Origin of the sequence: Streptomyces sp. NPDC021562 (genome assembly GCF_040640875.1) — a bacterium.
Lineage (GTDB): Bacteria > Actinomycetota > Actinomycetes > Streptomycetales > Streptomycetaceae > Streptomyces.
Window position 1 is genome coordinate 1 of record NZ_JBFACN010000019.1, and the last position, 57,671, is coordinate 57,671.

Below are 57,671 nucleotides of genomic sequence, written 5' to 3' on the forward strand. Positions count from 1 at the left end.
GGCCCCGCGGAGACGCCCGCGTCCCCGGCCCTGGCCGACGTGGAGCCGTGACGGGGGGCGCCCCTCGGCACGCCGACCGTGCCGAGGTCCGCCGGGCCCTGTTCTTCTACCTGTAGGAGACGGCCGTGGCGGTGCGGATGCTCCGCGGGGGCATGGTGATCCGCAGTACGTGGGTGTCGGCGTCCCAGTGCCAGGCCGAGGCCGCCAACCGGGCACCGCCCGCGGTCACCCGGCTCGGTGCCGCGCCGACACCGAGGAAGGACACGGTCCAGGTGCGGCGGCTCGCCTGGCCGGGGAAGGCGCCCTTGGCGGGTGCGATCGTCAGCAGGTGGGTGTCCTTGTGTTCGGCGTAGCGGATCCGGGTGGTTGCCGTGCGTCCGGGGGCTGAGGCCGTGCCGTCGTCCTCGTAGAGGGAGAAGGCGCCGGACGCTCCCGGGGCCACGGTGACGGTGACCTTGTCGAGCGGGCTCTGGCTGTCGTTCGGCACGTTGTCGGATCGGGTGGTGACGATGCCGCCCGCCCGGACGAAGACCGGCATGGTGTCCAGGGTGGTCGTGATGTCGTAGGCGGCTCCGCCGGCGGGCGCGGTGTAGGTGTGGCCGGTGAAGTAGTCCGTCCACCGGCCGGGCGGGAACCACACCGAGGTGGTCGTGCCGGTCCCGGGGGTGGTGACGGGGGCGACCAGCATGTCGGGGCCGTAGAGGTACTCGCTGTCCGCCCGGGTGTAGGCGCTCTCCTCCTCCGGGTACTGGAGGTACAGCGGGCGCACGATCGGGGTGCCGGTGGTCTCGGCCTCGTGCGCCAGGGTGTAGGTGTACGGCACGAGCGCCTCGCGGAGCCGGAGGAACTTCTCGGCGGACCCTTGTGCTTCGGGGCCGTACTGCCACGGCAGTCGGTCGCTGTGGTTGCTGTGCAGCCGGTCGACGGGCTGGAAGGTGCCGAACTGCACCCACCGTGCGTAGAGGTCGTCGGGCAGTTTGGTGGTGCGGTGGGTCTGGCCGTCCGAGGTGTACGTCTCGGCTCCGGGGATGCCGTACCCGTCGTTGTGGCCGCCGATGTCGTGGCTGACGGCGGCGAGGCCGGTGGCGGCCGACTCCCCCGGCGTGTAGCCGACCTCGGCGCGCAGGGTGCCCCAGTTCGAGGTGGTGTCACCGGTGAAGTGCAGGGTGCTGCGCTTGTCGGCCCAGGGTCCGGTGGGCAGGCCCACGCCGCCGCTGTAGCCACCGGCCTGGAGGGAGCCGTAGGCCCGGGACAGGACGAAGCCCCGGTCGCCGGTCTCCGAGGAGGTGAGGTCGGCGTACTTCTGGTTGATCCACGCGTCCGGGGTGACTCCCGACCGGGAGGAACGGGAGGCGTCGCAGCACCAGTCGAGCCACCAGAAGTCGTTGCCGGCCTGGTCCATCGGCCGGTGCAGGTCGAGGTAGGCCTTGAGCTGGTCGGGGTCGCCGAAGTCGAACGTGTAGCAGTCCGGGCCCGCGCTGCCCGCGCAACCGCCCTTGCGCAGCTTGCCCTTGGCGGTGCTCTGGGCCCGGGCGAACTGCGGGTCGGTGCCGAGGATGCTCGGGTGCACGTTCAGGGTGTTGTGGAGTCCCTGTCCGGCGGACCAGTCGAAGAAGCCTTTCGGGTCCGGGAACTTGGCCGGGTCGAAGTTCCAGCCGCTCCAGGTGTTGGGCGACTTGAAGTCGGTGTCGGTCACCAGCACGTCCAGAGGGACGTCCGCGGCGCGGAACGCGGGCAGGATGGTGTTCTCGTAGTCGCTCGCGGTGCGGTCGATGTACTCGGAGTACCAGACGCCGTAGGCCCAGCGGGGCAGCAGCTGTGACGGGCCGGTCAGGGTGGCGAGGTCGGACAGGCCCTGCTGGTAGTCGTGGCCGAAGGCGAAGAGGTAGCCGTCCTGATAGGGGCGGCCTTCGTGGGCGGGGCGTACGGACGCCTTCTCGGTGGCGGTGTCGTAGATCGCGGACGAGGTGTCGTCGAGCAGGTACCAGCCGTCGCGGTGCAGCAGGCCGGGGGTGGTCCAGGGGGTGGGGTCGTTGTCGCCGTTGAGGCCGTCCAGGCTGCGGCGGTAGCCCCCCAGGGCGAGGTGGGGTGCCGGGGCGGCCTCGCCCTGCCGGCTCAGCGCGAGCGTGTCGAGGTTGACGTGGCAGCTGGCTGCCTCCGGGCAGCTCAGGGCGACTTCGTCGGTGCCCGCTTTCAACCGGACGGGGACGGCGGCCGACTGCCAGGCGTCCCAGTTGTCGGTGGCCGGGAGCGTGAGGGTCTTCGAGGCACCGCTGCCGGTGGCGACGTCGATCGTGCGGGCCTGGTGCAGGCCGTCGCTGCCCGTGCCGTTGGCGTAGCGCAGGTTCAGCACGTACGTGCCGTCCTCGGATACGCCCGTGACGCGGGTCGAGACCCGCGATCCCTGGTTGAGTTCGGCGGTGAACCCGTAACCGGCGTGGTTCTTGTGGTCGGTGGCGACGATCGCCGAGCCCGCCAGGAGGGCGTCCTCGGCCTCGCAACTGGTCCCGAACCGGCAGCCGTTGACCGTGCTCTGCGCTCGGGTGGAGTAGTCCGCTCCGGAGGTGAGCAGGGCGAGGCTGTCGATGTTGACGCTTCCGGAGTCGGCGGCGGCGCGGTGCAACCGGACGGTGTGCGGGCCGGCGCCGAGCGTCAGCGGCAGCCGGGCCACCGCCCAGGTGTTCCAGTCCGACGTCGCGGGCAGCGTGAACTTCCGGTCGGCGCCGCCGTCCACGCTGAGGCTGAGGGTGCGGGCTTCGTGCCGGCCGTCGCTGCCGACGGCGTTGGCGTAGCGCACGGCGAGGTCGTAGGTGCCCGAGGCTGGTGACCTCAGGTCCGCGTCGAGGGAGTTGTTGTCGGTCTCGAATCCGGCGAGGAAGCCCTTGCCGGTGAATCCGCCGTGGTCGGCGGCGAGGCCCGGACCGTCGTACTGCTGGTCCTCCGCCTCGCACAGGGCGCCGACGGCGCAGACGTCGTGCTGCCAGGGCGCCGCCAGCACCGGCGTCTGGCCCGCCTTGAAGGACGTGGTCAGGTTGTCGGTGGTGAACGGCCCGGAGCCCACCCGGTAGCGCAGGGTCATGGCGCTGGTGGTGATGGTCAGGACACCGTCGCTCACGGACGAGGTGTAGTGCGGCGGGGTGAAGGCGTCCCTGCCGATCGCGTTGAAGGTGGCGCGGTCCTCGAAGTGGTCGTCTCCGGAGTACTCGGTCCGGATCAACGTCGGTGACAGGACCTCGAATCGGGCGTTGTCCACGCGCACCGTGGCGGTGCGGGCGCGCTGGGGCGCGGAGCCCGCTGCCGCGACGCCCGGCGTGAGCAGGCAGAGCCCCGCCAACGCGGCGGCCACCACCACTGCGGTCGGCGTGCGGCGGGATCTCGACGACAAAGGTTTCACAGCACTCTCCGTCTCCGGCCCAGCCATGTCTGGGCGACGACCACCACGGCCAGGAAGGCACCGCTGACCACCTGCTGATCCGCGGAGTCGAGCGAGCCGATCTGGTTGATCACGTTCTGGATGACCTTCGGCAGCAGCACCCCGACGAGCGAGCCGCTGATGAAACCGGAACCACCGCTGAGCAGGGTGCCGCCGATGACCACGGCCGAGATGACGTCCACCTCCCTGCCGCTGCCGCCTCCGCTGCCGAGGAGCGTCACAAGGACATCGTTGTCAAGAGCAGCGCCGTGTACACGCTCTCGGGCCTGAGTACCGGGCCCGCCGACATGCTCAACGCGGCCTGGCTGCTGTCCGGCGGGTTGGACTCGATCACCACGGAGACCCGGTCGTCCACGATGGGGCCCGAGTCGTCCTCGGACCTGGTGCATCCGGTCGCGAGCGCGAGGCTCGTCACGAGGTCGGCGGCGCGAAGTGTGCGAGCGGGTGTGCGACGGGCAAGTGCGGTGGGCTTCATGAGTGTCCCCAAACGGCACGGCCCCGGAGCTGAGAGCGCTCTCGGGGAAGCTTGCTCTTGCGTCAACTGGGAGTGCTCGTGGTTCAGGGGAGGTTTTTACATCGTTGGAAGGGCCGTGTAAAGCCTCTGTCCGAAATCTCGTCACCGTCGGCCCACGGTGCTCTCCCGTTCCACCAGCTCGAACGCGGCGGTCAGTTCGCGGCCGCCGGGCTCCGCACGGCCCGACAGGCTGCGCAGCAGCGAGGCCACGGCCATCTTCGCGATGGCCTGCTTGTCCGGTGACACCGTCGTCAGGGTGACGGCACCGAAGCGGCCCTCCGCGATGTCGTCGAAGCCCACCACCGCCACGTCCCAGGGCACCCGCAGACCCCGTTCGTGCAGCACCCGCATCGCGCCGATCGCGATCAGGTCGTTGAAGGCGAAGACGGCGTCCGGACGCACGCCGGAGTCGAGCAGCTCGGCCATGGCACGCGCGCCGTCGTCCCGGTCCCAGCCGCCGACCGGCACCACCAGGCTGTCCGGCGCGGGGACCCCGGCGGCCGCGAGCTCCGCGCGCCATCCGTCCAGCCGCAGGTGGGCGGGCTGGTTCACGGAGTCGGTGCGCGCGCCGAGGTAGGCGATCCGGGTCCGGCCGCGGGCCAGCAGGTGACGCACGGCGCACCGGGCCGCCGCCACGTTGTCGATCGCGATGTGGTCGAAGGGCAGGTCGTACTCGCGCTCCCCGAGCAGCACCAGCGGCACGTCGCCCGGCCGGCCGCGAAGGTCCCCGGCCTCCAGGGTCAGCGGGCTGAGGATCAGCCCGTCGATCACCCCGCCGCGGAAGCCCCGGCTGACCAGGATCTCCTGTTCGCGCTCGCCCCGCGTGTGGTCGAGCAGGACGGTGAACTCGTGCTCCGCGGCCGCGTCGATCACCGCGCCGGCCAGTTCCGCGAAGTACGGGTTGCCGAGCTCGGGAACGGCGAGGGCGATGATCCCGGTCCGGCCCTTGCGCAGGTGCCGCGCGGTCAGGTTGGGCCGGTAGCCGAGCTCGTCGATCGCCGCCTGCACTCGGGCGCGCATGGCCGGGGTGACGTGCGGATAGTTGTTCACCACGTTGGACACGGTCTTGATCGAAACGCCCGCGCGTTCCGCCACGTCCCTCAGGCTGACCCGCAAGGGACCTCCTCAGCGTCGATGAGTGGCCCCGCACCCGGTTGTTTGTCATGTTCCTGGACACAGGCCGAGCGCCGTGCTCTCATGCCAACTGCCGTTCCTTCCAACGTTGTACAGACTGAAGCAACGAGCCGCCACCCTTCCTCACCCAAGGAGGATTCGTGCGCATCAGACCGCTCGGGCAACGCCTCGCCCTGCTGCTCGCCGCGGCACTGGGCCTGGCCGGCCTCACCGCGCCGCCCGCCGCCACCGCCGCCTCAGCGGCCGACGATCCCGTCGAGGTCCACGGCCTCAAGGGCGACTACTACACCCAGTCCGCCCCCGGCGCCTTCGACTTCCACGAGCTCAAAGCCACCGGTTTCGACCCGAACCTCGACTTCGACACCCTGGAGCCGCGCCTGAACTTCGCCACCGGTCAGTCGGACGACGTCAGCGTCCGCTGGACCGGGAAGATCGTCCCGGAGAGGACCGGTCCCACCACCTTCTCGATCATCGGCGACAACGGCTTCCGGCTGTGGGTGGACGGCCGGCTGGTCATCGACCACTGGGTGGACGACTGGGACATCGAACAGACGGGGCAGCCCGTCGAGTTGACGGCGGGCAATGCCTACGACATCAAGGTCGAGTACTTCGAGCACTACGGCGGCTCCAACCTCCACCTGCGCTGGACCCCGCCCGGCGGCACGAAGACGGCCGTACCGCAGTCGGCGTTCCGGCTGCCCGACGGCTTCGACTACGACGGCCCCGTCTCCACCGCCGTGCAGGCGAGCGGCCGTACCCTCGCCCTGGAGTTCGCGCAGCCGCTGGGCGCGCCGCCGGCCGGTCTCGGCTCGCATCTCGATGCCGTGATCGGGGGCGCCGACTGGCCCCTGGGCGGTGCCCGGCTGGACTCCGCCGACCCACGGAAGCTGCTGATCGCACTGAAGCAGCCCGTCGTCGGCAACAAGACCGGCACCGCGTCGGGTCTCGCCGACGTGCGCTACGACGGTCAAGGCGGCCTGGCCGGCACGAATGGCAACGTTGTCGGCTCCTTCTGGAGCAGCGGTGCCAACCAGTCGACGTACGAGTTGCGCACCAAGTGGGCCGCCGAGGTCGGTCCGGGCAACGCCCACCCCGAGTACCCGAGGCCCCAGCTCACCCGCGGTGACTGGAAGAACCTCAACGGCACCTGGCAGTTCGCCGCCGCCAAGGCGGGCGAACAGCCGCCCGTGGGCAGGAAGCTCGGCGAGAGGATCCTCGTCCCCTACCCCGTCGAGTCCCAGCTGTCCGGGCTCGAACGGCACGAGGACCGCATGTGGTACCGGCGTACCTTCACCGTCCCGGCCGGCTGGAAGATCGGCTCCGGCAAACGGCTTCAGCTGAACTTCGGCGCGGTCGACTGGCGAGCCCAGGTGTACGTCAACGGCATCAAAGTGGCCGAACACCAGGGCGGCTACGACAAGTTCAGCGCAGACATCACCGACGCACTCAAACCCGGCCGCACCCAGGAGCTCATCGTCGGCGTCTACGATCCCACCGACGCGGCCGGGGGCGAGAACCCGCCGGTCGGCAAGCAGCGCCTGGACCCGAGCGGCATCTGGTACACGCCGACCTCCGGGATCTGGCAGACGGTGTGGATGGAACCGGTGGCCGCCGACCACGTCGACCAGCTCAGGCTCACCCCGGACGTCGAAGCCGGCACGCTCACCGTCGAGCCGCAGGGCGTCCGCCCCGGCCTGCCGGTCACGGCGACCGCCTACGAGGGCAAGCGCGCGGTGGCCACGGTCACCGGGCGCAGCGGCGGGCCCCTGACCCTGCACATCCGGCACCCGCGGCTGTGGTCGCCCGACGACCCGTACCTCTACGACCTGAAGGTGTCCGTCGGAGCCGACCACGTCGGCAGCTACTTCGGGATGCGGTCGGTCAGGGTCGAGAAGGTCAACGGCGTTCCGCGCACCCTCCTCAACGGGAAGCCGGTCTTCATGATGGCCACCCTGGACCAGGGCTTCTGGCCGGACGGCCTGTACACCGCCCCGACGGACGAGGCGCTCGCCTACGACCTGAGGATGCACAAGCGCATGGGCTTCAACGCGGTGCGCAAGCACATCAAGGTCGAGCCCGACCGCTGGTTCTACTGGGCCGACCGGCTCGGACTGATGGTGTGGCAGGACATGCCCGCGATGACGGCCGGGGTGAACCCGTCCGCGCAGGCGCGCGCCGAGTACGAGCGCGAGATGAAGCAGATGATCGACGAGCACTACAGCAGCCCGTCGGTCGTCATGTGGGTCACCTTCAACGAGGGCTGGGGCCAGTACGACTTGGCCCGCATCGCCGACCAGGCCAAGTCCTGGGACCCGACCCGGCTGGTGAACTCCATGTCCGGGCTCAACCTCGGCGAGGACGGCGGCACCGGCGACATCATGGACGAACACGGCTATCCCAGTCCGGCCCTGCCGCCCCACCCCGACGGCAGACGGGCCCTGGTCAGCGGCGAGTACGGCGGCCTCGGCCTCGCGGTACCGGGACACGCCTGGTCCGTGCAGCAGTCGTACGTCGACGTCGACCCGGCGACCTACACCGACGACTACCTGGCCAAGCTCGCCGAGGTCCACGCGCTGGCCTGCCAGGGCGGCAACGGCGCGGTGTACACCCAGATCTCGGACGTCGAGGGAGAGCTCAACGGGCTGCTGACGTACGACCGCAGGGTCGTCAAGCCCGACGTCCAGCGGCTCAGGACGGCCCAGCAGGCGCTGATCTCGGACGCCTCACGGGCCACCCCGACCGGGTGCACTCCCTGACGCCCGCCCGGGGCCGGCGCACGCCTCCCCGCGCCGCGCCGAGTGTCCTGCGCCATCCGTGAGAGGGGTGTGGTCCGCCGCCGCCCGAACGGCGGCGGACCGCACCGGCTCCTGCGCACCCCCTGGACACGGCCCCCGGTCCGTGCTGTCATTCCGATTGGTCTCTACCTTCCAACGTTGCAACGCCCCAGGCGCCTCAGTGGCGAGATCGCAGGCCCTGCTCCGCGCGCGTCCCGGATCCTGCCAGGAGGCTCCCCCATGCCCCTGCACCGCAGACACTTCGTTCCCGGGCGCGCTCACCGCGGCCCGGCGGCCAGTGCCGCTGCAGCCCGCACGACTGCGGCGTGGCCTGACCCTCCTGCACCGGGGAGCGGTGGCCCGCCACCCCCGGCAACAGGCCGACGGCCGCGACGTGCACGCCCGGCCAGGTCGCCGCGAAGGTCACCGACGGCACCGCGGCGACCGTCACCGGGACCACCGACTGCACCTTCACCGCCGCGGGCACCGCCGTCGCCGATCGTGCCGGGCCGAGTACTCGCCCTCTTGCGTTGCCGTCATTCCCCTTACCTGGAGGTCAGGTACATGCGATGGAGTCTCGCAAGACCACACGGCGGATGGAGAAGAACCCTCGGTCTGATTCCCGTCGTCGCGCTGACGGTGGCGGCCACCGTCAGCGGGTCGCTCTCCGCCCAGGCTGCCGTACCCCCGACGCCGGCGGGCTTCTCGCTCACCTGGAGCGACGACTTCAACGGTGCGTCCGGCACGGGCATCGACCAGAGCCTGTGGAAGTACGACACCGGGCCGGGCAGCAGTTTCGGCACCGGTGAGATCGAGACCATGACCAACAGCACCTCGAACGTCTACTACGACGGCCAGGGGCACCTGGTGCTCCAGGCCCTGCACTCCGGTTCCGACCCGCGCAGCGGCTGGACCTCGGGGCGCGTGGAGACCCAGTCGGCGGCCTTCGGCGCCCCGGCCGGCGGCGTCGTCCGCATCGAGTCCGTCCTGCAGCAGCCCGACGTCACCACCGCCAACGGCGCCGGGTACTGGCCGGCGTTCTGGATGCTCGGCGCACCGCTGCGTTCCGGTGTGACCTGGCCGAAGTCCGGCGAGGTCGACGTCATGGAGGACATCAACGGCCGCGGCTCCGTCTTCAGCACCATCCACTGCGGGGTGAACCCGGGCGGGCCGTGCAACGAGTCGACCGGCATCGGTTCGGGTGAGCGCGCCTGCGCCGGGTGCCAGACCGGCTTCCACGACTACGCGGTGGAGATCGACCGCTCGGTGGCGCCGGAGCAGATCCGGTTCTACCTCGACGGGAACGACTTCTTCACGGTCAACGCCAACCAGGTGGACGCGACGACCTGGTCCGACGCGATCGACCACCCCTTCTTCATCATCTACGACCTGGCGATCGGCGGCGGGTTCCCGGACGCGTTCGGCGGGGGCCCGAACGCGGCGACGGTCTCCGGCGGCAAGCTGGTCGTCGACTCGGTGGCCGTGTACAACAAGGGTCCCGGCTCCGGCGGTGGCGGCGGTTCGGTGACCGGCCAGACGATCACCGGCCCCGGTGGCAAGTGCGTGGACGTGGCGGGTGACGACACCGGCGGCGACGGCACCGCGGTCCAGCTGTGGGACTGCCAGTCGGCGGCCAGGGACCAGCACTGGACATGGAGCGGACAGAACCTGCAGACCCTCGGCAAGTGCCTGGACATAGCGGGCGGCAACAGCGCCGCGGGGACCAAGCTGCAGCTCGCCACGTGCAACAGCGGCGGCTACCAGTCGTGGGTGCGCCAAGCCGACGGTACGCTGCGCAACCCGACCAGCGGCCGGTGCATCGACTCGCCGTCGGGCGCCACGGCCAACGGCACCCGGCTGCAGATCTGGGACTGCAACGGCTCCGGCGCCCAGCAGTTCGCCATCGGTACCCCCATCTACGGTCCGGGCGGCAAGTGCGTGGACGTGGCGGGTGACGACACCGGCGGTGACGGTACCGCGGTCCAGCTGTGGGACTGCCAGCAGGCGACCTCGCTCGACCAGAAGTGGACCTGGAACGGCCAGACCCTGCGCACCCTCGGCAGATGCCTGGACATAGCGGGCGGTGTCAGCGCGGCCGGCACGAAGCTCCAGCTGGCCACCTGCAATGGTGGTGGCTATCAGAACTGGGTCGCCAACGCCGACGGGTCGCTGTACAACCCGACCACCGGCCGCTGCGTCGACTCACCCTCCGGCGCGACCGCGAACGGCACCCGGCTGCAGATCTGGGACTGCAACGGCTCCGGCGCCCAGCAGTTCGCCCTGGCGTGAGCCGGCGGGTGCATCCTGCGACCTGCGCGCGCTGGGCGCCGTGGGCCGCGGGTGGCACACCCGGTGTCACGGAGCGATCCGCGGGCTCGCGATCAGCCCGTCGCGCAGGCGGAAGGTCATCGGGCCGGTGCCGTTCTACCCGTTCCCGGTCACGCTGCGGGTCGCGACGCAGGTGTCGGCCGACGGTCCGGGATCGATCGCGTCCAGCGTGGAGTCCGGGCAAGGAATCGGTGGTCAGGCAGCCGTCCGCGTTGTAGGTGGCGGCGAAGGTGCCGGCCACCGAGTCGGTGCGGGAGGCCTCCACACCGCGCGGGTTCCACGCGGCCGAGTGCGTGGTCTTTGGAATGTACGCGGCAGGGTGGTGGTCGGTGCGGAGACTCGCGTGCTGTGGTCGAGATCCTCTCTCGCGCAGCAGGCCGACGGCAGCCGGCACGTCCTCGCCGATCGCATGCGGGGGGGGCAGCGGGTGCTGGACCAGAGCGGCAGCCAGGTCGCCGGGCCCCAGGCGGTGTCGGCGGCAAGCCCAGCGAGCCGGTCCGTCACCGGATGCGCGGCCGCCGGAAGGCGCGGGACCAGGGTGGCTGCCGCTTCTACGAGTCTCCTCCGAGAGGCGGAGAGGAAGTGGAGGGATGGGGACGGCCTCGTACGGGGTAGGCGAGCGGACGACGCGGGGCGGTCCGGCGCGTTGCTTGAGGGAGGGTCAACGTATGCAATTCGACGACGATGCTGCTCTGGACACGTCCGAGGTCGAGGACGGTCGGGGAGGTGCGCTGGGCGGGATCCCGGGCGGCGGGAAGACCATCGGCGGGGGTCTGGTCGGGCTCGTGGTGCTGGTCGCGTCCGTGCTCTTGGGTGTCGACCCCGGCATGTTGGGCTCGGGCAGCAGCGACACGTCCTCGTCCGGCAGGTCAGCCGCGGACCTCGCCGCGGACTGCCGGACCGGTGCCGACGCCAATCGCAAGGAGCAGTGCCGGATCGTCGCCGTGGTCGACAGCGTGCAGGCGTTCTGGAAGCAGACGGAGACAGCCGCCGGCAAGCCCTACCAGCAGGCCCCGACGTTCCTGTTCACCGGCAGTGTGAACACCGGCTGCGGAAACGCGACTTCCGACGTCGGCCCCTTCTACTGCTCAGCCGATGACAAGGTCTATCTCGACCTCGGCTTCTTCAACGACCTGAGCAGCAAGTTCGGCGCCAAGGGCGGCCCGTTCGCCGAGGCCTACGTCATCGCGCACGAATACGGCCACCACTTCCAGGACCTCAGCGGAACGATCTCCCGCGGCAGCGGCAAGGGCCAGAACAGCGGCTCGGTGAAACTCGAGTTGCAGGCAGACTGCTACGCCGGAGTGTGGGCCCACCACGCCACCACCACCCCCGACCCCAAGAGCGGTAAGCCACTGATCACCGACTTGACGAAGGACGACATCAACCGCGGGCTGGACGCGGCGGCCGCCGTCGGAGACGACCGTATCCAGCAGCGCTACCAGGGCAAGGTCACACCCGACACCTGGACCCACGGCTCCGCCGGCCAGCGCCAGCAATGGTTCTCCACCGGCTACCGCTCCGGCCGCGTCGCCAGCTGCAACACGTTCAGCTGACCGCGCTGACAACCACAGCACGACGCCGGGCTGCGGGCCACGATGCGCGGTCAGCGTGCTGTCGGCGCAGGTCGCTCAAGCGATGGGGTCTGCCGTGATCCGACCGGCGAACCCCATCGCCTTTCTTCTCGGAGCCCGCAGAGGAGTCTCCGCACGGCGCTGAGGAGGTCCTCCTGATCGGCCTCGTCATCACCAGGCTGACCGGCAGCTGGAAATGGTGGCCATGTGGTGCCGGGGACGCCGTAGCCCGCCACATGCCCATCCGCGACCTCTTCCTCCGAGCTGCTCGCGGTTGCGGCCGGTCTGCCGGCGCACGTAGTCGGGGCGAGGCTCTGCCCCGCCGGCGGCCTGGTCGCCCGCTCCAGACTGTCTCGTCCGGCGGCGGAGCCGAAGACGCCGGTGCGGGCTGCCACCTGCGGGCCTACCGGTGGTAGGCGTGCGGAATGAGCGAGCAGAGGTGTATGTGCGCTGGAAGTAAGCGATCGCGGGCATCGGGGTAGACGCTGGAAGGTGCGCGGCGGCCGGCACCCGAAGGCAGTGCCAGGACGACGTACAACGACCGGAAGGCCAGGCGGACATGGGGCGTACGCGTGCGGATGCGAGTACCAGGCATCCTCGTCATGAGCGCAGGGGAGAGGCGCGGCTGCCGGCGGTGGTCGCGACGCTCGCCGCGATCTCCCTGTACCTGCTGCTGCCGCAGCGGCTGCTGATCGCCCCTCGGTACGTGCTGCCCGCCCTGGAATGCCTGCTGCTTGTCCCGCTCATCGCGATCAATCCCAAACGGCTGACCCGGCAGACCAAGGCTTTCCGCGTGCTGTCACTGACGCTCGTCGGGGTCATCGCGGTCAGCAATCTGGTCGCGCTGGCCATCCTGATCCATGAGCTGCTCTACGCCGGGGTGAAGGACGGCCGGTCTCTGCTGGTGGCCGCGCTGCAGGTGTGGCTCACCAACATCATCGTCTTCGGGCTGGCCTATTGGGAGCTGGACCGGGGCGGCCCGGTCAGCCGCACCCAGGTGCCTCGCTCCGCCCTGCCCCTGGCGGACTTCCGTTTCTCCCAGGACGAGAACGACGACGCCGTCCAGGAAGTCGCCGACGGCGCCAGCGCCACCTCGGACTGGGTCCCCACGCTGATGGACTACCTGTACGTGTCCACCACCAACTCAACGGCCTTCAGCCCGACCGACACCATGCCGCTGTCTACCCGAGCGAAGGCCATGATGAGCGTTCAGAGCGTCTCCGCCCTGCTGACCTCGCTCCTCGTGATCGCGCGGGCCGTCAGCATCCTGCACTGACAGCCCCCACGGGTACCGAAAGCCTCCGCTCGCACGGACCGAACGCATCGCCCGCGCCATGAACAAGGCGTCTCCCACCAACCCACCAACGCACCGACTGGGCACCTTCATCACCACCATGCGCGACGCCGCGAACGCCGGCCGCCTCGACTCGGCGACCCGTTCATGGCGAGCCCCCTTGGGTTGTGGCATGAGACCAGCAGAACGCCACGTCTCGCACTCTCGCCGGTCTTGTCGACGACGTACGCCTCGACGTAGACACAACCGCCCCGTTCCGACGAGACGTTGCGGCACGGTACGGGAGTCCCTGCGCCACCTCCAGCAGGAGGGCTCGTCACCGCGGGGCGCGCGGCATGCTGCGCGTGTCCCAGCTGACGCCGACGGAGGCCCGTGAACTCTTCCAGGTCCGCGAAGCTCTCGAAGGGCTCGCAGTGGCACAGATCATCGCCTCACCGCACCGGCAGGAGGCAGCCGAAGCGCTGCGCGGGGCCCTGGAGAAGCTCCACGACGCGGCCATCGACATCACCGGCAGCTGCGAGGCCCGGCGTGCCGCGGGGCCACCGGTCGTGTCCGGCGGCACGATGCCCTGCTCGTACGTGGCCGCGACACCTCCGTTCAGCCTCGACCCGAGCGGGCAGCGCATGCGGGTCGACGGCGTCCGCGTCGCCTTGACGTCGCTGGAACTCCGGCTGCTGAGCGCGCTCCTGCGCGGCCCGTGACGCGGACGCCACATTGCCTTCGGCTTCGGCGTGCACCGCCACGGTGAGATCACTGGCCGGTGCCGCACCGGTAGAGGTTCTGGGTGGTGGTGTCGGCGGTTTCCGTGCCGCCGTAGGCAGAAGCGGGGACGCGGGTGCAGGAGGACTGGACCCAGTGGGTGATCCGCGCCGTGGCTGTGGTCGCCGTGGATCCGCTGCCGCCGAAGAAGGCGCCCGTGCTCCGGCCGCCGCCCACCAGGACGAAGTGCAGTTCGCCGGAAGCCACGAGTTGGCGGAACTGCGTCTCGGTAGGGAAGGGCACCTGGCCGGTGAACCCGCCGAGCGGCAGGACGTGGGCGCCGGTGCCGAGGATGTAGGGGGACGCGGAGTTCCACGCCGTGGTCGCGAAGACGTACTCGGCCGAACCCTGGTGCGCTGTCGTGTAACCCAGCAGCCTCTGCTGGTCTGCGGTGAGTCGTCCGTCGGCCGCCTGGACGCCGAAACCGGCGTAGCCGCCCCGGCCGGTGGCCCCTGATCCCGCCCCGGCACGCATCGTGGCGCCGCCCCAGAGCAGTTCGCCGCGCCGACCGCTGGCCGACGTGACCGAGCCGTGGCCGCGGTCCATGCCGGACGGGCCGACCGCCCCCATGCCGGTGCTGCCGTACGAGGGGTTGAAGACCTGCACCGCCCACGCGCCCGGCGCGATCAGCACCGCCGCCAGGGCCGCCGCCAGCCCGGCGAGGGCGAGTCGGCCGCCGGACGGCGTGCGCACGGAGCGGGCCAGCGCCAACAGGGCGATGGCGGCGAGCCCCAGCACGCCCACCAGGGGTGCCAGCCACGGCAGGAAAGAGGGGAACCGGGAGGCGAGGTACACGCTCCAGGCCGCCGTCGCCGCCACCGCGCCCGGCAGCGCCCAGGCCCGACGACCGCCCATCTGATGGGCGCGCCACATCTGCACGACGCCGCCACCGGTGAGCGCGGCGAGCGGGACCGCGATCACGCCCATGTAGTACGTGTGGCCGCCGACACTGCCCGCGCTGAAGACCAGGAAGTACATGGCCAGCCAGGTACCCCACAGCAGGAACCCGGCTCGGATGCCGTCGGTGCGCGGCCGGCCCCGGCGCCACAGCAGACCGCAGATGACGGCGGCGGCGCCGATCGGGTAGAGCCAGCCGGTCTGGGTGGCCAGGGACGTGCCGAACATCTTCGCCCAGCCGTCCTGACCACCACCGGCACCGCCGCCCTGCCGCGCGGCAGCCGCCTGCACACCCGTGAACCGGCCCTGGGTGTCCTGCGCGCCGGCTCTACCGATGCGGGGGTACGTGCCGGTACCGGGCGGCGTGCCGAAACGGTGACGCGATTCGAGGCCGACGGTGCCGTTGGAGCGGTTCGTGCTGCCGCCGGCCCCACCCACCGCCTGCCGTCCGCGGTGGTCACCTGCGCCGCCCTGCGTGGCGCTCACGCTGCCGGTGGAGGCCGCGCTGATGCCGAGCGAGGAGAAGCGGTTCAGGAAGTTGTAACCGACCACCATGCTGAACGCGGAGTTGTTGGTGGTGCCGTCCACGTAGGGCCGGTCCTCGGCGGGGGTGAGGCTGACGGCGAGCATCCAGGACGCCGACACCGCGGTCATCACCACCGCGGCCACGCCGAGGTGCGCCAGCCGCTTGCGCGGCGTGACGGGCGCCGACACCAGATGGACCAGGGCGAGCGCCGGAAGCACCACCCACGCCTCCAGCATCTTGGCCTGGAAGCCGACTCCCACCCACACGCCGCAGAGCACCAGCGGGCGCAGCCGGCCGTCCCGGGCGGCACGCTGGGCGGCCTCAGCGGCCAGCAGCATGCACAGGGTGAAGGCCGGGTCCTCGACCGAGGTGCGGAAGAGCCCCACCGCCACCGGCGTCAGCAGGAACGCCGTGTCGGCGATCAGCGCCGCGTGGATCCCGGACCAGCGGCGCACCAGCCGGTGCAGCACCAGCAGGCTCGCCACCCCCTCGACGACTTGAGGCAGAGTCAGCGCCCACGGATGAAATCCGAAGATCCGCGCGGACAGTGCCTGCGGCCAGAGGAATCCCGGCAATTTGTCGAGCGTGATGGAATTACCCGGATCAAAGGAGCCGAAGAAGAAGGCTTTCCAGCTCTCCGTCATGCTCCGGGCGGCATCCGCATAGAACGCGTGGTATTGGCTGTGACCGATCCCCCAGGTGTAGAACACGGCGGCGAGCACCGTGATGACCAGCAGCGCAGGGCGCGCGTACGCCGGTTGGTCACCGGGGGACCGCCACGGCGCACGACGGCCGACACGCATCGGTACGGCCCGGTCGAGAACAGTCGTAGGCATGCACAGCAGTGTTCGACACCACGCGCGCCCGCAACGCCCGTGCAGCCAGGTTCAAGAAAATTCTCATGAGAATCAGGAGATCCCTTTAACTGATGCTGACGGGACTTCAGACTACGGAGAACCGTTCATTGCCTGCCGTATAAAATCGGCCGGTGAGAGTGCGGCGAGGAGCTTCAGTTTTTCGTCGCTGTCACTGTCCTTGTCGGGGTAGTACACGACCAGGATGACGTCGTCGATGGGGAGTTTGTCGCGATGGAGGCGCAGTTCGCCGACGACGGGATGGTGGACGGTGGCCGTGCCTCCGTCGAGACTGCGGACGTCGTGACGGGCCCACAGGGTACGGAACCGCTGACTGGACAGTGCGAGTTCTCCGACGAGTTCGACGAACCGGGGGTTGTCGGTGTCGTCCCCGATGGTGGTGCGCAGGGCGGCGACGAAGTCGGCGGTGGCTTTCGCCCAGTCCTGGTGGAAGGCCTGTTCCTCAGGGTCAAGGAGGAGAGAACGCAGCCGGTTCTGGCCGGGCAGCAGGCGGGGGGAGAGCGCGACGGCCATGGGGTTGGAGGCCAGCACATCGAACGCTCGTCCTTCGACGAACGCAGGGATCTGAAGGTGGGCCAGCAGTTCGTGCACCCGCGCCGGTACGTGCTCGGGCCGCTTCCGGCGGGGCTTCCTGGGGCGTGCTGCCGCGAGGCCGAGCAGATACGTCTGTTCGATGTCGTCGAGCCGCAGGACGCGCGCGAGCGCTTCGAGGACCTGGAGTGAGGGGTTCTTGTCGCGTCCCCGTTCCAGGCGCAGGTAGTAGTCGGGGCTGATTCCGGCGAGCAGGGCGACTTCCTCACGGCGCAGGCCGGGCACGCGGCGGTTGCCGCCGGGCGGGATTCCGGCCTGCGCCGGGGAGACCAGCTCACGCCGGGCACGAAGATAGCTGCCGAGCCGGTTACCTGCGTCCTCGTCCTTCATGTCGACACCGTAATGCGGTGCGCGTGTCCCAGAGGGGGCCCTGTCAGGACCAGGGAAGACGGGGGCTCTCCCCCACCTGGCCGGTGCCGTCGAGACTGCGTGGTGAAAGAGACAGAGAGCGTCGCCGCGTGCACCGCGAGCCTGCGGCACGTCGGTGGCGTCCTGGACTGAAGGGAAGACCTCGTGGATCTCTCCAACCGGACCGTTCTCGTCGTCGGCGGGACCTCGGGCATCGGGCGGGAGCTGGCCCGGCGGTTCGCTGCGGCGGGCAGCGCCGTGGCCGTCGGCGGCCGCAGCCCGCAGGCACTCTCGGAACTCGCCGCAGAAGGCTTCGGCACGATCAGCATCGATGTCACCGACAGCGCCTCCGTCGCCGCCGCCCGTGACACCGTGCTCGCCCGGTATCCCGAGCTGGACACCGTGGTGACGATGTCGGGCGTCATGCTCCTGGAGGACCTGCGCGACCCCGCGCACTTCGAGGCGGCGCAGACGACGATCGACACCAACCTGCTCGGCACCGTCCGGGTCATCGACGCCTTCACCGAGCACCTGGTCCGGCGGGGTGCCGGCACCTTCATCACCGTCACCTCCGGCATCGCCTTCCTGCCCTTCCCGCCCATGCCCACCTACGCCGCCTCGAAGGCCGCGGTGCACGCCTACTCCGAGGCGCTGCGCGCGCAGCTCGACGGCACCGGTGTCGGCGTCGTCGAGCTCGTACCCCCGGCCGTCGCCACGGCAGGGCAGGAGAAGGTGAACCCGCACGCGTTGCCGCTCGACGGCTTCGCCACCGAGGTCATGGACCTGCTCGCGCAGGACCCCACCCCCCACGAGATCCTCGTGAAGGGCGTCCTCATGCACCGCTGGGCCGAACGCGACGGCACCTACGACGACCTGGTCGCACAGCGCTCCCAGGCTCTGACCATGCTCCCCGGCCGCCGGCGCTGACGCCTCCCTCCCCTCCGATCTCGGCCGGGGGAAGTGCCGCCCCGCCAGCCCCGGGCTGCGGTGGGCAGGGGTCAGGTCAGCATGTTCTCGATGAGGTCGGCGGCGTGCAGAGTGCCGCCCTCGGCGCGCGCCCGTGCGCGCAACAGCGCCGAGCGGCGGGCCACCTCCGCGTCGGTGACGAGTTCGTGCAGGGCCGTCCGCAGGGCCTCGGGGGTGGCTTCGGCGGTGTCGATGCGGCGGGCCACGCCCAGTTCCACGAGCCGGTCGGCGTTCATGAACTGGTCGGCCGCCTGCGGCACGGCGATCATCGGCACGCCTGCCAGCAGCCCCTCACCGCAGCCGCCCATGCCTGCGTGGGTGACGAAGGCGTCCGCCTGCTCCAGGATCGCCCGCTGCGGGACCCAGGAGTGCACCTCGACGTCGGGCGGGATGTCGCCGAGTTCCTCCGGGTCGGTGTACTTGCCGATCTGGAGTACGACGTGCCAGCCGGGGAGGTCGCCGTAGGCCGTCAGGCAGTGGCGGTAGAACTCCGGTTGACGGGTGTATGCCGAGCCCAGCGAGACCAGCAGCACGTTCTGTGCGTCCGCCGGACGGGCCCAGTCGGCGGTGCCCGCCGCCGGGTCGAAGCAGGGTCCGACGAAGGTCACCGTGCCGGTGTCGACCCGGTCGGTGTGCGGCTGCATGGCCCGGGTGATCAGGGCCAGGGTCCGCGCGGGCCGGCCGGAGAAGGCGTCCACGTCGGTGGTGGACGCCCCGCAGTCGGCGAGCCAGCGTGCGAACCTCGCCCGGTAGGCGTCGGCACCCGGCAGGTGCCACAGGTGGGCCGCGACGTCCCGGTCGTAGCCCTCCCAGGCCACGAACGTCGGGGACAGCTGCAGGAGGGGCCGGTCCTGCGTCTCCGCCAGGGCGCGCGCGGCGTACGCACCGATGTCGTACAGGTACAGGTCCGCCGGGTCGTGGTGGTAGGCGGCGTGCAACTGGGGCAGCGCCTGGACGGCGTTGGCGAGGAAGAGGTCCATCACGGCGATGGGGTCGTCGGGCCAGTTGTTGTCGGCGACCGGCAGCACGGACGTGCAGGCGACCAGTTCGGCGCCGGTGGCGGTGACGAGGTCGGCCACCCCCGGGTCGTTGGCGTAGGTCACACGGTGGCCGCGTGCCACCAGCTCGCGGATGATCTCAAGGCTGGGCAGGACGTGGCTGACGACAGGGATACCGACCATCGCGATGTGAGCACGGCGACGGGACATGGGCGATCACTCGATTCAGGTCTACGGCGGAAGGGGCACGGCAATCCCGTGCGCCGGCCTCTCCGAGGACCTCGGACGCAGGCATGCGCACGGCGAAGGGCGGGGGGGCGGAGCGCTGCCCGGCCGTGTCAGCCGTAGAACTGGAGGAAGAACATGGCCATGACCCTAACCCGCCGTCAGGTTGCGGAGCACCTGGTTTTCCGGCGGCCGTCGCCCGGAGAGCCCTCTCACTCGCCCCCGTCCTGGTCCGAACCGAATCGCCTGGTCGAGCGGCGGCTTTCCGCGACGGCCACGCGGCCCGATCGCAAGGATGCCCTGGCGCGCGCCGGGCTGCCGAGCGACTGAGCGAGGGTGAGGAGGTCGTCGTCCGACACCACCGACAGGCCGTACTCGGCGAGAAGTGCTGACGTCTGCTGGGCCGTCCACAGCGAACGCCACGGCTCGCCCGCTGTGACGGAACTGCCCAGTACGCGTGCCAGCAGCCGCCCCGCGGCCGCCTTCGCTGACGGCGCCTGGTAGTTGACGACGAGTGCGCTGCCCGGCGCCGTCCGGGCGGCGAGTGCGGCCACCGTGGCGCGCACCTCGTCGCGCGTGAGGTACGGGACGACGCCCTCCCACAGCCATGTCGTCGGCGCTGACGGGTCGTGCCCGGCGGCCTCCAGCGCCGCACCGAGATCGTCGACAGCGAGATCGACCGGCGTGAACCGCACCGAACGGGCGACGGGCGGAAGCCCGGCGGCGAGGGGACTCCCCTCGCCCGCTCCGTGCAGGGTCGGCGCGGCCTCGGTCAGGCGTGCGCGCTTGTCCCGCTGGGAGGCCGGATGGTCGACCTCCCACACGTCTGTCCGGGCGAGCTCGGGCATACGCCAGGCGCGGGTGTCCAGACCGGCGCCGAGAACAACCAGTTGATCCGTCATGCGGGCGCGCAGGGCCTCGTCGATCGCCACCGTCCGCGGCACGACCACCTCGGCGCACGCCCGCACACTCTCGTACACGGTGCGCGCCTGCCAGCCCTGCGGCGGAGTGTCCGTGCGCACCTCGTCCACGGGTCCGCGCTCCGCGTCGCGCAGCAGCCGTACCGCCACCGGGTCCGCGAACCGGCCGGCAGCGGCCCTTCCGTCCGCGACCGCCCGCCCCTGACAGACCAGCACCGCCGTCCGGCTCGCCGCCCGCCCGCTCTCGCTCATGGAGCCACATTCAACACCACGCCCCGCTTCGCCCCACTTCGGCGAGAAGAGGACGTGGGCTCGCGCAGCGCCCCGCTGGGTCGCGAAGTGGTCCGCGGTCACTTCTGCGCGCCGGCGATCGCCGCGGCCGGGGCGGTCCTGTCCGGCAGGGTGACGGCGAGGGCCGGGTCGATCGCCTTGATCGCTTCGTTCAGCGCGACGGCCGCGAAGTAGGCGGTGTCCTCGCTGATGTTCACCGCCGAGTAGCCGGAATAACGGGCATTCACGCCCAAGGCGTTGACGTACGCCATCTGGAAGCGTTCCTGAAGTCCTTCCCAGTCCTGGCTGGTCGAGACCCGCGTGAAGCCGCCGGCTCCGGTGGTGTCGCCCGCATACGCGGAGACCTTCTTCGCCGCGGCGAGCACCGACGCCAACGGGCCGTACCCGCTGGAGTCCGCTCCTGACGAGGTCACCGTCACGGTGGTCGTGACCGGTGGCAGGCTCGGGCCGGCCGTACTGGTGCCGGTGATGGTCGCCGTGCCCGCCCCTCGTGCGATCACGAGCCCGTTCTTGTCGACCATCGCCACGTTCTGGTCGCTCGACCGCCAGGCGATCCGCCGGTCGTAGGCGTTGGCAGGCGACACCGCAGCGGTGAGCTGGAGCCGGTTCGTGCCGGTCACCTTGTCCGTGTCGGCACTGGTGGACGCCGGCCCGTAGATCGTCGCTTCCGGCGGGCTGAGCAGCCGCAGTCCGGTGGGGACCGTGGACGCGTCGGCGACCTTGACGTGCATCGTCTGGCGTACCCCGTCGTCGGACAGGCCGCCGTGCTCGACAGCGCGCGCGGTGATCGTCACGTTCGCGACCTTGCCGCCGCCGGTGCCGACCGCCTGGAGCGTCGCCGTCCTGCCGGACCCGGTCACCTTCACGACGTGGCTGTTCGAGGACCTCCACACCACCGTGTCGCCCGGCTTGCCGCCCTCGAGCGCGGCCGTGACGGTGCCGGTGCCCGCGGGGGCGCGGCGGTGCGTGCCGTCGTAGACCAGTGTCGTCGAGTACGTGGACAGCGTGATGCCTGTGACGGTGTGGGCGTGGTCGCTGGTGTCGACCATGACCATGTACCGCTTGCCCTGTTCGGCGTCGAACACGAGCTTGCCGCCCCGCACGTCGTAGTCGACGCGCGCGCCCAGCGTGTTGTCGGCGTTGACCAGTTGGATGACGGGGCGGCCGCCGGCCCACGGGTCGACCAGCGCGATCTTCCCGTTCCGCTTGCTGGTCAGGTCCACGTAGGACACCGAGCCCTTGTCCGCGTCGAACGCGCTCGACACCTCGACGGCGCCCTTCGCGCCCAGCCGCTCGTAGCTCACCGACTGCGTCCGGTCCCAGTTCGGGAACACCGACAGGGTCGTGGGCATCCGGGGCGTGGTGCTGCTCTGCAGCAGCATCGCGTTGACGCCCTCCATCGCGCCGACGGTCTCGACCGCGCCACCGCTGCCGTAGTAGGTCAGGTTGCTGGTTCGTACCTTGGCCCTGAGCGCCGTCTTGAACTTCGTCAGCAGGTCGGCCGCGGGCCAGCCCGCGTGCGCCGCGATCGGGAACACCTTGGGGAAGCCGTTGTTCTGGCTGTTCCAGCCGGCGAACCCGGTGGCGGCCCAGGAGTTCATGTACGTGAGCGTGTTGCGGACCTTGCCGAGCAGTTCCGGGTCGCCGTCGAGCTGCTGCACGTTCTCGAAGGGGAAGACCACGCCCTCGAGCTCGACCGGCTGGTCGCCCGGCTCGATCATGTCGACGTGCGCCTGGTTCGGCGACTGGTAGTCGGTGGCCGTCAGCGTCGGGACGAAGTCGTCGTTGTTGTTGGCGGAGAAGACGCCCTGGGGCAGCTCGGCCTCCGGGAACGCCGTGTGCTCTGCCAGGTCCTTCCACCGAGCGACGGTGCCCTGGGTTTCGCCCATCTCCCGCGCATGCGCGGACAGGAACGTCGACAGGTACTTGATGGCGCCGATGTCGAGATCCGGGTTGATGTCCGCGGCGTCGCCCTCGTGGATCGAGGAGCCGATCACCGAGTAGTGGTACTGCCCGTTCCCGTCGTCCTGCTTCAGCACGTAGGAGCTGTAGAAGTCGAGCAGCTGTTTGAGGTACGGATAGAGCACGGTGCGCAGGTACTGATCATCCAGTGTGTACTCGTAGGAGGAGAGCATGTTGATCGCGGCGAAGAAGCCGTTCGACTTCTGGTCCGTGGACCCCGAGCTGAACCCGTAGACCGGTACGGGTGCCTTCGGGTTCAGTGCCGGCTGGTCGCTCGCGAGCAGGTGGAAGGGGGACAGCGTCCGTACGTGCACGGCGCCGTCGTGGCCCTGTGCGGCGGCGTTGTTCCGCTGCCACGGCAGGTCGTAGGCGATGACCCGGTTGTACGGCACTTCGGTGTCGATGCGGTTGCTCGAGCCCGCCGCGTAGTACTGCGCCTGCTGGTTGTAGTTGAGGAAGTACCGGCCACCCCAGCCCACGTTGTCGGCGGGGACCCACTCGCCGTACATCGAGCCGGGCAGATTCTGCGGATTCACCTTCCCGTTGGCGCTCGTCGGCCGGTTGGAGCTGCCGAGCACGTACAGCGATCCGTAGTAGTACCGAGCGACCTCCGGATCGGCGAACTGGACGTAGCTGCGCAGCCAGTAGTCCTTCCACCATGCCCGGTGCTCGGCCTTGAGGCGGTCGACGGCGCCCTGCGACGCATACGCGCGTACCCCGTCCACGGCGTCCTTCTGCACGTCCGTGACGCTCTTGATCGTGTTGTAGTCGCCGCTGCTGCTGCTCAGGTAGGTGACCAGGGACGTGGTGGCGCCCGGCGCGACGGTGACGTTCCCGGACTCGCCCAGCGAGTTGTAGTACCTGCCCTTGTTGCTGTCGTAGTAGTCGTTCGCTTCGATCTGCTCGCGTGGGTTCGCGAGCTCGGTGCCGACGACGGTCGTCGCGGTCGCCATCCGACTGCGATAGCCGCTCGTGTTGGTGGTGGTGCTGTCCCGCGTCGTCCACAGCACGGGACCGGCCTGCGAGGTGTCCACTCCCCCGGTGTACGGGTAGGTCTTCTGCGCGTCGGTGAGGTCGGTCGCGCTGGAGTTCGCGTACGCCATCGCCGGGACCCACTGCTTGATCCTCAGCGTCACCGGCCCGGTGCCGTTGTTGCGGATCTCGGTGACGAAGACGTTCGCGGTGTCGGCGGTCCAGGAGTCCAACTGGAGCGGCGCGTCGGCACCTTGGTCGTCCTTGAGCTGCATGTCCATGGTGACCTGGGCGTTGAGGATGTCCTGCCGCATCGAGAACGCGCTCGCCGCGTCGGTACCCGCCGTGCCGGTCGGCCAGACGTCCAGCCCGCCGCCGGACAGGATGCCCGCGTTGTCCTTGACGGAGCTGCCCTGCGCGTGCAGCGTGCCCCAGAAGTCGTTCTTGCCGAAGTAGAACTGCTGCGAGGTGTCGGACACGCCCGCGGCGACGGCGCCGATGTCGCCGTTGCCCATGAGCTGGCCGGTCGTGTAGCTGCCCTTGTCCACGTCGCCGATCTTCAGTGGTGACGTCACCGAACCGGAGATGCCGGAAAGGATCTTCTGGAGCTGGGTCCAGTCGTCCTGGCGGAGATGGTCGAGCACCGCTTGCGGCACCGTGAAACCGTGATGGACGGACGGCCCGACGTCCGCGGCCAACGCGGGGACGGTGGTGAGGGCCCCGATCATCGCGAGCGCGGGTATGACCGCTAGGTGACGTCTCACATCAGCTCTCCTTGGCCATCAACACTGCACGAGCGGCGGCTACCGATGTCTGCTACTGGGCCGTGAGTATGGAGAGGAGATCCGATGTCTGTCAACGAAATGCACGGGAGAACAGAGGGAGTTGACTCCTGAGGGGTCGAAGATGCCGACGAGTGGTCCGATGTATATGCGGGCCGCACGCCCCGAACGTCCGGACAAATGAATGGCGGGGAGCAGGTGTGACGCGGCAGGATGCGCCCTATGGCACTGCCCACCCCTGAACTGCACACGCCCCGCCTGCGACTGCGACCGTTCGCCGACGCCGACGCCGCGCCGCTCTACGCCCTGCACAGCAACGCCCACGTGCTGCGTTACTGGGACTCCCCGCCGTGGACCGAACCGGCCCGCGCCCAGCGCTTCATCACGACCTGCCGGACGATCGAAGCCGAAGGCACCGGGGCGCGGTTGGCCGTCGACCGCGTCGTTGACGGCGCGTTCCTCGGCTGGTGCGGCCTGAACAGCTGGAACCCGGACTTCCGCAGCGCCTCCCTGTGCTACATCTTCGATGCCACCGCATGGGGTCACGGCTACGCCACGGAGACCGCGCACGCCGTCCTGCGGTGGGCCTTCGACACCCTGGACCTGAACCGCGTGCAGGCCGAGGCGGACACCCGCAACCCTTCCTCCGCCCGGGTCCTGGAGAAACTCGGTTTCGTCCACGAAGGCACCCTCCGCGAGAACTGCGTGGTCAACGGCGACGTCTCCGACTCCTGGGTCTTCGGCCTCCTGCGCCGCGAGTGGAACCCGGCGGCAACGCCGACCGACGGCCGCTCGACGGGTGACGTCCGGTCACGGGAGCACGGACTCGGGTGAGCCCCCGGCCGTCCGGGCGACGTGGCACACTGGCGGCTCAGGCAGCGGTGTACGGGAGGGCCTCCGGTTGGGTCTGGAGATCGAGAGCAGGCCGTCGGAGCTGCCGTACATCGAGCGGGTGTGGCGCAGTCGCAGCGACGAAGTGGGCCGGATGACGTCGATCGCGACATCGCACTGGGAGCTCGTCTTCTGGGAGCACCACGGCCGGGTCCATGCGGCCGTGCTGGGTCCGGAACCCACGGCATGCCTGGCCCCCGTACCCGAGAACGCCACGTTCTTCGGCATCAGCTTTGCCCTCGGCACCTCGATGCCCCACGTCCCGATCAGCCGGCTCGTGGGCAGCAGCGCGGAGATACCCGACGTGACGCGGCGTTCCGTCTGGCTGAAGGGCTCGGCCTGGCATCCGCCCGATTACGACAACGCGGAGGCGTTCGTGCGGCGCATGGTGCGTGAGGGCGTCGTGGAATGCGACCCGATCGTCCCCGCCGTGCTCGACGGCGCTGCCCCCGATGTCTCGGAACGCACCCTTCAGCGCCGCTTCGTCGCGGCGACGGGCCTGACGCGAGGCGCCGTCCGGCAGATCCACCGCGCCCGCGAGGCGGCGCTGCTGATCCAGGACGGTGCGTCGGCCCAGGATGTCGTGCACCGGCTGGGCTACTTCGACCAGCCGCATCTGGCGCGGTCCCTGTCGCGGTACATCGGCCGTACCGCCACTCAACTGAACTCTCCGGACGGGACGGAGCCCCTGTCGCTTCTGTACAAGACCTCGGACACGGCGCCCGCGTAGTTTTCCTGACGTAGCCCACGGGATCTCATCACGGAGGAATCATGCGCAAGGTCGTTTCGGGTCTGTTCGTCTCGCTCGACGGCGTCGTCCAGTCGCCGAACGAGTGGCAGTTCGCTTTCGACGAGGAGATGGGCGCGTCCCTGGGGAAGGTGCTGGAGACGGCCGACACGATTCTGCTGGGCCGGGTGACCTTCACCGAGTGGGCCGGATACTGGCCGACGGTGACCAGCGGCGAGGACGCCGGCTTCGCCAAGTGGATCAACGATTCGCCCAAGTACGTCGTCTCCTCCACCCTGGAGAGCGTCGAGGACTGGGCGAACAGCACGCTCGTGAGCGGCGGTCTGACGGCCGCGATCGAGGAGCTCAAGGCGGGCGAGGGCAAGGACATCACCGTCGCGGGCAGCCCGACGCTGGTACGTTCGCTGCTGGAGCAGGACCTGCTGGACGAACTGGTGCTGCTGATCCACCCGGTAGTGGCCGGCGAGGGCCGCAAGAAGCTGTTCGCCGACGATGCCGCCCTCAAGCGGCTGGAACTGGTGAGCGCCCAGCCGACCAGCAGCGGAGTGATCATCGCGACCTACCGTCCGGCGCGCTGAGCACTGCTCGGAGTTCGGCGCGTGTCGTAGCCGGCCAGGAAGGGGCGCACCAGGGCGAGCAGGGCCTCGGGCCGGTGCAGCGGGATGATGTGGCCGCAGTCCTCGATGACGTGTCCGGTGAGATCGTCGGTGACGGGACGGAGTTGGCGTTCCAGCGCCGAGCCGACGGGGCGGGCGCCCAGCGCCATCGTCGGTACGGTCAGACGGGCCGTACCGACCGCCCGCTCGATCTGTGCCGCGCTCTCGGGCAGGGCCCGGTAGTACGAGAACGCGCGGCTCAACGCCTCCCGGCCGGTGTAGGCGCGGACGAAGGCGTCCCGGATGTCGGGGCGAACCCCGTCACCGAGCGTGCCGGCCCGCAGGAACCAGTCGACGTAGGCGGCCTCGTTCCCCTCCAGCACGGTCTCGGCGAGGCCTGGCGCTGCGGCGTGGAAGCCGAACCACCAGGGCGGCCCGTCGGAGAGGAAGTCCTCGGCGCCGGGCAGCCGCCCCAGCAGGGACTCCATGACGACCAGGCGCCGGACGAGGCCGGGGTGGCGCATGGCGAGGAGGAAGGCCGGCGGAGTGCCGGCGTCGACGGCCACCACGGCGGCCGAGGACACGCCGAGCGCGGCGAGGAGCGCCGCGGCGTCCTCGGCCAGGGTGCCCGCGTCGTACCCGCCGGCGGCGGGGCCGCTCGCGCCGAAGCCGCGCAGGTCCGGCGCGATGACGCGGTGGCGGCCCGACAGGCCGGCCATGACGTCGGTCCACACCTGCCAGGTGTGCGGGAAACCGTGCAGCAACAGGACGGCCGGGCCGGCTCCGGCGAGGGCGACGTTCAGTTCGACGCCGTTGACGGCGACGCGGCGCAGTTCGGGCATGGCGGGACTCCCGTGGACTGGTATGGAGAGGTGACAAGGTCACCGTAGGGAACTAGCCTGTCTCGCCCAAGGCGGCACTTTCCCTTCAGGTGGTGAGCTCCAGGTGACCACGTCGGGTTCCGACGGACAGGGCGGGCGGCCAGGTGAGCGGGGCGACCTGCTGGACCCGCGCTGCCCGACCCGCCAACTGCTCGACCGCATCGGCACCAAGTGGACGTCGCTGACGGTCAAGGTGCTGGCCGAGGAGTCCCCGCACGAGGTCCGGTTCGCGGAGCTGCGGCGCCGTGTCCCGGGCATCTCGCAGAAGATGCTGTCCGCCACGCTGCAGAGCCTCGCCCGCGACGGCCTGGTGGCGCGCCGCGTGGAGCCCACCGTGCCCCCTGCCGTGCACTACCGTCTCACCGAGCTGGGCCAGTCCCTTGAAGGACCGCTTTCCGTCCTGCGGCTGTGGGCCGAGACGCACATGCCGGAGATCGACCGCAACAACCGGGCCGCCGACCGGTCCTCGACGCCCCAGGCGCATTGATGCAGGGAACGGCGGGCGGCCTCGTCCTGACGGGACCGCCCGCCACACCGGTCCCTCGGGGCTCCGGTGAGGGCCTGTCGGCTTGCCCCGGGCGGAGGCGGACCGCTCCCCCGCCCGACGCCGGGTGTGCATCGCTCGTGTCAGGCCGGCTGCCAGGAGAGGATCCCCTGGTACGGCGACTCGACGCCGGCCGCCGCGATGATGCTCGCCGGAACCTGGGCCGCTCCCGTGACGGCGTGGTTGTCCTGTATCAGGACTTTCTTGGTGTCGTAGTCGGACGGGCCGTTCGGCCAGTAGTTGCCCTCGATGTCCGTGGGGTCGTACGTACCGTCACCGGCGGTGTAGTTCACGTGCTTGCTGCCCCACGGCGAGACGTTGATGTTCCACACCGCGTTGCCGAGGATCGACACGTAGGTGGCACCGTTGTCGGTGTACAGGACATGGCCGCCGGAGGTGTTGAGCTGGTCGTGGACCACGTTGCCGGTGACCTTCTCGCCGCTCGCCAGCGAGGTGCCCGTGATGCCGTTGGTGTAGACGGCACCGCCGTCGCCGAGCAGTGACATGTGATCGTGGATCAGGTTGTTCGAGATCGTGTTGTTGTTCGAGTAGTTCGGCTGCGCGGGCAGGCTCACCTTGTCGGGCCAGCCGCCCCAGCCGATGGAGATCGCCGTGTAGGGCACATGGTCGATCTGGTTGTGGGTGATGGTCGACGTCTCGATGTATCCGGCGTCGATGGCGACCCCGCCGTGGTACTCGGCGGCGGTGTCGTAGAAGTGGCTGTCTTTCACGGTGATCCCGCTGGTGTGCTGTGCCGAGCCGGTCGGCTGCGGGATGTCCACGCCTCCCAGGTCGAGACCGTTGCCGGAGATGTCGGTGAACACGCAGGCGGTGACCGAGTCGTTCTGTGAGCCGTCGCCGAGGTCCAGTCCGGCCGCGCCGAGGTGGACGAAGTAGTCGTGGTCGAAGTGGATGCTCTTGTCGTAGGTGAACCGCAGCGCGCCGGGCATCTTCGTCCAGTTGCCGTAGGGGCAGGTGCCCCCTGGCACGAACTGGCACAGCCCCTGGGTGGCGTAGCCGGTGGTTCCGGTGACCTGGTACGTCGCCTGGATCTCGGAGAAGCCGGTACCGGTGTTGGAGGTCGTGTAGTTCGCGTAGCTGAACTGGATGCCCTGGAAGCCGAGGTGGGTGGGTTCGTCCGAGGCGCTGCCGGAGGTCGCCACCAGCGTGTCGAGCGCGGGTGCCTCGACGTCCGCGGTGGTCAGGTCCTCTCCGGAACGGGGTATGTAGTAGAACCGGTGCTCGTTCTTGTCCAGGTAGAACTCACCTGGTTTGTCGAGGAGTTCGTAGGCGTTCTCGACCGCCGTCGGCGCCTCGGTGATCGACTTGCGGCCGACCAGGTTGTAGGTGCGGCCTGAGCCGTCGGTACGCATGACGCGCTGGGTGGAGTTGTTCCAGCAGGGCTGGGCCATGGTGATGGCGGTACTGGTGACCGAGGCGACCGGGCAGCGCGGCTCGGTCCACAGCCCGAGTCCACCCCGGTAGACGAACTCCATGGCCGAGGGATCGCGCCAGCCTGCCATCGGGTCACCGGACGCCGTGGTGTATCCGGTCGCCGTCTGTTTCACCGACACCGGCAGCGCGCCGGTGGCACGCTGGGCGCGCACGCCGTCCACGTACAGCTGCCGGGTGTCCAGGCCGGCGGGGGCCGGGGCGGACCAGATGCCGCTGCCCGCGCCGGTCCGGGCCCAGCCGGTGATCTGGACGCCGCCGCTGATGACCGGGGACTGTCCGGACGCCGCCTTCCACCAGACGGTGCCGGCCGTACCGCCGCCGGAGTCCGCGGCCGTGAAGGTGAGTGTCCTGGCCAGCCTGTAGACGCCACCGGCCAAGGTCACGGTGATCGGTCCGGACGTCGACTTGTCGATCGCCCGGACCGCCGCCTGGGCCTTGGTCAGCGTCCGGAAGGGAGCATCCGAGCTGGTCCCCGGGTTGCTGTCACTGCCGCCGGGCGAGACGTAGAAGGTGACCGCGCTCGCCGCGCGTGCGGGCAGGGTGAGCGCCGCGACGGCCAGCAGCGTGCACAGGAAGGCCGCGCCGACCCTGTAAGGTCCGATGAATAAGCGGAACGCGCGGGCGGGCCGCACGACGCGCACTTGCCGACTTGTTGGAAACATGCGGGAAACGTAGAAGCGCGGCGATGAGACGTCAATGCCGAGAGACAGAAACATCGGATCAATAATCCGGTGGGTGACGTCGGCGGTCGGTGCCGTGCCCGGCGATGGCGCCCCGAGCAACGGGGTCAGAAACCGCTCAGCGTGATCTTGCCGATGGCCCGGCCCGACTCCAGGATGCGGTGAGCTTCCCGCAGGTGCTCGGCGTTGATGGTGCCGAGATCGGTGGTGGCCGTGGTGGTGAGGATGCCGGCGTCCGCCAGACGGGAGATCTGGTTCAGGATGCGGCCCTGTTCTGCCTGGTCGGCCGTCCGGTGCAACGACCGGGTGAACATGAACTCCCAGTGGAAGGAGAGGCTCTTGGACTTCAGCAGCCCGATCTCGGCGGGTCCGAAGTCGTCGATGGCCACGACCCGCCCGAAGGGCCTGAGGATCTCCGCGTAGGCGGCCAGGTTCTGCTCGGTGCCGGCGGTGCTGAAGACGAAGTCCACTCCGCCGGGCGCCACCTCGGCCACCTGTGGCGCGAGCGGCTTGTGGTGGTCGACGATGTGGGACGCGCCCATGCGGCGGGCGAACTCGGTGGTCTCCGGGCGGGACGCGGTGCCGACCACCGTCAGGCTGGTCAGCGCGCGGGCTAGCTGGGACACCATCGCGCCGACACCGCCGGCGGCCGCGGTCACCAGCAGGGTGCCGGTCTGCCTGAGGGCGCCGTCGTGCAGCCCGAGGTGTTCGAAGAGGCCTTCCCAGGCGGTCAGCGAGGTCAGCGGCAGCGCCGCGGCCTCGGCGAAGGACAGGGCGGCGGGCTTGCGACCGACGAGGCGCTCGTCCACGGCGTGGAAGCGGGAGTTGGCGCCCGGCCGGTCGATCACCCCGGCGTAGAAGACCTCGTCGCCCACCGTGAACGACGTCACCTCGTCGCCGACGGCGACGACCGTGCCGGCGGCGTCCCAGCCGAGGACCTTCGGTTCGCCGCCCGGATCGTTGCTCTGCCGGACCTTGTGGTCCACCGGGTTGACCGCGATGGCCTCGACCTGCACCAGCAGGTCGCGCGGTCCTGGCTCCGGCACCGGCAGCGTCACGTCCAGCAGGCTCTCCGCGTCATCGGCGGGCAGGCTCTTGCGGTAGGCGACGGCGGGCATGCTCTGCGGGATCCGGCTCATGTCTGCACTCCTCTTCAGGTCGCAGCGGGCGGGCCGCCGCTGCGACAGGAACGTAACTCGCTGTGGGTGGTAACCCGCAAGGACTCCTACTTCCCATAAGGAAGTAACCTGCTGAGGAAGGCAAGCGGAGAGAAGGAAGACCGGACCGATGGTGACGCTGTGCGCGACCGAACACCATGACCACCACGACGTCTACGCCGCCCAGTGCCCGTGCCGCGAGGTGCTCGACCTGCTGGCCAACAAGTGGTCGGCACTGGCCATCGGCGCGATGGAGGACGGCCCCCAGCGCTTCGGGGCGCTGCAACGGCGTCTGCAAGGGGTGAGCCCGAAGGTGCTCACCAACACGCTGCGCCGCCTGGAGGACAAGGGCTTCGTGGACCGGACGATCTACCCGGCCGTGCCGCTGCACGTCGAGTACGCGCTCACCGACCTCGGCCGCAGCGTGGCCCGCCCGCTGGCGCAGTTGCGCAGTTGGGTCGAGGAGCACATCGACGAGATCGCGTAGCCCCGGGAGGGGGACCTGCGGCGCGGCGTATCGCCGTGCAGCGCGCCGTTCGGTCGTGCTGACGGCCTCACCGGGGCCCGGGATGTCCACCGCCGTGCCCCGGGACGGCGCGCAGCGCGATGTCCACGGTGGCGTGCAGTGCCGCACGGTCCGCGCCCGCGACCGCGTGGACGGCGTTGCCCTCGCTGACGACCATGACGTAGCGGGCCAGGGAGAGCGGGTCGGTGCCCGGGGGCAGGTCGCCCTCCGTCACGGCTCGGGCGAGCCGGTCGGCGAGTGCCTGCTCCCCGGTGAGGCGGCTTTGGGCGAGGAACTGGGCGACATGGCCGTTGTCACCGCCTTCGGCGAGGCCGCCCTGGACGGACAGGCATCCGGGCGGGCGGCCGGGGCGGGTGAGCGCGTCGGCGTTGGCCCGCAGGAAGGCCTCGATGACGGCGTACGCGGTGGGCCGGGTGAGCGCGTCGCGGGCGTAGGCCATCTCGGCCTCGGCGTAGCGGGCCACGGCACGGCGGAACAGCTCTTCCTTGTTGCCGTACGCGGCGTACATGCTGGTCCGGTTGATGCCCATGGCGTCGGTGAGGTCGCTGAGGGACGCACCTTCGTAGCCCTGGCGCCAGAACACCTCCACCGCACGGTCGAGCGCCGCGTCCGCGTCGAAACCGCGGGGCCTGCCCCGTTCCGCCATGCTCGCCCCCGTTCTCAGGCGTCCCCTCAATCTTAACCGGTCGGTACGGAATAGTCGGCGTGGGCCCCTCGTTATTCGGTATCGAACGGTACGGAAATGGAGCGGTCCTCGTGGAACAGCACGGCGAGCGCCCCCGCCGGACCGGCATCCGACCCAGTGACCAGCACGTCCACGCACGGAGAACCATCATGGGACAGCTCGACGGCAAGACCGCCCTCGTCACCGGGGCCACCTCGGGCATCGGCCTGGCCGCCGCCCGGCGACTGGCCGCGGCAGGGGCGAACGTCTTCCTCACCGGACGCCGCCAGGAGGCCTTGGACGACGCGGCGGCCTCGATCGGCGAGCGGGCCACCGCGGTCCGCGCCGACGTCGCGGACCTCGGCGACCTGGACCGGCTGTTCGCCATCGTCGCGGAAGCCGGCGGCCTCGACATCGTGTTCGCCAACGCCGGAGGCGGATCGTTCGCCGCGCTGCCCGACGTCACCTGGGAACACTACGCGGAGACGTTCAACACCAACGTCGGCGGCACCCTGTTCACCGTGCAGAAGGCGCTGCCCCTGCTCAGGCCCGGCTCCTCGATCATCGTCACCAGCTCCAACATCGACGTCAAGGGCGCCCCGTCGTTCGGCGTGTACGCCGCCAGCAAGGCCGCCCTGCGCTCGCTCACCCGCAGTTGGGCCGCCGAACTCGCCGCCCAGGGCATCCGCGTCAACAGCATCGCGCCCGGCCCGGTCGAGACCCCCGGCCTCACCGGGCTGGCGAGCGACCCCGTATCCGCCGAGCGGCTCCTCGAGAACCTCGCCGCCGGAGTGCCGCTGAACCGGCTCGGACGCCCGGAGGAGATCGCCGAGACCGTGCTGTTCCTCGCCTCCGACGCCAGCAGCTACATGACCGGCGCCGAAATCTACGTGGACGGCGGCGCCAGCCAGATCTGACCGAGCGCGTGCTCCCGGCGGTCCGCCTCGGGCCCACCGGCCTGTCGACTCATCGTGGCGTCGGTCGCAGCGAGGCACCGGTCTTCGCCCGGACCTCCTCCTCGGTGACGCCGGGAGCAAGCGCCCTCAGATGCAGGCCGTCCCTGCCCACGTCGATGGTGGCGAGGTCGGTGATGATGCGGTCGACCACACCGGCGGCGGTCAGCGGCAGCGTGCAGTCGTCGACGATCTTCGGACTTCCGTCCTTCGCGACGTGGTCGGTGAGCACCACGATGCGGCGGGCGCCGACCACGAGATCCATGGCGCCGCCCATGCCCTTCACCAGGGCGCCGGGTATGGTCCAGTTCGCGAGGTCGCCCTGGGCGCTCACCTGCAGGGCCCCCAGGATCGCGATGTCGATGTGGCCGCCGCGGATCATGCCGAAGGACGTCGCGGAGTCGAAGAAGCTCGCGCCGGGGTTGACGGTGACCGTCTGCTTGCCCGCGTTGATGACGTCGGCGTCCTCTTCGCCCTCCCAGGGGAACGGGCCGAGGCCGAGGATGCCGTTCTCGCTCTGCAGGGTCACCTGGACGCCGTCGGGTATGTGGTTGGCCACGAGGGTGGGGATGCCGATGCCGAGATTCACGTAGTCGCCGTCGTTGAGTTCGGCGGCCGCGAGCGCGGCCATCTCGTCGCGTGTGCGGGGCACGATCCGTCGCTCCTATGCTTCCCTATGCTTCGACGGTCACGCGAGGACGGACCGTACGCTGTTCGACTTCCTTGACCCGCTCGCGCGCGACCACCAGACGGCTCACGTAGATGCCGGGGGTGGTGACCGATTCGGGGTCGATGAACTCCTCGGAGAGTCGCTCGGTCTCGGCCACCGTCACCCGGCCGCACGTGGCCACGAGGGGGTTGAAGTTGCGCGCGGCGGCGCGGTACGTCAGGTTGCCCGCCCGGTCCGCGGTGTGGGCGTGCACGAGTGCGAGGTCGGCGACGATCGCCCGCTCCTGGACATGGACGTGTCCGTCGAACTCGGCGTGCGGCTTGCCCTCGGCGATCGGCGTGCCCACGCCGGTCCTCGTGTAGAAGGCCGCTATGCCCGCTCCGCCGGCGCGCAGGCGTTCGGCGAGCGTGCCCTGCGGGGAGAACTCCACGTCGAGAACCTTGTCCAGGTACTGCTGGGCGAACAGCCTGTTCTCGCCGACGTACGACGCGATCACCTTGGTCACCTGACGGTTCTCCAGCAGCAGACCGAGTCCCTTGCCGTCGACCCCCATGTTGTTGGACACGACCGTCAGCCCGGTGACCCCGCTGTTCCGTACGACTTCGATGAGGTCGTACGGGACGCCGCAGAGACCGAACCCGCCGACCGCGATCGTCATCCCGTCGGTCAGGACACCCGCCAAGGCCTCTTCCGCCGTCGTGCGCAGCTTGCTCACCTCGTCCACCTCCCGCCTGGGGCGTTCACTGTCTGAGCGTCCGAGTCAACGCTGCCGCGCCTGCAAGGAGCAAGAAACAAATCCTCGGATGGGCGGAACCGGTTGCCGGGCGAGCGGGGGCCGCCTGGAGCGTCCACTCAGTGAACGTACGATGAGGGCATGGACAGCACCCCGGGAGCCCACCTCGTCGCCAGGGTGGGCGCGCTGCTGCGCGCGCTGTCGACGGTCAACGAGGCCGGTGCGGGCACCGCTGGACTGGCGAGGGCGACGGGCCTGCCGAGGCCGACGGTCCATCGGCTCCTGGTCTCGTTGGCGGACGAGGGGTTCGTCGACCGCGACCGGCGCAGTGGGCGTTGGTTCCTCGGCCCCGAGCTGTATCTGCTCGGCGGGGTGGCCGGCAGTCGCTACGACATCACTCGCCACGCGCGGGAGAGCGTGCACCGGCTGGCTGCCCTGACCGGGGAGAGCGCGTTCTTCTCGGCCCGGCGGGGTGACGAGACGGTGTGCCTGCTGCGTGAGGACGGAGATTTCCCGATCCGCTCGTTCGTGCTCTACGAGGGCGCCCGCTTCCCGCTCGGGGTCGTGTCCGCGGGCCTGGCGGTGCTGTCGTTCCTCGACGACGCCGAGATCGACGCCTACCTGGCAGGCGGGGATCTGGTCGAGCGGTGGGGTCCGGCGCACGCGCCGGACGCGGTGCGGGAGCGGATCGCCCGGACCCGGATCGACGGCTACGCCGTGAACCCCGGACTCGTCGTGGAAGGCAGCTGGGGCATGGCGGCGGCGGTGTTCGACCATGCAGGGCAGCCCCGGTGGGCGCTGACCGTGACCGGTGTGGAGACGCGGTTCCGCGCCGAGCGCAGACCTGAACTGGGCGCGCTCCTGCTGCGCGAGGCGCATGCGCTCGGCCGCACGCTGAACACCGGTGCGGGGACTCGTCACTGAGGCCTCTGCACGGGAGGACTTCCCGGCGACAACACTCTTTTGACATAGGTATCTCTTCATAGGTAATTTGGCGACGTGACCGGAATCAGCGAGGCTCACCGGAGCCAGGACGTCGACCAGGTGGCCACCGGCCTCGTGGCGTGCCTCCCCGCGCTGAACCGGCACCTCAGGCAGAGCATCGACCGGCAGTTGCCCTATCCCCCGCTGCCTGAGCGGCAGTTGGCCCTTCTGCAGTATGTCGCCGAGCACGACGGCGCCACCGTCCACAAGGCTGCCGAGGCGCTGCGGATGGTGCCGAACAACGTCAGCACCCTGGTCACCCGCCTCACCGAGGCGGGGCTGCTCGAACGGCACCGGGACGATGCCGACCGGCGCGTGGCGCGTCTGTTCGTCACCGCCCTGGCGCGTCAGCGCATCGGCGAGGTGGAGAACATCGCGGCGGCGCAGCTCGCGACCGTCCTGCGCACCCTCTCCGACGGCGACCGCGGTGCCCTCGGCTCGGCCCTCGGCGCGCTGGAGGCGCTCACCCGGCGCCTGCGCGACCACTCCGCCTGACCGGTTCACCTCTCTGTACGCCTGCTGCCCCGACCGCGTCCGCGGCGGGGCCGGGCGGCTTCCCCCTGTCTGTCCACGCGCCGCCAGAGGCGCGCCAACGTCTCAAGGACGTCTCACACGTGTCTGTCACCGCTGCCCCCGCAGCGCCCGCGTCCGTATCCGACCCCGGTGCCGGCGGTCCCCGCGCCAACCCATGGCTGACGCTCGTCGCCGTCGCGCTCGGCCTGTTCATGGTGGGTCTCGACGGCTCGGTGGTCTCGATCGCCAACGCCGAGATCGCCCGCGACCTGCACGCCACCACTCCCGAACTGCAGTGGGTCACCAACTCCTACCTGCTCGCCCTCGCCGCCACTCTCATCCTCGGCGGCAAACTCGGCGACCGCTTCGGGCGCCGCACCCTCTACCTCGTCGGCGTCGTCGGGTTCACGGCCGCGTCCGTCGCGATCGGGCTCGCCGGATCGATCGAGGGCGTCATCGCCTTCCGCGCCGTGCAGGGCGCGTTCGGTGCGATGCTCATGCCCAACACGCTCGCACTGCTCCGGGCGGTGTTCCCGCCGCGGAAGTTCGGCATGGCGGTCGGCATCTGGGCGATGGTCTCGTCCGTGTCCACCGCCCTCGGCCCGATCGTCGGCGGACTGCTCATCGAGCACGTCAGCTGGGAGTCCGTCTTCTACATCAACGCCCCCATCGGCGTCATCGCCCTCCTCTTCAGCCTGCTGGTCCTGCCGCAGTCCAGGAACGAGGCCGCGGCGGGCGAGATGTTCGACGTGCCCGGTGTCGTACTGCTCGCCCTCGGACTGCTCGCCGTCGTCTTCGGCGTCGTCAAGGGCGAGACGTGGGGCTGGGCCTCGGCCGGCACGCTCGGCGCGATCGGCGGGGGCGTCGTCGTCCTGGTCCTCTTCGGCTGGTACGAGACCCGTGTCGCGCACCCGCTCCTGCCCATGCGCCTGTTCCGCAACCCGGCCCTGACCGTCGGCACGGTCGTCACCGCGCTGAACTTCTTCGTCCTGCTCGGCATGATCTTCTTCGTGATGCTGTACCTGCAGAACGTGCGCGGCTTCACCCCCGTCCAGGCCGGTGTGCGCACCCTGCCGCTCAGCCTCGCCTCCATGCTGGCCTCGCCGCTCGGTGCGAAGCTCACCGAGAGGTTCGGTCCGCGCCTGACCATGCCGCTCGGGATGGTGCTCCAGGCCGGCGCCGCGTTCACGATGCTCGCGTGGAGCGCCGACTCGTCGTACCACACCCTGTGGCCGCCCTTCGTCGCGCTCGGCCTCGGCGTCGGCATGGTGATGTCCGCGTCCTCCGACGCGATCGTCGGCAACGCCCCCGTCCAGGACGGCGGCATCGCGGGCGGCCTCCAGGCCACCTCGCTCCAGGTCGGCGGCGCGCTCGGCACCTCCGTGCTGGTCTCCCTCATCAGCAGCCGCGTCGGCGCCACCCTCGGCGGCTCACTGGCCGACGCCGGGGTACCGCACCCGGTCGCCGCCCGCCTGGACGAGGCGAAGGACGCGGTGGCGATGGGCGTCGCCCCGGTCTCCGGGAAGATGCCGGCACAGCTGAGGGCCGCCGTGGTGGAGGGCAGCCACACCGCCTTCATGAACGGCGTCCACACCGCCGTCCTCGTCACCGGCGTCCTCGCCCTGGTCGGCGCCGCCCTCGCGGCCCTCGGCCTCCGCACGCGAGGGGACGCCGGCGAGGCGTAGGGGCCGGGCCGGGCCGTCACCCCCGGCCGGCACCGGCCCCGTCACCCCGTACTGACCGGCGCGTGCTCCGCTCTGTGCCCCCGGCTTCCGCGTCACCAGGAACCGGTCGTGGCGGCTCAGCCGTGTGCGACGACCGCCACAGGGGCGGCCACGTGGTGCAGGGCGCAGTGCGTGACATGGCCGATGTGGGTGCCGAACGAGCCGGTGCGGATGCGCCGGCCGACGACGACCAGAGAGGCGTCACGGGAGTCGCTCACGAGGACCTGCGCGGCGCTGCCGCATCGGCTCGCCTCGATCACCTCGACGTCCGGGAACTTCTCCCGCCAGGGACGCAGTGCCTTGCTCAGAAGGGAGGCCTGGCCGCGTTCGAGCGTGTCCTGGAGTTCGGCGTCGCCGGGGAAGCGGTGGAAGGAGGTGGGCGGTTCGGGCCAGGCGTGGACGGCCCGTAGAGCAGCTTTCCGGCGAGCGGCCGCGTCGAAGGCGAACTCCAGCAGCGTGTCGTCCGGACGCTCGATGTCGAGGCCGAGCACGACCGGCCGGAAGGGCGCCGCGGCGGACGGCACGCCCGCCGGGTCCATCATGTGCTCGTCGGCGGCCTGCTCCAGCGCGCGCACCAGCACCACCGGACGCTCCGCACGGGCCACGACGCCCAGACTCACCGAGCCGACCATGAAACCCCGCGCCGCGCCGAGCGCCCGGGAGCCGAGGACCAGCAGTTCGGCAAAGCCCGCCGCCTCGCACAGGACGTCGGCCACGGTCCCCGTGAGCTGCTCGGTGATCACCTCGATGCCCGGATGACGCAGCCGGATGCCTTCCGCGGACTCCTGTGTCAGCCGCTGAGCCCATTGCCGGTAACCGTCGAGGTCCAGCAGCGGGCTACGGGCCAGGTACCTGGGCGTCGGCTCCTGGGCGTGCACGATCTTCAGCGGCAGGTTTCGCAGCAGCGCTTCGCGAGCCGCCCACTCGGCTGCCGCCCTGCCTTCGGGCGAGTCGTCGAGGCCGACGGTGACGGTGCGGGACATGGTGCCCACCTCCCGGTGCGAGGGTTCCGACATCAGCGTGCCGCCTCGGCGCCGGCCGCATCAGGGGCCACCCGGTCCGTTCGGGGCCCGACCGGCCCTCCGCGAGGCGGGGGCCGGACGTCTCCCGACGGCCGGACCGGAGCGAGTCGCCGGCGTGGGCGCCGTCGCTCAGAATGGATCTCACGATCGACGAAGCACCTCACCCGCGCACGGAAGTGGGGAGGGAACCATGAAGGTGGGAGTACTGACCGGCGGCGGTGACTGTCCCGGGCTCAACGCCGTGATCCGCAGCGTCGTCCGCAAGGGCGTCCAGGAGTACGGCTTCGAGTTCGCCGGCCTGCGGGACGGCTGGCTGGGTGCGCTCACGGGGCGTGTGGTGCCGCTGGGCGTCCCCGAGGTGCGGGGCATCCTGCCGCGCGGCGGGACCATCCTCGGCTCGTCCCGCACCAACCCGTTCAAGCACCAGGACGGCGTGCGCCGGATCCGGGACACGCTCGCCGCACACGGCATCGACGCCCTCGTCGCGATCGGCGGTGAGGACACCCTCGGGGTGGCCGCCGAGCTGGACCGCCAGGGGATCCCCGTCGTCGGCGTGCCCAAGACGATCGACAACGACGTGCCCGGCACCGACTACACCTTCGGCTTCGACACCGCCGTGGGCATCGCGACCGAGGCCATCGACCGCCTGCACACCACCGCCGAGTCGCACATGCGCACCCTGGTGGTGGAGGTGATGGGGCGGCACTCCGGCTGGATCGCCCTGCACGCCGGTGTCGCGGGGGGCGCCAACGTGATCCTCATACCGGAACGGCCGTTCGACATCGACCAGGTGTGCGCGTGGGTGAGGCACCGCTTCGAGTTCCACTACGCGCCGATCGTCGTCACCGCCGAGGGAGCCGTGCCCAAGGAGGGACAGATGATCCTCAAGGACCGGTCGCTGGACGAGTACGGCCATGTGCGGCTGTCCGGGATCGGCGACTGGCTGGCCCGGGAGATCTCTCAGCGCACCGGCACGGACGCCCGCACGACGGTGCTCGGGCACGTCCAGCGCGGCGGCACGCCCAGTGCCTTCGACCGGTGGCTGGCCACCCGCTTCGGACTGCACGCCGTCGACGCGGTCAAGGACGGCGCCTTCGGGACCATGGTCGCCCTGAGCGGCACCCGGATCGTACGGGTCCCCATCCCGGGCGCCGAGGCGAAGACCAGGACGGTCGACCCGGCGCTGTACGACGAGTTCGGGGTGTTCTTCGGCTGACTCCGACGGGGTTCCCCGACCGGTCCCCGTCAGGCGTCAGGCCGGGTGCGGTACGACCGCCACCGGGCGGTCGGCGTGGTGCAGCACGGCGTGCGTGACAGGCCCCAGCCGGCCCTCGCCGCCGCCCCGGCCCACGACCAGCAGGTCGGCTCCGGCTCTCCGTGACATGTTCACGAGCGCCTGCGCGGGATGGAGGAGCACGACGTCGGCGCGGACCGTCACCTCCGGATACTTCTCCTGCCAGGTCCGCAGCGCATCGGACAGCCTCAGGACCTCCTGGTCCTCCCATGTGGCACGGTCCTCCTCGGTCACGAACAGCGTCCGGGGCGACACGGACTCGGCGGGAAGGGCCCAGGCCTGCACCGCGCGGAGCGTCGCGCCGCGCGTCCGGGCCGCCACGAACGCGAAGTCCACCACCGCGTCGACCGGGCGGTACGCGTCGAGACCCACCACGACCTGAGAAACGGCGCCCGCCGGGCGTGCGCCCTCGCCGAAGCCGCCGGGCCGGGATCCCGGCACCACGACCACGGGCCGCTCGGCCTCGGCCGCCACCCGAAGGGCCACCGAGCCGACCGCGAGGCCGTCGAAGCCGCCCGAGCCCCGTGCCCCGACCACGAGCAGCCCGGCATCGTGCGCCGCGGACAGCAGAGTCTCCGCCGGCGCCGCGCTGCTCTGCGAGCCGTGCACGGGCAGTTGCGGGTGGCGGGCGCCGAGGTGCGCGACCGCCCCCTGGACGATGCCTTCGCCCACGCGGCGCAGCGTCTCCCCGGCCTGGTGGGGAACCGTGTCGCCCGGCAGGGGCGGCGCGGCGTGCACGAGGTGCAGGGCGACACCCCGCAGCCCCGCTTCCCGTGCCGCCCACTCGGCCGCGACGAGGCTGGGCTCGGATCCGTCGACGCCGGCCAGCACGGGGTGACTCATCGTGTCCTCCTTCGGCCACGGGACCCGTTCACGCACTCCTCCACTGTTCCACTGCGAAAGTCCCGGCAGACGGGTCGTTCGCCCGCTCGGCTCTGGCGAGTGCGCGCCCCGGCGGCCGGACGGTGAACCCGCTGCCCTGGCCGGCACCCGGGAACCGCCGGCTGACGAGGCCCCGGCTCACCGCGCTCCCGCCGGTCTCGCCCCGGAGGTCTGCACCTGCAGTGCGGCCCGGCCTGCCTCCAGCCGGGCCACGGGGACCCGGAACGGCGAGCAGGAGACGTAGTCGAGTCCGACGGCGTGGAAGAAGTGGACGGAGGCGGGGTCGCCGCCGTGTTCGCCGCAGACGCCGACGGTCAGGTCGGGGCGTGCGGCGCGCCCCTCGTCGACGGCGATGCGGACGAGCCGGCCCACGCCGTCCCGGTCGATCGTCTCGAAGGGCGAGGCGGCGAAGACGCCCTTGTCCAGGTAGGCGGAGAAGAAGGCCGCCTCCACGTCGTCGCGGGAGAAGCCCCAGGTGGTCTGGGTGAGGTCGTTGGTGCCGAAGGAGAAGAACTCGGCCTCCTCGGCGATCCGGCCGGCGGTGAGCGCGGCGCGGGGCAGCTCGATCATGGTGCCGACCGGGCACCGTACGGGCAGACCCGCCTCGCGGGAGACCTCGGCGAGGACCCGCTCCACTTCCTCCCGCTCGATGCGCAGTTCCTCGACGGCGCCGACGAGCGGCACCATGATCTCCGCCAGTGGCGATCCCCCGGCCCTGGTGCGTGCCACGACCGCTTCGGCGATCGCCCGCACCTGCATGGCCACGAGCCCGGGAACGACCAGACCCAGGCGGACACCACGCAGGCCGAGCATCGGGTTCTCCTCGTGCATGCGGTTCACCGCGGCGAGCAATGCGAGCTCGCGTGCGTCCGGCTGCTCGCCGCGGGCCTCGGCGGCGCCGACGCGTACCGCGAGCCGGGTGCGGTCCGGCAGGAACTCGTGCAGCGGGGGGTCCAGCAGCCGGATCGTGACGGGCAGGCCGTCCATCGCGTCGAGGATGCCGGCGAAGTCCTGCCGTTGGAGCGGCAGCAGGGCCGCCAGCGCACGCTCGCGTTCGGTGTCGTCGTCGGCCAGGATCATCTCCTCGATGAGTTCGCGGCGCTCGCCGAGGAACATGTGCTCGGTCCGGCACAGCCCGATGCCCTGCGCGCCGAACCGGCGGGCGCGCCGGGCGTCCTCGGGGGTGTCGGCATTGGCCCGCACCTCCAGCCGCCGTACCGCGTCGGCCTGTGCGAGGGCGCGTGCCACGGCGGCCACCAGGCAGCCGGACTGCTCGCCGGTCTCCAGGTACCGCATCACCGCGGAGGCGACCAGCGGGACCGCGCCGGCGTACACGGCTCCCGTGGAGCCGTCCACCGAGATGACCGCGCCCTCCTCGACGAGGGTGCCGTCGCCGGTGGTGAAGTGCCGGGCCGCGGTGTCCACGGTGACCTCCTCCGCACCGCAGACGCACACCGTGCCCATCCCCCGGGCGACGACGGCCGCGTGGCTGGTCCTGCCGCCCCGGCTGGTCAGCACGGCCTCGGCGGCGACCATGCCGGGCAGGTCGTCGGGGGTGGTCTCCTGGCGGACGAGGACGACCTTCTCGCCGGCGGCGGCGCGCCGTACCGCCTCGGCGGAGTCGAACACCGCCGCGCCGACCGCGGCGCCCGGGGAGGCTGGGAGACCCTGGGCGAGCGTCCGGCCGGCGGCGCCGGTGTCGAACCGCGGGAACATCAGGCGGGCCAGGCCGTCCCCGCCGACCCGGGTCAGTGCCTCCTCCGCCGTGATCTGTCCTTCCTCCACCAGCTCGGCGGCTATGGCGAAGGCGGCCTCGGCGGTGCGCTTGCCGACCCGGGTCTGGAGCATCCACAAGGTGCCGCGTTCGATGGTGAACTCGATGTCGCACAGGTCGCGGTAGTGCCGTTCCAGGACTCCCGCGTTGTCGCGCAGCCGCCGGTACGAGACCGGGTCCAGCCGCGCCAGTTCGGACAGCGGCACCGTGTTGCGGATGCCGGCGACGACGTCCTCACCCTGGGCGTCGGCCAGGTAGTCGCCGTACAGCCCGGGCCGGCCGGTGGCCGGGTCGCGGGTGAAGGCGACTCCGCTGCCCGAGTCGGCGCCCAGGTTGCCGTACACCATGCGCTGCACGGTGACCGCCGTCCCGAGATCGTCGGGGATGTGCTCGCGACGGCGGTAGAGCCGGGCGCGCTCGCCGTTCCAGGACCGGAACACGGCGAGGACGGCGAGGCGCAGTTGCTCGGCGGGGGACGAGGGGAACGCCCGGCCGGTGTCGTCGAGGATCAGCTGCTTGTACGTCTCGACCAGCCCGGCGAGGTCGTTCGCGTCCAGGTGCAGGTCGTCGGGGGCGTCGCGGGACGCCTTCAGGCGGCCCATGGCCTCGTCGAATCGGGTGGCGTCGACGCCCATGACCGTGCTGCCGAACATCTGGACGAGGCGACGGTAGGAGTCCCAGGCGAAGCGGTCGCTGCCTGAGGCCTTGGCGAGACCGAGGACGGAGTCGTCGTTGAGGCCGATGTCCAGGACGGTCTCCATCATGCCGGGCATGGAGAAGCGGGCCCCCGACCGGACGGACACCAGCAGCGGATCGTCCGGCTGTCCGAGCCGGCGCCCGGCGGAGCGTTCCAGCGCGGTCAGGTGCCGGGAGACCTCGGCCGCCATGCCCTCCGGTTCCTCACCGGAGGCGAGGAAAGCGCGGCAGGCGTCCGTGATGACGGTGAATCCCGGCGGGACCGGCAGGCCGAGCCGGGTCATCTCGGCGAGGTTCGCGCCCTTGCCGCCCAGCAGGTCCGCCATGTCACGGCGGCCCTCGTGGAAGTCGTACACGTAACGGACCATGACGTGGCCCTCCTCGGCTCGCCTTCAGCGTCGGACGGGACAGGCCCCGCCGGGCAGGTGCTGTCCGTCCCCTCCCCAGGGCCGAACGGCCCCGGTGCGGTGCGTCGGCGATGCCGCTGGGGCACATGGCGGTGACGGCCGTCCCGGAGGTCGAAAATGTGTGGTGGACCCACATGTTTCACCGCGCGGGGCCTCCCTAGCGTGTGGGGGCATGGACAGCACCAAGGACCCCCACGAGGGCTCGCCCCAGCATCCCAGTCTGGCCTCGAGCCGGTTTCTCGCCGGCCGCAAGGTCCTGGTCACCGGTGCGGCCGGCGGGATCGGCCGGGCCTGCGCCGAGGGCTTCGCCGCGGCCGGCGCCGAGGTCTACGTGGTGGACCGGGCCGCCGAGGCCGCCAAGGAGGTGGCCGCGGCGATCGACGGTGTCGCCGTCGTGGCCGACCTCTCCCAGGCCGCGGCGGTGGACGCGCTGCCGGACGACGCCGACATCGTGGTCAACAACGCGGGTCTGCAACACGTCGCCCCGGTGCACGAGTTCCCGCCGGAGCGCTTCACCCTGATCCAACGCGTCATGGTGGAGGCTCCGTTCCGCATCCTGCGCCGCACGCTGCCCCACATGTACGCGCACCACTGGGGCAGGGTCGTCAACATCTCCTCGGTGCACGGTCTGCGGGCCAGCGCCTACAAGTCGGCGTACGTCACGGCGAAGCACGCGCTGGAGGGCCTGAGCAAGGTGGTCGCCCTGGAGGGCGCCGCCCACGGCGTGACCAGCAATTGCATCAATCCCGGCTACGTCCGCACGCCGCTGGTCGAGGAGCAGATCGCCGATCAGGCGCTCGCCCACGGCATCCGCGCGGCGGAGGTGATGGACCAGGTGTTCCTGGAACGCACGGCGATCAAGCGGCTGATCGAGCCGGCCGAGGTCGCCGAGGCCGCGCTGTGGCTGTGCACCGAACGCAGCGGTTACGTCACCGGCAGCTCGATCCCCCTGGACGGAGGCTGGACGGCCCACTGAAGCCCCGTTCGCCCGTGCGCGTCCGGCGGGGCCGGCTCCCAGCGAGGACCGGCACCGGGGTGACCGGGCGCCTGCGTCCCGGACGCTCCCGGCGTGGCCCTCGGCGCGCCGAACAGTGAAGCACGGGCCCGCCGTCAGGGGCGTCAGAGCGCGATGATCTGCCACTGCTCCTCGGGCGCGCGGTGGTACGTGGACTGGTCGATGTCGGCCCGTCGGCGGTCGAGCCTCCGTCGACGCGGAGCGACAGTCCGCTCCTGTGTGAGCCTCGATTGCCGTGCTCCAGGCAGGTTCCCTCCGTACTCTCCGGGCTCCTTGGTGCGCGTCGTCGTCCTGGCGAGTCCGGCTCAGCGCACGCAGCGAGCAGCGCGTCCATGGCGGTGCCCGTCCTCGACTGCGCCGCCCTCGCCCTCGGTCAGCGGGATCGAGGCGAACGTACGCTGCAGATTCACCGGGTCGGTGAGGACCAAGGTGATGGGGCGGCGTAGGAGCCGGTGCGGAGGTCGTCGAGGAGGCTCGGCTCCTCCGGCTTCCAGTCCATGAGCCGCTCGGCCCGGGTGGCGGTCATCGCGGCGGAACGGGTCAGCAGGTCGGCCAGCGGGCCGAGAAGTTCGCGGCCCTGCTCGACGGGGATGGACTGAGCGCGGCCGCCCGCCGTATGGGCCACCGCCTCGGCGATCTGGCGCATCGTCGCCTGGTCGGGTGCGGCGGCGTTGACGATCAGGCCGGGTTCGGGCCGGGTCAGGGCGGCGAGGTAGAGGCGGGCGAGGTCGTCCACGTGGACTGAACTCCACGGGTTGGCGCCGTCGTCGAGGTAGAGGGCGACGCCCCTCTCCCGTGCGCTCGCGATCATGCCCTGGAGCAGGGCGGAGCCGCCTCGGCCGTAGATCAGGGCCGCGCGGATCACTGTCACCGCCGGGCCGTCAGCAGCCAGCACCTGACGCTCTCCCAGCACCTTGTACGGCTGCGGCGACTGTCGGAGATCCGCGGAGACATCCTCGTTCGCGGGTATACCGGGAAGGTCGGGATAGACCAGACCGGTGCTGGTGTAGATGAACCGGCGGCCGGGCTTGAGGCCGGCGAGCATGGCCGCCAGCGCCTCCTGCTCCACCTCGCGCATGGCGGGGTCGGTGAAGTCCACCGCCGCATGCACGACGGCATCGGCCTGGCCGGCGGCCACACGGAGCGTGTCGACGTCGGCGAGGTCGCCCGCCACAGCGTCGGCGCCCAGGCCGGTGACGCGGGCGCGAGCCGCATCCGATCGTGCCAGCGCGCTCACCCGGTGGCCTGCCGCGATCAGATGCTCTGTGAGCACACCGCCGAGGTAGCCGCTACCGCCGGTGAGAAAGATCCGCATGTCCTTGCCCCTTGATCAGTCGACGGGCGGCGCCGGACCGGATGGCCGCCCGTTCCTCAGCCTTGTGCGCGCCACGGGTCGTATCCAGGGACCATCGGTCCATGGCTGCGCCCCCCAGGCAGTCCGGACCAGTGGATACCGTAGGGGCGTGGACAAACGGGCACTGGCGGCGTTCCTGCGCAGCAGGCGAGAACTGATCCGGCCGCAGGACGTCGGACTCCCGGGCGGGTCCCGCCGCCGTACCCCCGGTCTGCGACGGGAGGAGGTCGCCCAACTCGCCCACATCTCCACCGACCACTACAGCCGACTGGAGCAGGCCCGCGGACGCCAACCCTCCCGCCAGGTACTCCATGGCATCGCCCGCGCGCTACGGCTGTCCGACCAGGAACGCGCCCATCTGTTCGCGCTCGCCGGCGAACGCGAACACGACCGAGGAAGGCGGCCCGCCCGCGAGGTCGCCCCCGCCACCACCGCGCTGCTGGACCGCCTGGCCGACCTCCCCGCCCTGGTGGTCGACGACACCTGCCAGGTCATCGCCTGGAACCCGATGGCCGCGGCGCTGCTCGGCGACTTCTCCACGCTCCCGCACACCGACCGCAATGTGTTGCGGCGCATCTTCCTGCCCGCACCCGGCGGCATCACCGGCGACGCCCCGCTGATCACCGACGACCAGCGGCTGGCGGCCAACGCCGTCAGCTTCCTGCGGCTCGCCACCACCCGCTACCCCGACGACGCCGAACTCCGCGCGCTCATCGCCGAACTCCAGGTCGGCAGCCCGGCCTTCGCCCGGATGTGGCACGCCCAGGAGGTACAGGTCGATCACCACGCCAGGCAGGTCCTGCACCATCCGCAGGTGGGTCCCGTCGAGCTGGACTTCCAGATCCTCAGCGTCCCGGACCGCGACCAGCAGCTCGTGATCTTCACCGCCGACCCCGGCTCCAACGCCGACCAGGCCCTCCGGCTCCTGAAGGTGATCGGCACCCAGCGGATGGACGTATCCGGCTGACATCCCTCGCCAGCCGGGCCATCAGGCCGGCCCGAACCACCCACCGACAGACCGACCCGGCGACGCTGACGCTCCCGCGGGTCAGCGCATGCGCCAGTGCTCCGCAGAGAGGACTCCGGCGGATCTCGCGGCCCCCGATCCTTCCGCGTCGCGCCGTACGACGCACATCGCCGACGCGGTTGAAGGCCGGGCGCGAAGGGATGAACCGAGATTCCATCCAACGGTGCAAGCGCCGGGCCGCGCCCGGACCTCATCGTCAGAACATGACCACGGTCCGCCCGCGAAGGCCGCCCGTCTCCAGCAGCCGGTGCGCCTCGCAGGCCTCGTCGGCGAGCAGGGCCCGTGCGGGCTCGTCCCAAGCGTTGTAGTGGGCCGGCGACCCCGCAGCGGGATGGGGTCCACCGCGTTGCGGGGTCGGAGGGCCGAGCAGCAGTGCAAGAGGCGCGGTTCAGCTGCCAGTCGAAGGCGTCGCCGTCCTGACTCTGCCTGCCACGCCGCCGGCGTTCGACACGGCCGAACCGATTCGCGTCGTCACCTCGAACTACGTATCCCGGACGGCAATCGTTTCGACCAACTGCGAGGCCCTGAAACGTCCTTCCGCGAGCCGACATGGTGGTCGCACGCATAGCCGTGCCCCGAACTATGTTGCCCTCCCACATGTGCGCCTGACCTGCATGTTTCTACGGTGTGCCGAACGTACCCGTCCCCACCGCACACAAGGAAGTGGCGCGCATGGCCTCCGGAACCACCGCTCCCCCGCCCCCCGCCGGCCTCAGGCGCATCGTCGCCGCCAGCCTCATCGGGACCACCATCGAGTGGTACGACTACTTCCTCTACGGCTCGGCCGCCGCCCTGGTCTTCGGCCGCGTCTTCTTCCCCGAGTCGGACCCGCTGACCGGCACCCTGCTGTCCTTCCTCACCTACTCCATCGGCTTCGCCGCCCGTCCGATCGGCGCCGTCGTCTTCGGTCACTTCGGCGACCGGCTCGGCCGCAAGAAGCTGCTGGTGATCAGCCTGCTGATGATGGGGCTGTCCACCGCCCTCATCGGCTGCGTCCCCGGCTACGACACGATCGGCGTCGCCGCTCCCGTGCTGCTGACCGTCCTGCGTCTCGTCCAGGGCTTCGCCCTGGGCGGCGAGTGGGGCGGCGCGGTGCTGCTGGTGTCCGAACACGGCGATGCGAAGCGGCGCGGATTCTGGGCGTCCTGGCCACAGGGCGGCGCACCGGCCGGCAACCTGGTCGCCGTCGGAGTGCTCTCCCTGATGACCACCGTGCTCAGCGACGACGCGTTCGACTCATGGGGGTGGCGGGTGCCGTTCCTGCTCTCCGCCGTACTGGTCATGATCGGCCTGTGGATCCGGCTGTCCGTCGACGAGTCCCCGTTGTTCAAGGAGGCGCTGGCCAAGGCCGAGCAGCGCAAGGCGGAACAGCGGGCCGAGCAGCTGCCGTTCGTCGCGGTCGTACGCGACCACTGGCGGGACATCCTGGTCGCGATGGGCGCTCGCATGGCCGAGAACATCTCGTACTACGTCATCACCGCGTTCGTCCTCACCTACTGCGTCGATCACCTGGGCATCGACAAGCAGACGTCGCTGAACGCGGTACTGATCGGCTCGGCCGTGCAGTTCTGCCTCATCCCGTTGTTCGGCGCGCTCTCCGACCGGGTCGGGCGCAAGCCCGTGTACCTCGTGGGTGCGGTCGGCGTGGGCCTGTGGTCGTGGGCCTTCTTCGCCCTGCTCGACACCAGGTCGTTCCCCGCGCTGGTCCTGGCCGTCACGGTGGGGCTCATCTTCCACAGCGCCATGTACGCGCCCCAGGCGGCGTTCTTCTCCGAACTGTTCGCCACCCGGATGCGCTACACCGGGGCCTCCATCGGAGCCCAGCTGTCCTCGGTGGCGGCCGGCGCCCCGGCCCCGCTGATCGCGACGGCCCTGCTCGGCTCCTACGGCACCTCCACTCCCGTCTCGGTGTACGTCGCACTGGCCGCCCTGATCACCGTGACGGCCGTCGCCGCCGCACGGGAGACCCGGGGCCGGGACCTGGCCGCGATCGAGCCGGACGACTCGGCGACGGGGGCCGCCAGGGACCGGAAGACGGCCGCGTCCGCCTGACGCCCGCCGTCCCGGTCCGGCCCTCGGGGGCACGGCCTTCCCTGTTCGCCCCTACGCTGATCCCCCAAGCTCACCCACGACGCAAGGGTTGCCCGCCCGTGCCGCATGAAGCCGCTTCCGTCACCCGCCATCTGCGCCGACTGCTCGAACTCCTCGCCGCCGGAGCCCCGGCCGAGGACCTCGGTGCCGTCGCGGCCCAGGCCCGCGACAGCGGGGCCGGGGCCGGGGATCTCGCGGAGGTCGAGCGGGCCACCGAGGCGGCGCTGCGCGTGCAGACCACGCTGCGGCAGCACCGGCGCCGGGAGGCAGAGCTGACCGCGCTCTTCGACACCGCCGGTGATCTCGCGGCGCTGCGCGACCTCGACGCCGTGCTGCGCTCCATCGTCCGGCGCGCCCGGATGCTCCTGGGCACCGACACCGCGTACCTCACGCTGCCCGACGAGGAGGCCGGGGACACCTACATGCGCGTCACGGACGGCTCGGTGTCGGAGCTGTTCCAGAACCTGCGCCTGGAGCTCGGGGAGGGCCTGGGTGGTCTGGTCGCGCAGACCGCGCGCCCCTACGCCTCCCCCGACTACCGCACCGACGACCGCTTCGTGCACACGGGCAGCATCGACGCCGGGGTCCTGGACGAGGGCCTGGTGGCGATTCTCGGCGTGCCGCTGCTGCTGGGGTCGGGAAGCGGCGGCCAGGTCATCGGCGCGCTGTTCGCCGCGGACCGCACGCCCCGCACGTTCGCCCCGGACGAGGTCGCCCTGCTGTGCTCGCTGGCCGACCATGCCGCCATCGCCATCGACACCGCCAAGTCGATGACGGACGCGCGGGTGGCCATGGCCGAACTCGCGGAGGCCAACGCGGTGATCCGTGAGCACTCCGTGGCGATGCAGCGTGCCGAGGAAGCGCATGACCGGCTCACCGACCTGGTGCTGCGCGGCGGTGAACTCCAGGACGTGGCCGCCGCGGTGGCAGGTCTGCTGAAGGGGGACGTCGCGGTCCACGACGGCTCCGGATGGCCGCTCACCTCGGTCGCCGTGCACGGTGGCGCGTTCGCCGGGGAGCCGGGGGACGCCGGTGGCACGGAGGAGGAGGCCGCGGCGCTGGTCGCCGCGGCGGAGAGCTCACGTGCGGCCGCCCACGCGGTCTTCCGTGACGGGCGCTGGGTGTGCGCGGTGCTGGCGGGGCAGGAACTGCTGGGCTGCCTGGTGCTGTCCGGGCGGCCGGATCTCGACGGCCCCGACCGGCGTCTGTTCGAACGCAGCAGCGTCGTGACCTCGCTGCTGCTCCTGTTGAGACGTTCGGTCGCGGAGACCGAGAACCGCGTACGCGGCGATCTGATCACCGATCTGCTCACCGCGCCCGACCGCGACCCGGCCGGCCTGGTGACCCGCGGCCGTCGCCTCGGCTTCCACCTCGACCGCCCCCACCTGCTGCTCGTCGCCCGCACCGGCGACGCGGCCCGCGGACGGCTCGCGGACGCGGCTGTGCAGTACCTGTTCGGGGGTGGCGGCGTCAGCGCCGAGCACGAAGGCGCCGTGGTGCTGCTGCTCCCGTGCGACGGCACCGGTCCGGGGGAGGCGGCCCGCGGCGCGGCCGGGCAGCTCGGCCGGCTGACCGGCGTTCCGGTCACGGTGGCCGGGGCGGGGCCGGCCGCCGGGCCGCGGGCCATCGCCGACGGACACGCCGAGGCCGTGCGCTGCCTGCGGGCCCTGCACGCGCTCGGTCGCGACGGGCAGGGCGCGAGCGTCGCCGAACTGGGTTTTCTGGGCGTGCTGTTGGGTGACCTCCACGACGTGGACGGGTTCGTCACCGCGACGTTGGGACCACTGCTGGACTACGACGCCCAGCGCGGCACCCAACTGGTCAGCACCCTGCGGGCCTACTTCGACTGCGGCAGGAGCCTGACCCGGGCCAAGGAGGCGCTGCACGTGCACGTGAACACGGTCGTGCAGCGCCTGGACCGGATCCAGGCGCTGCTCGGCCCGGACTGGAACACCCCCGAACAGTCACTGGAACTCCAACTGGCCCTGCGCCTTCACCTTCTGTCGGGCGACTGACGCCCGCAGCCGGCACGCGTAGGCCGCGGTGACGGGACGGGGACCGGCAGAGAAACGCTCGCGAAAGGTGCGCCGGTCAGCGGCGGATGAGTCCGAGGGCGGTGGCGGCGGCGACGGCCGCGGTGCGTGAGTCGACGCCGAGTTTGGCGTAGCTGCGGGCGAGATGGGACTTGACGGTTCCCTCGGTGAGGTGGAGGCGTCCGGCGACGGCCTGGTTCGACAGGCCCCGGGCGACGAGGGCCAGCACTTCCGTCTCCCGCGGCGTCAGGGAGGTGCCCGGTGTCCGCAGCCGGCTCATGAGCCGCTCGGCGACCGCGGGGGCGAGAGTGGTGCGTCCGGCGGCGGCCGTCCGGACGGCGGCCGCCAGGTCCTCGGGCGGAGCGTCCTTGAGGAGGTAGCCGGTGGCACCGGCCTCGATGGCGGGCAGGGTGTCGGCGTCGGAGTCGTAGGTGGTGACGATCAGGACACGGGGGGCGCCGGGGCGTGCGGTGATGGCGGCGGTGGCTTCGGCTCCGCCCATGCCCCTGCCGAACTGCAGGTCCATGAGGACGACGTCGATGTCACCGCGGGCGGCGCGGGCGACGGCATCCTCCGCGGTGGCGGCCTCGGCCACCACGACGAGACCGGGTTCGGTCTCCAGTACGGCACGCAGCCCGGCTCTGACGACGGGATGGTCGTCGGCCACGAGGAGGCGGACGTCGGTGCCGGTCACCGACCGCTCCCTAGTTCGGGGCCGGTGACCGGGGTCAGGGGCAGCCGCGCGGTCAGCGTCGTACCGCCGCCGAGGGCCGACGCCACGGCCAGGGTTCCGCCGAGGGACTGCGCGCGGGCGTGCATGGCTGCCAGGCCGAAGCCGCCGCTTTCCGGATCCGCCGCGGGTGGACGGCCCGGATCGAAGCCGATGCCGTCGTCGGTGACGCCGAGGACGACATGGCCATCGGCGTACGTGAGGGTGATGTCCGCGGTGCCGGCCCGGGCGTGGCGCACGGTGTTCGCGATGGCGGACTGGGCGATGCGCAGCAGCGCCACTTCCTGCGTGGTCGACAGCGGTACGGGGTCGCCGGTGAGCCGGAAGCTCGCGGACAGCTCGTGCCGGGCGCCGGTGGTGGTGCACAGGCGTTCCAGGGCGCCCGCCAGACTGGTGTCCTGCAGAGCGGGCGGGGTGAGTGCGGCTACGAACCGACGGACCTCGGCGAGGTTGTCCACCGCGGCCTGACGGGCCTGTTCCACGTGCTTGGCGGCGGCGTCGGGCCGCCCCGGGAGGGAGCGTTCCGCCGCGCGCAGCAGCAACTGGATGCTGGTCAGGCCCTGGGCCAGGGTGTCGTGGATCTCGCGGGCCAGGCGTTCGCGTTCGGCCAGGACGCCGGCGGTGTGCTGGGCGGCGGCGAGGTCGGCGCGCGTGCTGGTGAGTTCCTCCAGCAGCCGGCGGCGGCCTTCGCTCTCCCGGTAGAGGGCCTGGTACCCCCACACCACGGCTGTGGCGACGGCAGCGCCGAGCGCCGGGCCGATGGCCATGGCCGGACTGAAGGAACCGTGGTGGGCCGCGAAACCGGCGCAGGCCAGGGCCGCGGTGCCCGCCACCGCGACGCGGCCGGCCTGGCGCGGCAGCAGGTGCAGCTGGAGGAAGTAGAGCGGGAAGGCGACCCAGACCGCGTCGGCGGAGATCGCCAGGAGCACCGCCCAGAGCGCGCTCACGACGGCCAGCCACCCCGCGGCGGCCCGCCGCGAGCGGCGCAGCCGAAGCAGCAGCGGGCCGGTCGCGTAGGCCAGCGCGCACAGCACCGCCACGGCGACGACCGCCGCCGCGTGGTGCGCCGCACCGCCGGCGGCGGCACGGACCCCGACCAGGGCGAGCAGCGCCATGACCAGCAGGTGCAGGCACCACGTCAGGGCGCGGGCGGTCGGGGGCAGGGAGGGGGCGGTGGCGTTCACGGTGCCTCCAGGGTAGACAGGGCCGTCGGCCCTCGCCTCTGCCGAAAGTTACAAGCCCACCACCGTCTTCCGGCACGCGAAGTGACCTCCTGCGCCAGATGTCCCGGCTGGGGCACGGCGGCGACGGTGGAGGTGACCGTTGCACCGCTGGAAGAGGACGGGACAGAGGCCTTGTACGTCGCCTGGAGAGACCTGCGGTTCGCCAAGGGGCGCTTCGCCCTGATGGGAACCGTCATCGTGCTGATCACCGCGCTGGTCGGGCTGTTGTCCGGGCTGACCGCCGGACTGGGGCAGCGGAACGTGTCCGCCATCACGTCCCTGCCCGCCGACCGGATCGCCTTCGCCGCGCCACCCGGCGGCCAAGGCCTGTCCTACTCCGACTCCGCCGTCACCGAGGGGCAGTGGCGGCGCTGGCACCGGGCAGCCGGTGTCAGCGGTGCGGAACCGCTCGGCATCACCGTCACCAGGGCCACGACGGCGGACCGCAGCACCGGGGTCGGCGTCTTCGGGGTGCGAAGCGGTGCGCCTCTCGCACCGGAGGGCGGCAGGCTCGGTGACCGCACCGCGGTGCTCTCGGTACCCGCCGCCGATGCCCTCGGTCTGACGCCGGGCGACAGGTTCAGCCTCGCGGGACGGCTCCTGACGGTCGCCGCCGTGCGCGGCGACGCGTACTTCAGTCACTCCCCCGTCATCTGGACCGACCTGCGGGTCTGGCACAGGACCGCGGCACCGACAGGCGACGGCGAACCGCCGTTCGCGACCGTCATCGCCCTGAACACCACGTCCCGCGCCGGCATCCGCGCCGCCGACCGGGCGGCCGGCACCGAGACCGTCACCAAGGAGGACTCGTTGTCCGCGATCGGGTCCTACCCCTCCGAGAACGGTTCCCTCCAGTTGATGCGGGGCTTCCTCTTCGCGATCTCCGCACTGGTCGTCGGCGCCTTCTTCACCGTGTGGACCGTCCAGCGCAGCGGTGACATCGCCGTGCTGAAGGCGCTCGGCGCGCCCACCGCCGCGCTGCTGAGAGACGCCCTGGGCCAGGCCGCCGTCCTGCTCACGGGCGGTGCCGCGGTCGGCACCGCGATCGCCGCCGCGATCGGCGCGGGCGTCTCCGGTTCCACCGTGCCCTTCGTCCTGGACCCCGCCACCGCACTGGTGCCGGCGGCGGTGACGATCCTGCTCGGATCTGCCGGAGCCGCGCTGTCTGTCCGCCGCATCACGTCCGTCGACCCGCTGACCGCCCTCGGGAGCGTCCGATGAGTCTGACCCTGACCGACGTCACCCTCACCTATCCCGACGGCGACTCCCGGCTGACCGCCCTGGACCACGTCTGTCTGGACGTGCCGCGAGGCAGTGTGACCGCCGTGGTCGGCCCGTCCGGGTCGGGCAAGTCCAGTCTGCTGGCCGTCGCCGCGACCCTCACCGTCCCCGACGCCGGCACCGTGTGCGTCGACGGCACCCCTACCGCAGGTCTCTCCCGTGGTGAACTGGCCGAACTGCGTCGCCGCGGCGTCGGTATCGTCTTCCAGCAGCCCAACCTGCTGCCTTCACTCACCGCCGCCGAGCAGCTTCAGGTCATGGCGCACCTCGACGGGCGAGCACCGAAGACGGCCCGTGCGCGGGCGATGGAGCTCCTGGACGCCGTCGGGCTCGCCGAGCACGCCCACCGTCGCCCGCACCAGCTCTCCGGCGGGCAGCGCCAACGGGTCAACATCGTCCGCGCCCTGATGAACGACCCCGGGATCCTGCTGGTCGACGAACCCACCAGCGCCCTCGACCACGAACGGGGCGCCGCCGTCATCGAGTTGATCAGGCGCCTGACACGTCGGCAGGCCACCGCCACGGTCCTGGTGACGCACGACCGCACCCACCTCGGCGCCGCCGACCGCGTCGCCGAGATCCACGACGGAAGGCTGACCGTCCCGGCCCGGGCCGCCCGTGCGCACCGCCCGGACGCGGAGGGCCGCCCGAGGACAGGAGGCAGCGCCGCCCGGCCCTCTGGAAGGGCCTGAGGAAGGTCTCGGCGTCAGCCGCCCAGTGCGTCGCGCGGCCTGTCCGCGGTGTGCGTCCCGTTGCACCGGGCCACCGGCGGGGGTCAGGAGTTGGAGCCGCCGTCGGTGTGACGCTGTCCGGTACGGCTGCCGTGCCAGTCGAGGACCATCGTGGTGGCATCGTCGCGCAACGACCCTCCGCAGCTGTCGTGCACCGCGGAGGTCAGGGCCCGGACCACTTCACGGGGGTGTTCCTTCCGGGTGGCGTGGACGAGGGCGGGAAGGTCGACCTTGGCGGCGTCGCGTTCCCGCATGCCGTCGGTGAGGAGGATGACGCGGTCACCCGGCTCCAGGGCAAGCCGCTGCACCTGGTAGGTCACCGGGGCGGGCACGCCGAACGGCATGTTCACGGTGAGGGGCACCTCCTCCACCCGTTCGCCGCGCAGCCGCAGCGGCCAGGGGTGGCCGGCGTTGACCAGCTCGCAGGCACCGTTATCCAGCTGGACGCGCAGGAGCTGACCGGTGGTCATGCCGCGACCGTGGCTGGTGATCGCCTGGTGGGCGGCGTAGGCCTGGTCGAGGAGGCCGCGTCCGGCGCGGCGGGCGCCGCGCAGGGCGTTCACGGTCAGTGTGGCCAGCAGCGCGGAGGCCGTGTCGTGGCCCATCGCGTCGGTGATCGACAGGTAGAGGGCGTCCTGGTCGAGGGCGTAGTCGTAGGTGTCGCCGCCGATGTCGTCGGCCGGGGCCAGGCCGCCGACCAGCGTGAACTGGGCGGCCTCGCAGCAGGACGCCGTGGGCAGCAGCTGGTGTTGGATCTCCGCGGCCAGGCTCATGGTGGTGGTGCGCCGTCCCCAGTGGTAGAGGTCGGTGAAGCGGCGGTCGGTGACCACGATGTACGCGAGGGCATGGGCCGCCTCGGCCACCGCCTCCCGCACCGTGTCATCGGCTGTGGGTACGGTCAGGTCCAGGACGCCGATGCAGTCGCCGCGGTTGGTCACCGGGGCCACCAGCCGCCAGCCGCCCTCCTCGTCCGGCTCCTGGTGCAGACGTTGCGAGCGCAGCACCCGGTCGTGGACACTGCCGGCCAGTTCGAGGGTCTCCGTCCTGCCCCGTGTCTGCGCGGCGGTACCGGCCCTGGGCAGCCGGACGGCTTCCTGCCCGAGCATGTCCACGAGCCAGAACGACACCTCGCTCGCCGAGAACCTCTTCTCCAGGTTCCGGGCCACCACGTCGACCGACTCCACCGGCGCGGCGTCCTCCGCCGCCCGCAGCACCTCGTCCAGGCGCAGGCTCTCACCGTCCAGCACAGGCACCTCCCAGTCCACCACCCGGATTCCCGCTGGCGGGCCACAGATGCGTCACCCCTCGGATTCCAGCCGGCCGGCCCCCGGACCCGAGTGCGACCGGGCCGGGGTACGGGATCCCGGCACGGCCAGGGGCTGCTCAGTTCCCGGGGGCCGGACGGGGCAGGCGGATCGCGGAGACGAGGAAGAAGATCCCGCCGAGAGTGGCGTAGCCGGCGAGCGCGGTCAGCGAAGGGGTGTCCTGTGTGGCGCTCCGGATGAAGGACGCCCCGGCGAGCACGGAGATACCGCCGCTGAGGATCATGGCCCACTGGCCGCCCATCGGCCGGCGCGCGACGCCCACCAGGAGCTGTATGAGGCCGGAGACGACCGCCCACGCGCCCCAGACGCCCAGCACTCCGGCGACGCCCGACGCGCCGGCGACCGCCACGCCGACGGCGGCGAGCGCGCTGACCGCCATGTTGGCGTACAGACCCTTGGCCGGCCCGGCGGCGCGCGCCGACCTGGCGTCGACGACGGCAGCGGCCACGTCGAAGGCGGGGTAGAGGAACAGCAGCAGCCTGGCCGCGACGGTGAGTTCCGAGCCGAGCGCCCACAGGAGGGCGGCCCACGCGAGGGCGAAGACGAAGCGGACGGCGTACAGCCGGCGCAGGGCCGGCGTGGCGCCGAGGGGCTCGGCGGAGACGGTGGACGTCATGGGATCCTCCAGCGGGATTCACGTAGAGAGAACGTTCTCTCTTGTCTTCGCCGCAGCCTGGCACAGCCGCTCCGCGAACACAAGAGAGAGCGTTCTACCCGCTAGGATGGGGACATGACGAGGACGGAAGCCGGCACAGGCACCGGCAAGCGGGTCTCCGAGGCGCGGGAGCGGCTCCTGCGGACCGCCGGGCAGCTCTTCTACACGGAAGGCATCCACACGGTGGGCGTCGACCGTCTGGTCGCCGAGTCAAAGGTCACCAACGCCACCTTCTACCGCCACTTCCGC

The 57,671-nt window shown here is 71.2% G+C and carries 46 protein-coding genes and 1 pseudogene (1 of these 47 running past the window's edge); 23 read left to right on the plus strand and 24 right to left on the minus strand.

The window, feature by feature from the left end; genetic code table 11:
• Positions 1-106: 106 nt before the first annotated feature.
• The 4 genes and pseudogenes from AB0G52_RS27320 to AB0G52_RS27335 all read right to left on the minus strand — a co-directional run bounded on the left by AB0G52_RS27320 (position 107) and on the right by AB0G52_RS27335 (position 5,063).
• Complete coding sequence (locus AB0G52_RS27320) at positions 107-3,259, minus strand: TIM-barrel domain-containing protein (protein WP_361339839.1); 3,153 nt, start codon at positions 3,257-3,259, stop codon at positions 107-109.
• Positions 3,260-3,390: 131 nt separating this feature from the next.
• Positions 3,391-3,630: pseudogene (locus AB0G52_RS27325) on the minus strand (ABC transporter permease); the annotation flags it as partial.
• A 20-nt stretch (positions 3,631-3,650) separates the two neighbouring features.
• Complete coding sequence (locus AB0G52_RS27330) at positions 3,651-3,848, minus strand: hypothetical protein (protein WP_361339556.1); 198 nt, start codon at positions 3,846-3,848, stop codon at positions 3,651-3,653.
• Positions 3,849-4,049: 201 nt separating this feature from the next.
• The gene (locus tag AB0G52_RS27335; RefSeq protein ID WP_361339558.1) at positions 4,050-5,063 is read right to left on the minus strand and encodes a LacI family DNA-binding transcriptional regulator; all 1,014 of its coding nucleotides are present in this window, start codon (positions 5,061-5,063) and stop codon (positions 4,050-4,052) included.
• A 158-nt stretch (positions 5,064-5,221) separates the two neighbouring features.
• On the opposite strand from AB0G52_RS27335, the gene AB0G52_RS27340 reads away from it, so the two are divergent.
• A complete protein-coding gene (locus AB0G52_RS27340; RefSeq protein WP_361339560.1) occupies positions 5,222-7,837 on the plus strand; it encodes a PA14 domain-containing protein in 2,616 nt (871 codons plus the stop codon).
• Positions 7,838-8,033: 196 nt separating this feature from the next.
• On the opposite strand, the gene AB0G52_RS27345 is transcribed toward AB0G52_RS27340, so the two are convergent.
• On the minus strand, positions 8,034-8,342 hold the full coding sequence (locus AB0G52_RS27345) for a hypothetical protein (protein ID WP_361339562.1): 309 nt from the start codon (positions 8,340-8,342) through the stop codon (positions 8,034-8,036).
• A gap of 77 nt (positions 8,343-8,419) precedes the next feature.
• Between AB0G52_RS27345 and AB0G52_RS27350 the strand changes: the two genes are divergently transcribed.
• The 4 genes from AB0G52_RS27350 (at position 8,420) to AB0G52_RS27365 (ending at position 13,752) form a co-directional block, all read left to right on the plus strand.
• Positions 8,420-10,144 carry a ricin-type beta-trefoil lectin domain protein gene (locus tag AB0G52_RS27350; protein WP_361339565.1) on the plus strand — a complete coding sequence of 575 codons (1,725 nt, stop codon included), beginning with the start codon at positions 8,420-8,422 and terminating at the stop codon, positions 10,142-10,144.
• A 707-nt stretch (positions 10,145-10,851) separates the two neighbouring features.
• On the plus strand, positions 10,852-11,739 hold the full coding sequence (locus AB0G52_RS27355; protein ID WP_361339568.1) for a neutral zinc metallopeptidase: 888 nt from the start codon (positions 10,852-10,854) through the stop codon (positions 11,737-11,739).
• Positions 11,740-12,391: 652 nt separating this feature from the next.
• Positions 12,392-13,033, plus strand: coding sequence for a hypothetical protein (locus AB0G52_RS27360; protein WP_361339571.1), 642 nt, complete (start codon positions 12,392-12,394; stop codon positions 13,031-13,033).
• A 353-nt stretch (positions 13,034-13,386) separates the two neighbouring features.
• Positions 13,387-13,752, plus strand: a complete 366-nt coding sequence (locus AB0G52_RS27365) for a hypothetical protein (protein WP_207921830.1) — start codon at positions 13,387-13,389, stop codon at positions 13,750-13,752.
• 49 nt (positions 13,753-13,801) lie between these two features.
• On the opposite strand, the gene AB0G52_RS27370 is transcribed toward AB0G52_RS27365, so the two are convergent.
• Positions 13,802-16,069 (minus strand): glycosyltransferase family 39 protein, encoded by a 2,268-nt coding sequence (locus AB0G52_RS27370; protein WP_361339575.1) that lies wholly within the window; start codon positions 16,067-16,069, stop codon positions 13,802-13,804.
• A 111-nt stretch (positions 16,070-16,180) separates the two neighbouring features.
• Positions 16,181-17,029, minus strand: a complete 849-nt coding sequence (locus tag AB0G52_RS27375) for a helix-turn-helix transcriptional regulator (RefSeq protein ID WP_361339578.1) — start codon at positions 17,027-17,029, stop codon at positions 16,181-16,183.
• Positions 17,030-17,212: 183 nt separating this feature from the next.
• Between AB0G52_RS27375 and AB0G52_RS27380 the strand changes: the two genes are divergently transcribed.
• Complete coding sequence (locus AB0G52_RS27380; RefSeq protein WP_132890990.1) at positions 17,213-17,974, plus strand: SDR family NAD(P)-dependent oxidoreductase; 762 nt, start codon at positions 17,213-17,215, stop codon at positions 17,972-17,974.
• A 71-nt stretch (positions 17,975-18,045) separates the two neighbouring features.
• Here the strand turns inward: AB0G52_RS27380 and AB0G52_RS27385 are convergent, their stop codons facing one another.
• The 3 genes from AB0G52_RS27385 to AB0G52_RS27395 form a co-directional block, all read right to left on the minus strand.
• Positions 18,046-19,221 carry a macrolide family glycosyltransferase gene (locus tag AB0G52_RS27385; protein ID WP_207921831.1) on the minus strand — a complete coding sequence of 392 codons (1,176 nt, stop codon included), beginning with the start codon at positions 19,219-19,221 and terminating at the stop codon, positions 18,046-18,048.
• Between the two features lie 227 nt (positions 19,222-19,448).
• Positions 19,449-20,408 (minus strand): class I SAM-dependent methyltransferase, encoded by a 960-nt coding sequence (locus tag AB0G52_RS27390; RefSeq protein ID WP_361339582.1) that lies wholly within the window; start codon positions 20,406-20,408, stop codon positions 19,449-19,451.
• 98 nt (positions 20,409-20,506) lie between these two features.
• Entirely contained in the window at positions 20,507-24,145 is a 3,639-nt protein-coding gene (locus AB0G52_RS27395) for an Ig-like domain-containing protein (RefSeq protein WP_361339585.1), read from the minus strand.
• Between the two features lie 240 nt (positions 24,146-24,385).
• Between AB0G52_RS27395 and AB0G52_RS27400 the strand changes: the two genes are divergently transcribed.
• The 3 genes from AB0G52_RS27400 (at position 24,386) to AB0G52_RS27410 (ending at position 26,380) form a co-directional block, all read left to right on the plus strand.
• Positions 24,386-24,997: a GNAT family protein gene (locus AB0G52_RS27400; protein ID WP_361339588.1), complete on the plus strand. Its 612-nt coding sequence runs from the start codon at positions 24,386-24,388 to the stop codon at positions 24,995-24,997.
• Positions 24,998-25,064: 67 nt separating this feature from the next.
• Positions 25,065-25,784, plus strand: a complete 720-nt coding sequence (locus tag AB0G52_RS27405) for a helix-turn-helix domain-containing protein (RefSeq protein WP_132890994.1) — start codon at positions 25,065-25,067, stop codon at positions 25,782-25,784.
• 41 nt (positions 25,785-25,825) lie between these two features.
• On the plus strand, positions 25,826-26,380 hold the full coding sequence (locus tag AB0G52_RS27410) for a dihydrofolate reductase family protein (protein WP_361339591.1): 555 nt from the start codon (positions 25,826-25,828) through the stop codon (positions 26,378-26,380).
• Here AB0G52_RS27410 and AB0G52_RS27415 read toward each other — a convergent pair.
• Entirely contained in the window at positions 26,362-27,240 is an 879-nt protein-coding gene (locus tag AB0G52_RS27415; protein ID WP_132890996.1) for an alpha/beta fold hydrolase, read from the minus strand. The two genes, AB0G52_RS27410 and AB0G52_RS27415, sit on opposite strands and share 19 nt — an antisense overlap.
• Positions 27,241-27,343: 103 nt before the next feature.
• Between AB0G52_RS27415 and AB0G52_RS27420 the strand changes: the two genes are divergently transcribed.
• On the plus strand, positions 27,344-27,766 hold the full coding sequence (locus tag AB0G52_RS27420) for a helix-turn-helix domain-containing protein (RefSeq protein WP_132890997.1): 423 nt from the start codon (positions 27,344-27,346) through the stop codon (positions 27,764-27,766).
• A gap of 140 nt (positions 27,767-27,906) precedes the next feature.
• On the opposite strand, the gene AB0G52_RS27425 is transcribed toward AB0G52_RS27420, so the two are convergent.
• Positions 27,907-29,940: a right-handed parallel beta-helix repeat-containing protein gene (locus tag AB0G52_RS27425; RefSeq protein WP_361339595.1), complete on the minus strand. Its 2,034-nt coding sequence runs from the start codon at positions 29,938-29,940 to the stop codon at positions 27,907-27,909.
• A gap of 125 nt (positions 29,941-30,065) precedes the next feature.
• Positions 30,066-31,097, minus strand: coding sequence for a zinc-binding alcohol dehydrogenase family protein (locus tag AB0G52_RS27430; protein ID WP_361339598.1), 1,032 nt, complete (start codon positions 31,095-31,097; stop codon positions 30,066-30,068).
• A gap of 148 nt (positions 31,098-31,245) precedes the next feature.
• Here AB0G52_RS27430 and AB0G52_RS27435 point away from each other — a divergent pair, with 148 nt between their 5' ends.
• The gene (locus AB0G52_RS27435; protein WP_132891000.1) at positions 31,246-31,602 is read left to right on the plus strand and encodes a helix-turn-helix domain-containing protein; all 357 of its coding nucleotides are present in this window, start codon (positions 31,246-31,248) and stop codon (positions 31,600-31,602) included.
• Between the two features lie 67 nt (positions 31,603-31,669).
• Here the strand turns inward: AB0G52_RS27435 and AB0G52_RS27440 are convergent, their stop codons facing one another.
• On the minus strand, positions 31,670-32,287 hold the full coding sequence (locus tag AB0G52_RS27440) for a TetR/AcrR family transcriptional regulator (protein ID WP_361339601.1): 618 nt from the start codon (positions 32,285-32,287) through the stop codon (positions 31,670-31,672).
• A gap of 188 nt (positions 32,288-32,475) precedes the next feature.
• On the opposite strand from AB0G52_RS27440, the gene AB0G52_RS27445 reads away from it, so the two are divergent.
• Positions 32,476-33,222: an SDR family oxidoreductase gene (locus AB0G52_RS27445; RefSeq protein WP_361339604.1), complete on the plus strand. Its 747-nt coding sequence runs from the start codon at positions 32,476-32,478 to the stop codon at positions 33,220-33,222.
• Positions 33,223-33,271: 49 nt separating this feature from the next.
• On the opposite strand, the gene AB0G52_RS27450 is transcribed toward AB0G52_RS27445, so the two are convergent.
• Positions 33,272-33,910: a 3-oxoacid CoA-transferase subunit B gene (locus AB0G52_RS27450; RefSeq protein ID WP_132891003.1), complete on the minus strand. Its 639-nt coding sequence runs from the start codon at positions 33,908-33,910 to the stop codon at positions 33,272-33,274.
• Positions 33,911-33,932: 22 nt separating this feature from the next.
• Positions 33,933-34,643, minus strand: coding sequence for a CoA transferase subunit A (locus tag AB0G52_RS27455; protein WP_361339608.1), 711 nt, complete (start codon positions 34,641-34,643; stop codon positions 33,933-33,935).
• Positions 34,644-34,802: 159 nt separating this feature from the next.
• On the opposite strand from AB0G52_RS27455, the gene AB0G52_RS27460 reads away from it, so the two are divergent.
• From AB0G52_RS27460 to AB0G52_RS27470, 3 genes are all read left to right on the plus strand, one after another.
• Entirely contained in the window at positions 34,803-35,585 is a 783-nt protein-coding gene (locus tag AB0G52_RS27460; RefSeq protein ID WP_361339611.1) for an IclR family transcriptional regulator, read from the plus strand.
• Positions 35,586-35,660: 75 nt separating this feature from the next.
• Positions 35,661-36,140: a MarR family transcriptional regulator gene (locus AB0G52_RS27465; RefSeq protein WP_361339614.1), complete on the plus strand. Its 480-nt coding sequence runs from the start codon at positions 35,661-35,663 to the stop codon at positions 36,138-36,140.
• A 119-nt stretch (positions 36,141-36,259) separates the two neighbouring features.
• The gene (locus AB0G52_RS27470; RefSeq protein ID WP_361339617.1) at positions 36,260-37,843 is read left to right on the plus strand and encodes an MFS transporter; all 1,584 of its coding nucleotides are present in this window, start codon (positions 36,260-36,262) and stop codon (positions 37,841-37,843) included.
• Positions 37,844-37,959: 116 nt separating this feature from the next.
• On the opposite strand, the gene AB0G52_RS27475 is transcribed toward AB0G52_RS27470, so the two are convergent.
• The gene (locus tag AB0G52_RS27475) at positions 37,960-38,865 is read right to left on the minus strand and encodes a universal stress protein (RefSeq protein WP_361339620.1); all 906 of its coding nucleotides are present in this window, start codon (positions 38,863-38,865) and stop codon (positions 37,960-37,962) included.
• A 229-nt stretch (positions 38,866-39,094) separates the two neighbouring features.
• On the opposite strand from AB0G52_RS27475, the gene AB0G52_RS27480 reads away from it, so the two are divergent.
• Positions 39,095-40,120: a 6-phosphofructokinase gene (locus AB0G52_RS27480; protein WP_132891007.1), complete on the plus strand. Its 1,026-nt coding sequence runs from the start codon at positions 39,095-39,097 to the stop codon at positions 40,118-40,120.
• Between the two features lie 36 nt (positions 40,121-40,156).
• Here the strand turns inward: AB0G52_RS27480 and AB0G52_RS27485 are convergent, their stop codons facing one another.
• Both AB0G52_RS27485 and ppdK read right to left on the minus strand, forming a co-directional pair.
• Positions 40,157-41,041, minus strand: a complete 885-nt coding sequence (locus AB0G52_RS27485; protein WP_361339623.1) for a universal stress protein — start codon at positions 41,039-41,041, stop codon at positions 40,157-40,159.
• A 177-nt stretch (positions 41,042-41,218) separates the two neighbouring features.
• Positions 41,219-43,918: a pyruvate, phosphate dikinase gene (gene ppdK, locus AB0G52_RS27490; protein ID WP_361339626.1), complete on the minus strand. Its 2,700-nt coding sequence runs from the start codon at positions 43,916-43,918 to the stop codon at positions 41,219-41,221.
• 211 nt (positions 43,919-44,129) lie between these two features.
• Here ppdK and AB0G52_RS27495 point away from each other — a divergent pair, with 211 nt between their 5' ends.
• Entirely contained in the window at positions 44,130-44,933 is an 804-nt protein-coding gene (locus AB0G52_RS27495) for a 3-hydroxybutyrate dehydrogenase (protein WP_361339629.1), read from the plus strand.
• A gap of 445 nt (positions 44,934-45,378) precedes the next feature.
• Here the strand turns inward: AB0G52_RS27495 and AB0G52_RS27500 are convergent, their stop codons facing one another.
• On the minus strand, positions 45,379-46,287 hold the full coding sequence (locus tag AB0G52_RS27500) for an NAD-dependent epimerase/dehydratase family protein (RefSeq protein ID WP_361339632.1): 909 nt from the start codon (positions 46,285-46,287) through the stop codon (positions 45,379-45,381).
• Between the two features lie 148 nt (positions 46,288-46,435).
• On the opposite strand from AB0G52_RS27500, the gene AB0G52_RS27505 reads away from it, so the two are divergent.
• The 3 genes from AB0G52_RS27505 (at position 46,436) to AB0G52_RS27515 (ending at position 51,459) form a co-directional block, all read left to right on the plus strand.
• A complete protein-coding gene (locus AB0G52_RS27505; RefSeq protein ID WP_361339635.1) occupies positions 46,436-47,293 on the plus strand; it encodes a helix-turn-helix transcriptional regulator in 858 nt (285 codons plus the stop codon).
• Between the two features lie 732 nt (positions 47,294-48,025).
• The gene (locus tag AB0G52_RS27510; protein WP_361339638.1) at positions 48,026-49,405 is read left to right on the plus strand and encodes an MFS transporter; all 1,380 of its coding nucleotides are present in this window, start codon (positions 48,026-48,028) and stop codon (positions 49,403-49,405) included.
• Positions 49,406-49,503: 98 nt separating this feature from the next.
• The gene (locus tag AB0G52_RS27515) at positions 49,504-51,459 is read left to right on the plus strand and encodes a helix-turn-helix domain-containing protein (protein ID WP_361339641.1); all 1,956 of its coding nucleotides are present in this window, start codon (positions 49,504-49,506) and stop codon (positions 51,457-51,459) included.
• A 76-nt stretch (positions 51,460-51,535) separates the two neighbouring features.
• Here the strand turns inward: AB0G52_RS27515 and AB0G52_RS27520 are convergent, their stop codons facing one another.
• Complete coding sequence (locus AB0G52_RS27520) at positions 51,536-52,171, minus strand: response regulator transcription factor (RefSeq protein WP_132891016.1); 636 nt, start codon at positions 52,169-52,171, stop codon at positions 51,536-51,538.
• The gene (locus tag AB0G52_RS27525) at positions 52,168-53,391 is read right to left on the minus strand and encodes a sensor histidine kinase (RefSeq protein WP_132891017.1); all 1,224 of its coding nucleotides are present in this window, start codon (positions 53,389-53,391) and stop codon (positions 52,168-52,170) included. The genes AB0G52_RS27520 and AB0G52_RS27525 overlap by 4 nt, the downstream gene beginning before the upstream one ends.
• Positions 53,392-53,562: 171 nt before the next feature.
• Here AB0G52_RS27525 and AB0G52_RS27530 point away from each other — a divergent pair, with 171 nt between their 5' ends.
• Complete coding sequence (locus AB0G52_RS27530; protein ID WP_361339842.1) at positions 53,563-54,651, plus strand: ABC transporter permease; 1,089 nt, start codon at positions 53,563-53,565, stop codon at positions 54,649-54,651.
• Positions 54,648-55,403 carry an ABC transporter ATP-binding protein gene (locus tag AB0G52_RS27535; protein ID WP_361339645.1) on the plus strand — a complete coding sequence of 252 codons (756 nt, stop codon included), beginning with the start codon at positions 54,648-54,650 and terminating at the stop codon, positions 55,401-55,403. The genes AB0G52_RS27530 and AB0G52_RS27535 overlap by 4 nt, the downstream gene beginning before the upstream one ends.
• 83 nt (positions 55,404-55,486) lie before the next feature.
• Here the strand turns inward: AB0G52_RS27535 and AB0G52_RS27540 are convergent, their stop codons facing one another.
• Positions 55,487-56,686, minus strand: a complete 1,200-nt coding sequence (locus AB0G52_RS27540; RefSeq protein WP_361339845.1) for a PP2C family protein-serine/threonine phosphatase — start codon at positions 56,684-56,686, stop codon at positions 55,487-55,489.
• Between the two features lie 139 nt (positions 56,687-56,825).
• On the minus strand, positions 56,826-57,383 hold the full coding sequence (locus tag AB0G52_RS27545; protein WP_132891019.1) for a hypothetical protein: 558 nt from the start codon (positions 57,381-57,383) through the stop codon (positions 56,826-56,828).
• Positions 57,384-57,497: 114 nt separating this feature from the next.
• Between AB0G52_RS27545 and AB0G52_RS27550 the strand changes: the two genes are divergently transcribed.
• Positions 57,498-57,671 carry the start of a TetR/AcrR family transcriptional regulator gene (locus AB0G52_RS27550; protein WP_361339648.1) on the plus strand. It continues 516 nt past the right edge of the window, so 174 of the gene's 690 nt are visible here — the first part of the coding sequence; its start codon is at positions 57,498-57,500; its stop codon lies beyond the right edge, outside the window.

What these genes read in the sequence shown, in the direction of transcription:
- AB0G52_RS27500 (WP_361339632.1), bottom strand. Translation starts at nt 46,287, where the DNA reads ATGCGGATCTTTCTCACCGGCGGTAGCGGCTACCTCGGCGGTGTGCTC.
- AB0G52_RS27495 (WP_361339629.1), top strand. Translation starts at nt 44,130, where the DNA reads ATGGACAGCACCAAGGACCCCCACGAGGGCTCGCCCCAGCATCCCAGT.
- ppdK (WP_361339626.1), bottom strand. Translation starts at nt 43,918, where the DNA reads ATGGTCCGTTACGTGTACGACTTCCACGAGGGCCGCCGTGACATGGCG.
- AB0G52_RS27460 (WP_361339611.1), top strand. Translation starts at nt 34,803, where the DNA reads ATGGACAGCACCCCGGGAGCCCACCTCGTCGCCAGGGTGGGCGCGCTG.
- AB0G52_RS27435 (WP_132891000.1), top strand. Translation starts at nt 31,246, where the DNA reads ATGGTGACGCTGTGCGCGACCGAACACCATGACCACCACGACGTCTAC.
- AB0G52_RS27385 (WP_207921831.1), bottom strand. Translation starts at nt 19,221, where the DNA reads ATGTCCCGTCGCCGTGCTCACATCGCGATGGTCGGTATCCCTGTCGTC.
- AB0G52_RS27445 (WP_361339604.1), top strand. Translation starts at nt 32,476, where the DNA reads ATGGGACAGCTCGACGGCAAGACCGCCCTCGTCACCGGGGCCACCTCG.
- AB0G52_RS27365 (WP_207921830.1), top strand. Translation starts at nt 13,387, where the DNA reads ATGCTGCGCGTGTCCCAGCTGACGCCGACGGAGGCCCGTGAACTCTTC.
- AB0G52_RS27510 (WP_361339638.1), top strand. Translation starts at nt 48,026, where the DNA reads ATGGCCTCCGGAACCACCGCTCCCCCGCCCCCCGCCGGCCTCAGGCGC.
- AB0G52_RS27410 (WP_361339591.1), top strand. Translation starts at nt 25,826, where the DNA reads ATGCGCAAGGTCGTTTCGGGTCTGTTCGTCTCGCTCGACGGCGTCGTC.
- AB0G52_RS27535 (WP_361339645.1), top strand. Translation starts at nt 54,648, where the DNA reads ATGAGTCTGACCCTGACCGACGTCACCCTCACCTATCCCGACGGCGAC.
- AB0G52_RS27425 (WP_361339595.1), bottom strand. Translation starts at nt 29,940, where the DNA reads ATGTTTCCAACAAGTCGGCAAGTGCGCGTCGTGCGGCCCGCCCGCGCG.
- AB0G52_RS27545 (WP_132891019.1), bottom strand. Translation starts at nt 57,383, where the DNA reads ATGACGTCCACCGTCTCCGCCGAGCCCCTCGGCGCCACGCCGGCCCTG.
- AB0G52_RS27400 (WP_361339588.1), top strand. Translation starts at nt 24,386, where the DNA reads ATGGCACTGCCCACCCCTGAACTGCACACGCCCCGCCTGCGACTGCGA.
- AB0G52_RS27440 (WP_361339601.1), bottom strand. Translation starts at nt 32,287, where the DNA reads ATGGCGGAACGGGGCAGGCCCCGCGGTTTCGACGCGGACGCGGCGCTC.
- AB0G52_RS27350 (WP_361339565.1), top strand. Translation starts at nt 8,420, where the DNA reads ATGCGATGGAGTCTCGCAAGACCACACGGCGGATGGAGAAGAACCCTC.
- AB0G52_RS27430 (WP_361339598.1), bottom strand. Translation starts at nt 31,097, where the DNA reads ATGAGCCGGATCCCGCAGAGCATGCCCGCCGTCGCCTACCGCAAGAGC.
- AB0G52_RS27390 (WP_361339582.1), bottom strand. Translation starts at nt 20,408, where the DNA reads ATGAGCGAGAGCGGGCGGGCGGCGAGCCGGACGGCGGTGCTGGTCTGT.
- AB0G52_RS27355 (WP_361339568.1), top strand. Translation starts at nt 10,852, where the DNA reads ATGCAATTCGACGACGATGCTGCTCTGGACACGTCCGAGGTCGAGGAC.
- AB0G52_RS27370 (WP_361339575.1), bottom strand. Translation starts at nt 16,069, where the DNA reads ATGCCTACGACTGTTCTCGACCGGGCCGTACCGATGCGTGTCGGCCGT.
- AB0G52_RS27375 (WP_361339578.1), bottom strand. Translation starts at nt 17,029, where the DNA reads ATGAAGGACGAGGACGCAGGTAACCGGCTCGGCAGCTATCTTCGTGCC.
- AB0G52_RS27485 (WP_361339623.1), bottom strand. Translation starts at nt 41,041, where the DNA reads ATGAGTCACCCCGTGCTGGCCGGCGTCGACGGATCCGAGCCCAGCCTC.
- AB0G52_RS27415 (WP_132890996.1), bottom strand. Translation starts at nt 27,240, where the DNA reads ATGCCCGAACTGCGCCGCGTCGCCGTCAACGGCGTCGAACTGAACGTC.
- AB0G52_RS27480 (WP_132891007.1), top strand. Translation starts at nt 39,095, where the DNA reads ATGAAGGTGGGAGTACTGACCGGCGGCGGTGACTGTCCCGGGCTCAAC.
- AB0G52_RS27475 (WP_361339620.1), bottom strand. Translation starts at nt 38,865, where the DNA reads ATGTCCCGCACCGTCACCGTCGGCCTCGACGACTCGCCCGAAGGCAGG.